The sequence below is a fragment of the Pseudomonas sp. PDM25 genome, from assembly GCF_019219045.1.
In the GTDB taxonomy this organism is placed as follows: Bacteria; Pseudomonadota; Gammaproteobacteria; order Pseudomonadales; family Pseudomonadaceae; genus Aquipseudomonas.
Map to the genome: position 1 here is coordinate 57,672 of NZ_JAHUWL010000021.1, position 50,719 is coordinate 108,390.

57 protein-coding genes and 2 pseudogenes (1 of these 59 running past the window's edge) are annotated in these 50,719 nt (G+C 58.6%); 27 read left to right on the top strand and 32 right to left on the bottom strand.

The features are described from left to right. Together KW848_RS28365 and KW848_RS28370 are read left to right on the top strand one after the other, a co-directional pair. Positions 1 to 195, top strand: partial view of a helix-turn-helix domain-containing protein gene (locus KW848_RS28365; RefSeq protein WP_218538776.1) — the 3' end only. The gene continues 573 nt to the left of window position 1, outside the view; the window shows 195 of its 768 coding nt (coding positions 574–768); its start codon lies off the left edge, out of view; its stop codon occupies positions 193 to 195. A 93-nt stretch (positions 196 to 288) separates the two neighbouring features. Further along, positions 289 to 606 carry a helix-turn-helix transcriptional regulator gene (locus KW848_RS28370; protein WP_033056760.1) on the top strand — a complete coding sequence of 106 codons (318 nt, stop codon included), beginning with the start codon at positions 289 to 291 and terminating at the stop codon, positions 604 to 606. A gap of 48 nt (positions 607 to 654) precedes the next feature. Here KW848_RS28370 and KW848_RS28375 read toward each other — a convergent pair whose 3' ends face one another. Beyond that, positions 655 to 1,713: an MBL fold metallo-hydrolase gene (locus tag KW848_RS28375; RefSeq protein WP_218538777.1), complete on the bottom strand. Its 1,059-nt coding sequence runs from the start codon at positions 1,711 to 1,713 to the stop codon at positions 655 to 657. A gap of 214 nt (positions 1,714 to 1,927) precedes the next feature. Here KW848_RS28375 and KW848_RS28380 point away from each other — a divergent pair, with 214 nt between their 5' ends. Then, positions 1,928 to 2,536 (top strand): TetR/AcrR family transcriptional regulator, encoded by a 609-nt coding sequence (locus KW848_RS28380; protein WP_218538778.1) that lies wholly within the window; start codon positions 1,928 to 1,930, stop codon positions 2,534 to 2,536. Positions 2,537 to 2,675: 139 nt separating this feature from the next. Continuing rightward, a complete protein-coding gene (locus KW848_RS28385; RefSeq protein ID WP_218538779.1) occupies positions 2,676 to 3,218 on the top strand; it encodes a DUF1003 domain-containing protein in 543 nt (180 codons plus the stop codon). A gap of 7 nt (positions 3,219 to 3,225) precedes the next feature. Here KW848_RS28385 and KW848_RS28390 read toward each other — a convergent pair whose 3' ends face one another. Further along, positions 3,226 to 4,167, bottom strand: a complete 942-nt coding sequence (locus KW848_RS28390) for a LysR family transcriptional regulator (protein WP_111451513.1) — start codon at positions 4,165 to 4,167, stop codon at positions 3,226 to 3,228. Positions 4,168 to 4,182: 15 nt separating this feature from the next. Between KW848_RS28390 and KW848_RS28395 the strand changes: the two genes are divergently transcribed. Further along, positions 4,183 to 4,890 (top strand): CTP synthase, encoded by a 708-nt coding sequence (locus KW848_RS28395; RefSeq protein ID WP_218538780.1) that lies wholly within the window; start codon positions 4,183 to 4,185, stop codon positions 4,888 to 4,890. Beyond that, complete coding sequence (locus tag KW848_RS28400; RefSeq protein WP_218538781.1) at positions 4,887 to 5,210, top strand: antibiotic biosynthesis monooxygenase; 324 nt, start codon at positions 4,887 to 4,889, stop codon at positions 5,208 to 5,210. Before KW848_RS28395 ends, KW848_RS28400 begins: the two co-directional genes overlap by 4 nt. Before the next feature lie 126 nt (positions 5,211 to 5,336). Here KW848_RS28400 and KW848_RS28405 read toward each other — a convergent pair whose 3' ends face one another. Then, entirely contained in the window at positions 5,337 to 5,663 is a 327-nt protein-coding gene (locus tag KW848_RS28405; RefSeq protein ID WP_056741447.1) for a DUF2025 family protein, read from the bottom strand. Positions 5,664 to 5,897: 234 nt separating this feature from the next. Between KW848_RS28405 and KW848_RS28410 the strand changes: the two genes are divergently transcribed. The 7 genes from KW848_RS28410 (at position 5,898) to KW848_RS28440 (ending at position 13,574) form a co-directional block, all read left to right on the top strand. Then, on the top strand, positions 5,898 to 7,025 hold the full coding sequence (locus KW848_RS28410) for a glycerophosphodiester phosphodiesterase (protein WP_218538782.1): 1,128 nt from the start codon (positions 5,898 to 5,900) through the stop codon (positions 7,023 to 7,025). A gap of 109 nt (positions 7,026 to 7,134) precedes the next feature. Continuing rightward, positions 7,135 to 7,440, top strand: a complete 306-nt coding sequence (locus KW848_RS28415; protein ID WP_046045471.1) for a PepSY domain-containing protein — start codon at positions 7,135 to 7,137, stop codon at positions 7,438 to 7,440. A 134-nt stretch (positions 7,441 to 7,574) separates the two neighbouring features. Beyond that, complete coding sequence (locus KW848_RS28420; protein WP_218538783.1) at positions 7,575 to 8,753, top strand: GAF domain-containing sensor histidine kinase; 1,179 nt, start codon at positions 7,575 to 7,577, stop codon at positions 8,751 to 8,753. A 170-nt stretch (positions 8,754 to 8,923) separates the two neighbouring features. After that, positions 8,924 to 9,946, top strand: coding sequence for a transporter (locus KW848_RS28425; protein WP_218538784.1), 1,023 nt, complete (start codon positions 8,924 to 8,926; stop codon positions 9,944 to 9,946). Positions 9,947 to 10,191: 245 nt separating this feature from the next. Continuing rightward, positions 10,192 to 11,805 (top strand): inorganic phosphate transporter, encoded by a 1,614-nt coding sequence (locus KW848_RS28430; protein WP_218538785.1) that lies wholly within the window; start codon positions 10,192 to 10,194, stop codon positions 11,803 to 11,805. Between the two features lie 183 nt (positions 11,806 to 11,988). Beyond that, complete coding sequence (locus KW848_RS28435; protein WP_218538786.1) at positions 11,989 to 12,855, top strand: hypothetical protein; 867 nt, start codon at positions 11,989 to 11,991, stop codon at positions 12,853 to 12,855. After that, positions 12,852 to 13,574 carry a TylF/MycF/NovP-related O-methyltransferase gene (locus tag KW848_RS28440; RefSeq protein WP_007898747.1) on the top strand — a complete coding sequence of 241 codons (723 nt, stop codon included), beginning with the start codon at positions 12,852 to 12,854 and terminating at the stop codon, positions 13,572 to 13,574. Before KW848_RS28435 ends, KW848_RS28440 begins: the two co-directional genes overlap by 4 nt. Before the next feature lie 85 nt (positions 13,575 to 13,659). Here the strand turns inward: KW848_RS28440 and KW848_RS28445 are convergent. Then, a pseudogene (locus tag KW848_RS28445) lies at positions 13,660 to 13,752 on the bottom strand (LysR family transcriptional regulator); the annotation flags it as partial. Between the two features lie 107 nt (positions 13,753 to 13,859). Further along, the gene (locus KW848_RS28450) at positions 13,860 to 14,297 is read right to left on the bottom strand and encodes a multidrug/biocide efflux PACE transporter (protein WP_218538787.1); all 438 of its coding nucleotides are present in this window, start codon (positions 14,295 to 14,297) and stop codon (positions 13,860 to 13,862) included. Positions 14,298 to 14,387: 90 nt separating this feature from the next. Here KW848_RS28450 and KW848_RS28455 point away from each other — a divergent pair, with 90 nt between their 5' ends. Then, complete coding sequence (locus tag KW848_RS28455; protein WP_218538788.1) at positions 14,388 to 15,242, top strand: LysR family transcriptional regulator; 855 nt, start codon at positions 14,388 to 14,390, stop codon at positions 15,240 to 15,242. 93 nt (positions 15,243 to 15,335) lie between these two features. Here KW848_RS28455 and KW848_RS28460 read toward each other — a convergent pair whose 3' ends face one another. The 3 genes from KW848_RS28460 to KW848_RS28470 form a co-directional block, all read right to left on the bottom strand. After that, positions 15,336 to 16,571, bottom strand: a complete 1,236-nt coding sequence (locus KW848_RS28460; RefSeq protein ID WP_218538789.1) for an RNA polymerase sigma factor — start codon at positions 16,569 to 16,571, stop codon at positions 15,336 to 15,338. Next, entirely contained in the window at positions 16,571 to 16,921 is a 351-nt protein-coding gene (locus tag KW848_RS28465; RefSeq protein ID WP_008151161.1) for a YciI family protein, read from the bottom strand. Before KW848_RS28465 ends, KW848_RS28460 begins: the two co-directional genes overlap by 1 nt. Positions 16,922 to 17,001: 80 nt before the next feature. Continuing rightward, positions 17,002 to 17,427, bottom strand: coding sequence for an SgcJ/EcaC family oxidoreductase (locus KW848_RS28470; protein ID WP_008151160.1), 426 nt, complete (start codon positions 17,425 to 17,427; stop codon positions 17,002 to 17,004). A gap of 141 nt (positions 17,428 to 17,568) precedes the next feature. Here KW848_RS28470 and KW848_RS28475 point away from each other — a divergent pair, with 141 nt between their 5' ends. Further along, complete coding sequence (locus tag KW848_RS28475) at positions 17,569 to 18,054, top strand: N-acetyltransferase (protein WP_192411105.1); 486 nt, start codon at positions 17,569 to 17,571, stop codon at positions 18,052 to 18,054. Positions 18,055 to 18,150: 96 nt separating this feature from the next. Here KW848_RS28475 and KW848_RS28480 read toward each other — a convergent pair whose 3' ends face one another. The 5 genes from KW848_RS28480 to KW848_RS28500 form a co-directional block, all read right to left on the bottom strand. Beyond that, the gene (locus KW848_RS28480; RefSeq protein WP_111451498.1) at positions 18,151 to 18,492 is read right to left on the bottom strand and encodes a hypothetical protein; all 342 of its coding nucleotides are present in this window, start codon (positions 18,490 to 18,492) and stop codon (positions 18,151 to 18,153) included. Next, positions 18,485 to 18,751, bottom strand: coding sequence for a type II toxin-antitoxin system Phd/YefM family antitoxin (locus KW848_RS28485; RefSeq protein ID WP_111451497.1), 267 nt, complete (start codon positions 18,749 to 18,751; stop codon positions 18,485 to 18,487). The genes KW848_RS28480 and KW848_RS28485 overlap by 8 nt, the downstream gene beginning before the upstream one ends. 78 nt (positions 18,752 to 18,829) lie before the next feature. Then, the gene (locus KW848_RS28490) at positions 18,830 to 19,339 is read right to left on the bottom strand and encodes a GNAT family N-acetyltransferase (protein ID WP_218538790.1); all 510 of its coding nucleotides are present in this window, start codon (positions 19,337 to 19,339) and stop codon (positions 18,830 to 18,832) included. 314 nt (positions 19,340 to 19,653) lie between these two features. Beyond that, positions 19,654 to 20,139: a GyrI-like domain-containing protein gene (locus KW848_RS28495; protein WP_218538791.1), complete on the bottom strand. Its 486-nt coding sequence runs from the start codon at positions 20,137 to 20,139 to the stop codon at positions 19,654 to 19,656. Positions 20,140 to 20,206: 67 nt separating this feature from the next. Continuing rightward, positions 20,207 to 20,869, bottom strand: a complete 663-nt coding sequence (locus KW848_RS28500) for a LysE family translocator (RefSeq protein ID WP_218538792.1) — start codon at positions 20,867 to 20,869, stop codon at positions 20,207 to 20,209. Positions 20,870 to 21,008: 139 nt separating this feature from the next. On the opposite strand from KW848_RS28500, the gene alaC reads away from it, so the two are divergent. Next, positions 21,009 to 22,220 (top strand): alanine transaminase, encoded by a 1,212-nt coding sequence (alaC, locus tag KW848_RS28505; RefSeq protein WP_218538793.1) that lies wholly within the window; start codon positions 21,009 to 21,011, stop codon positions 22,218 to 22,220. Positions 22,221 to 22,382: 162 nt separating this feature from the next. Here alaC and KW848_RS28510 read toward each other — a convergent pair whose 3' ends face one another. Continuing rightward, positions 22,383 to 23,735 carry a GntP family permease gene (locus KW848_RS28510; protein ID WP_046056184.1) on the bottom strand — a complete coding sequence of 451 codons (1,353 nt, stop codon included), beginning with the start codon at positions 23,733 to 23,735 and terminating at the stop codon, positions 22,383 to 22,385. Between the two features lie 82 nt (positions 23,736 to 23,817). Then, on the bottom strand, positions 23,818 to 24,351 hold the full coding sequence (locus KW848_RS28515) for a gluconokinase (RefSeq protein WP_192411101.1): 534 nt from the start codon (positions 24,349 to 24,351) through the stop codon (positions 23,818 to 23,820). 213 nt (positions 24,352 to 24,564) lie between these two features. Here KW848_RS28515 and KW848_RS28520 point away from each other — a divergent pair, with 213 nt between their 5' ends. From KW848_RS28520 to KW848_RS28535, 4 genes are all read left to right on the top strand, one after another. Next, entirely contained in the window at positions 24,565 to 25,596 is a 1,032-nt protein-coding gene (locus KW848_RS28520) for a LacI family DNA-binding transcriptional regulator (protein ID WP_008151140.1), read from the top strand. 174 nt (positions 25,597 to 25,770) lie between these two features. Further along, positions 25,771 to 26,403: a glutathione S-transferase family protein gene (locus KW848_RS28525; RefSeq protein ID WP_218538794.1), complete on the top strand. Its 633-nt coding sequence runs from the start codon at positions 25,771 to 25,773 to the stop codon at positions 26,401 to 26,403. 310 nt (positions 26,404 to 26,713) lie between these two features. Then, positions 26,714 to 27,130 (top strand): hypothetical protein, encoded by a 417-nt coding sequence (locus tag KW848_RS28530; RefSeq protein ID WP_218538795.1) that lies wholly within the window; start codon positions 26,714 to 26,716, stop codon positions 27,128 to 27,130. Between the two features lie 343 nt (positions 27,131 to 27,473). Next, positions 27,474 to 27,971, top strand: coding sequence for a hypothetical protein (locus KW848_RS28535; protein WP_218538796.1), 498 nt, complete (start codon positions 27,474 to 27,476; stop codon positions 27,969 to 27,971). Between the two features lie 60 nt (positions 27,972 to 28,031). On the opposite strand, the gene KW848_RS32560 is transcribed toward KW848_RS28535, so the two are convergent. The 3 genes and pseudogenes from KW848_RS32560 to KW848_RS28545 form a co-directional block, all read right to left on the bottom strand. Next, positions 28,032 to 28,571, bottom strand: a complete 540-nt coding sequence (locus KW848_RS32560) for a methyl-accepting chemotaxis protein (RefSeq protein WP_375154739.1) — start codon at positions 28,569 to 28,571, stop codon at positions 28,032 to 28,034. Positions 28,572 to 28,574: 3 nt separating this feature from the next. Further along, a pseudogene (locus KW848_RS32565) lies at positions 28,575 to 29,351 on the bottom strand (PAS domain-containing protein); the annotation flags it as partial. A 413-nt stretch (positions 29,352 to 29,764) separates the two neighbouring features. Continuing rightward, the gene (locus KW848_RS28545; RefSeq protein WP_218538798.1) at positions 29,765 to 30,637 is read right to left on the bottom strand and encodes a LysR family transcriptional regulator; all 873 of its coding nucleotides are present in this window, start codon (positions 30,635 to 30,637) and stop codon (positions 29,765 to 29,767) included. Positions 30,638 to 30,736: 99 nt separating this feature from the next. Here KW848_RS28545 and gstA point away from each other — a divergent pair, with 99 nt between their 5' ends. Further along, positions 30,737 to 31,339, top strand: a complete 603-nt coding sequence (gstA, locus tag KW848_RS28550) for a glutathione transferase GstA (protein WP_218538799.1) — start codon at positions 30,737 to 30,739, stop codon at positions 31,337 to 31,339. A gap of 142 nt (positions 31,340 to 31,481) precedes the next feature. Here the strand turns inward: gstA and KW848_RS28555 are convergent, their stop codons facing one another. From KW848_RS28555 to KW848_RS28570, 4 genes are all read right to left on the bottom strand, one after another. After that, a complete protein-coding gene (locus KW848_RS28555; protein WP_218538800.1) occupies positions 31,482 to 32,495 on the bottom strand; it encodes an ABC transporter substrate-binding protein in 1,014 nt (337 codons plus the stop codon). Further along, the gene (locus KW848_RS28560) at positions 32,492 to 33,034 is read right to left on the bottom strand and encodes a sigma-70 family RNA polymerase sigma factor (RefSeq protein ID WP_218538801.1); all 543 of its coding nucleotides are present in this window, start codon (positions 33,032 to 33,034) and stop codon (positions 32,492 to 32,494) included. Before KW848_RS28560 ends, KW848_RS28555 begins: the two co-directional genes overlap by 4 nt. Positions 33,035 to 33,224: 190 nt before the next feature. Further along, on the bottom strand, positions 33,225 to 34,016 hold the full coding sequence (locus tag KW848_RS28565) for a phosphate/phosphite/phosphonate ABC transporter substrate-binding protein (protein WP_218538802.1): 792 nt from the start codon (positions 34,014 to 34,016) through the stop codon (positions 33,225 to 33,227). Positions 34,017 to 34,220: 204 nt separating this feature from the next. After that, positions 34,221 to 35,162: a fatty acid desaturase gene (locus KW848_RS28570; RefSeq protein ID WP_218538803.1), complete on the bottom strand. Its 942-nt coding sequence runs from the start codon at positions 35,160 to 35,162 to the stop codon at positions 34,221 to 34,223. A 411-nt stretch (positions 35,163 to 35,573) separates the two neighbouring features. Between KW848_RS28570 and KW848_RS28575 the strand changes: the two genes are divergently transcribed. Continuing rightward, entirely contained in the window at positions 35,574 to 36,053 is a 480-nt protein-coding gene (locus KW848_RS28575; protein WP_218538804.1) for a GNAT family N-acetyltransferase, read from the top strand. 54 nt (positions 36,054 to 36,107) lie between these two features. Here KW848_RS28575 and def read toward each other — a convergent pair whose 3' ends face one another. From def to KW848_RS28590, 3 genes are all read right to left on the bottom strand, one after another. Further along, positions 36,108 to 36,647, bottom strand: coding sequence for a peptide deformylase (gene def / locus KW848_RS28580; RefSeq protein WP_111451481.1), 540 nt, complete (start codon positions 36,645 to 36,647; stop codon positions 36,108 to 36,110). Continuing rightward, entirely contained in the window at positions 36,644 to 37,600 is a 957-nt protein-coding gene (locus KW848_RS28585) for a YihY/virulence factor BrkB family protein (protein WP_218538805.1), read from the bottom strand. Before KW848_RS28585 ends, def begins: the two co-directional genes overlap by 4 nt. A 171-nt stretch (positions 37,601 to 37,771) precedes the next feature. Continuing rightward, positions 37,772 to 37,963 (bottom strand): CsbD family protein, encoded by a 192-nt coding sequence (locus KW848_RS28590; RefSeq protein ID WP_111451479.1) that lies wholly within the window; start codon positions 37,961 to 37,963, stop codon positions 37,772 to 37,774. A gap of 199 nt (positions 37,964 to 38,162) precedes the next feature. Between KW848_RS28590 and KW848_RS28595 the strand changes: the two genes are divergently transcribed. Further along, on the top strand, positions 38,163 to 38,540 hold the full coding sequence (locus KW848_RS28595) for a hypothetical protein (RefSeq protein ID WP_111451478.1): 378 nt from the start codon (positions 38,163 to 38,165) through the stop codon (positions 38,538 to 38,540). 274 nt (positions 38,541 to 38,814) lie between these two features. Here the strand turns inward: KW848_RS28595 and fadD1 are convergent, their stop codons facing one another. Next, complete coding sequence (gene fadD1 / locus KW848_RS28600) at positions 38,815 to 40,515, bottom strand: long-chain-fatty-acid--CoA ligase FadD1 (RefSeq protein WP_192411091.1); 1,701 nt, start codon at positions 40,513 to 40,515, stop codon at positions 38,815 to 38,817. A 387-nt stretch (positions 40,516 to 40,902) separates the two neighbouring features. After that, positions 40,903 to 42,591: a long-chain-fatty-acid--CoA ligase FadD2 gene (fadD2, locus tag KW848_RS28605; protein WP_218538806.1), complete on the bottom strand. Its 1,689-nt coding sequence runs from the start codon at positions 42,589 to 42,591 to the stop codon at positions 40,903 to 40,905. A 246-nt stretch (positions 42,592 to 42,837) separates the two neighbouring features. On the opposite strand from fadD2, the gene KW848_RS28610 reads away from it, so the two are divergent. Both KW848_RS28610 and KW848_RS28615 read left to right on the top strand, forming a co-directional pair. After that, positions 42,838 to 43,782, top strand: a complete 945-nt coding sequence (locus tag KW848_RS28610; protein WP_218538807.1) for an alpha/beta hydrolase — start codon at positions 42,838 to 42,840, stop codon at positions 43,780 to 43,782. 40 nt (positions 43,783 to 43,822) lie between these two features. Further along, positions 43,823 to 44,293 (top strand): MaoC family dehydratase, encoded by a 471-nt coding sequence (locus KW848_RS28615; protein WP_008151121.1) that lies wholly within the window; start codon positions 43,823 to 43,825, stop codon positions 44,291 to 44,293. A 185-nt stretch (positions 44,294 to 44,478) separates the two neighbouring features. Here KW848_RS28615 and KW848_RS28620 read toward each other — a convergent pair whose 3' ends face one another. From KW848_RS28620 to KW848_RS28635, 4 genes are all read right to left on the bottom strand, one after another. Beyond that, positions 44,479 to 45,342, bottom strand: coding sequence for an HlyD family secretion protein (locus KW848_RS28620; protein WP_218538808.1), 864 nt, complete (start codon positions 45,340 to 45,342; stop codon positions 44,479 to 44,481). A 10-nt stretch (positions 45,343 to 45,352) separates the two neighbouring features. After that, entirely contained in the window at positions 45,353 to 45,559 is a 207-nt protein-coding gene (locus KW848_RS28625) for a DUF1656 domain-containing protein (protein ID WP_008151119.1), read from the bottom strand. Next, positions 45,546 to 47,534: an FUSC family protein gene (locus KW848_RS28630; protein WP_218538809.1), complete on the bottom strand. Its 1,989-nt coding sequence runs from the start codon at positions 47,532 to 47,534 to the stop codon at positions 45,546 to 45,548. Before KW848_RS28630 ends, KW848_RS28625 begins: the two co-directional genes overlap by 14 nt. 158 nt (positions 47,535 to 47,692) lie before the next feature. Further along, positions 47,693 to 48,160 carry a PA2169 family four-helix-bundle protein gene (locus KW848_RS28635; RefSeq protein WP_111451472.1) on the bottom strand — a complete coding sequence of 156 codons (468 nt, stop codon included), beginning with the start codon at positions 48,158 to 48,160 and terminating at the stop codon, positions 47,693 to 47,695. Between the two features lie 203 nt (positions 48,161 to 48,363). Here KW848_RS28635 and KW848_RS28640 point away from each other — a divergent pair, with 203 nt between their 5' ends. Continuing rightward, positions 48,364 to 48,600: a DUF3820 family protein gene (locus KW848_RS28640; RefSeq protein ID WP_007949456.1), complete on the top strand. Its 237-nt coding sequence runs from the start codon at positions 48,364 to 48,366 to the stop codon at positions 48,598 to 48,600. A 36-nt stretch (positions 48,601 to 48,636) separates the two neighbouring features. After that, the gene (locus KW848_RS28645) at positions 48,637 to 49,818 is read left to right on the top strand and encodes an aminotransferase class V-fold PLP-dependent enzyme (RefSeq protein ID WP_218538810.1); all 1,182 of its coding nucleotides are present in this window, start codon (positions 48,637 to 48,639) and stop codon (positions 49,816 to 49,818) included. Positions 49,819 to 49,820: 2 nt separating this feature from the next. Here the strand turns inward: KW848_RS28645 and KW848_RS28650 are convergent, their stop codons facing one another. Continuing rightward, positions 49,821 to 50,546 carry an intradiol ring-cleavage dioxygenase gene (locus KW848_RS28650; RefSeq protein WP_218538811.1) on the bottom strand — a complete coding sequence of 242 codons (726 nt, stop codon included), beginning with the start codon at positions 50,544 to 50,546 and terminating at the stop codon, positions 49,821 to 49,823. Positions 50,547 to 50,719 lie beyond the last annotated feature (173 nt).

The window sequence follows — 50,719 nt, forward strand, 5'->3', positions numbered from 1 at the left end:
CAACAGACGGGCCTGAGTTTCAGCCAATGGCGGCAGCGGGCTTGTGTGGTACTGGCGCTGGCGCGGCTGGTGGTGGGCGAACCGGTGACGCGCATTGCCCTGGATTTTGGCTACGACAGCCCGGCGGCGTTCTCCACGATGTTCCGCCGTGTGCTGGGACAGGCGCCAACGACCTGGCTGGAGGGGACGAGATAGAACCGATCAAAAAATGAGTTTGATTCGGGCTCAAAACAACTGTACAAAAACACAGTACATTTTGAATCAGCACTCTTGAGCCCGGAGAACACCATGGCCTCTCTTGCGATGAAAATCACCCTGGAACGTATCGCCCTTTTCCAATTCACCCCCGCGCATAGCGTTCAGGCCCGAGCGATGTTGGGTTGGAGTGTGGAGGAACTGTCTCGGGAATCCGGGGTTTCGGTCGACGCTATTCAGCGATTTGAGGATGAACGCGATGTGCTGGATGTTACGCGGCTGGCGTTGGCTTATCGGTTTGAATCGGAGGGGTTGGTGTTCTTCCCGGGGTTTGCGCCGGGTCGAGGAATGAATGTGAAAGGGTCGACGCCTGATCCGGTGGGGCGGGCGGATTATGCGATGGTTGAGTGAGGTGTCGGCCCGGGCCGCTTACAGGGTAAGCAGCCCGGTTTCACATCATCAAGCGTTCTGAGGTTCCACCTGATCGCCAACACTTTCCAACTCCGACCACCAAGTGCTACCCCGCTGCGGATACATCACGTTGAACGCCTGCCCCATCTGCGGCGTGGTAATCGAAACATTCCGCTCCCAGGCCAACGCCAGAATGCGGTCAAAGGGTTCGTACCAGGCGTGCATCGACAAATCGAAGGTGCCGTTATGAATCGGCAGTAACCACCGGCCTTTGAGGTCGATGTGCGCCTGTAGGGTTTGCTCCGGCTGCATGTGCACATGCGGCCACTCAACGTTGTAGGCACCGGTTTCCATGAGGGTCAGGTCGAACGGGCCGTACTGTTCACCGATGCGTTTGAAGCCGTCGAAATAACCGCTGTCGCCGCTGAAGAAGATTCGCGTGTCACCGCTGATCATCACCCATGAGGCCCACAGCGTGCTGTTGCCATCGAACAGACCGCGACCGGAAAAGTGCTGCGAAGGTGTGGCGATGAACTGAATACCGTCGACCTCAGTGCCTTGCCACCAGTCCAGTTGCCGGACCTTGCTGGCGTCGATGCCCCATTTGATCAGGGTGTCGCCCACGCCCAACGGCGTGAGGAAGTACTTGGCCTTGTCCGCCAGTTTGAGTACGGCTTGATAGTCGAGGTGGTCGTAGTGATCGTGGGACAGGATCACCGCTTCAATCGGCGGCAGTTCTTCGAGGCTGATCGGCGGCTGGTGAAAGCGCTTGGGGCCGGCCCATTGCACGGGTGAGGCGCGTTCGGCGAAGACCGGGTCGGTGATCCAGAATTTGTCCTGCAGTTTCAGCAGTACGGTGGAATGGCCGAGGCGGTAAACGCTGTGGTTGGGGGCGGCGATCAACGCTGCTTGAGTCAGGGTTTGTACCGGGACAGGCGCCGTCGGGCGGGTGTTACGCGGTTTATGGAAGATCATGTTCCACATGATGCGCAGGGTTTTGCGAAAGCCTTCGCGCTTCGCCAGCGCATGGTTTCGAAAGAGCCCTTCTACCTGACGGGAAGCTTCAGGCGTGGAGGCGTTGTCCGCAGGGGAAGTTGAAGTGGCCATGACTGAATGACTCCAGGAAAACCACTTGATTCGCAGTTTTCCGCTCGGGACGATAAATGGCCAAGGCACGCACGCATTAGCCGGAGATTCTATTGTTCACTGTGCAGGATTAACAAAACATTACACTGCACAGTGTAGTTTCAAGGTTGCATCAAAGCTGATCACAAGTAAACTGCCAAGTGTAGTTCTAACTTTTTCCTGCCAAAGCGTACTTATGACAGCTCCACAGCGCCTCACCGACCGAAAACGCGAAGCCATCATTCAGGCGGCGATTGCCGAATTCCGTGCCAACGGTTTCGACATCACCAGCATGGACAAGATCGCTGCCACCGCCGGCGTGTCGAAGCGCACGGTGTACAACCATTTCCCCAGCAAGGAAGAGTTGTTCGCCGAAATCCTCAATCAATTATGGGCGCGGGTGACGGCTGAACAGGAAACGCCCTACCACCCTGACCTGCCCCTGCGCGACCAGATGCGCCGGATGCTGATGGCGAAAATGCAGATGCTGGGCGATGACAATTTTCTCGACCTGGCGCGAGTGGCCATTGCCGCCACCATCCATTCCCCCGAGCGCGCCCAGAATATGGTGTGCCGAATGGGTGAGCGCGAAGAAGGCCTGACCGTGTGGATCCGCGCCGCTCAGGCCGATGGCCGTTTGAAACCGGTCGCCCCCGAATTCGCCGCACAACAGATTCAGGGAATGCTCAAATCCTTTGCGTTCTGGCCACAGATTTCCATGGGCCTGCCAGGTCTGTCAGCCGAGATGCAGACCACGGTGGTGGAGTCGGCGCTGGACATGTTTCTGGCCTGCTATCAGCTCTAAATCGAGTTGCAATAAATGACAATGTCCGCTGTTTGAGCAGTGATCGGTGGCGATGAAAAAAACACCGTAATGTGTTTCAGAATGAAACTGGCGCTGGGGCTATAGTGAGCCTCAGTCCCAGCGCCATGCAGAGAGCACCATGACCACCACGACTTCCGACACAAAACCCGCCCACCCCCCAGTTGACCACCTGCGCTTTCATCGCCCCCACGCCCACCTGGCGCCTACCTTTGGCAACGACAAGTTTGCCCTGCGTGCCGAGGCCTTTGCGCGGTTCTTCGGCACGCCGACCTTTCTCGGGGCGCAGACGCTGATCGTGGTGGTATGGATTTGCCTCAACCTGTTCGGCGTGGCCCACTTCGATCTCTACCCGTTCATCCTGCTCAACCTCGCCTTCAGCCTTCAAGCGGCTTATGCCGCGCCGCTGATCCTGTTGGCCCAGACCCGCCAGGCAGCACGTGACAAAGCCCAGTCTGAAGCCGATGCGCTGCATCGCGAAGCACTGGCCGTGGCCAACAGTGAGCGCCAGGCGCAAGCGGCGCAGAACACCGCGCAACTGCTGGAGTTGCTGGAGCAAAACACCCGGCTCACCGAAATGACCAAGGCCCTCACCGAACGCATCGAAAGCCTGACCTCAGAAATGCATCAGCACTTCGTGCGCAAGGATCAGCCGAAGGTTTAGCGCTCGATCAAGGCAATCGAAGCGCCCGCCCCAACTCATCGAACAACGTCACCACCGAGCGCAAGGCGCGGCAGTCCGGGCGGGTCAGCAACCAGAGTGCCGTGTCGTAACCATGAAGTGGCTCGCTCAACGGCTGCAGCCCGTCACCGATGAGGAAGTCTGGCAATGCCGCGACACCGAGCCCGGCTCGCACCAGCTCAGTCACCGACAACATGCTGTTGCAGCGATAACCCGGTGTAACGCCGGGCAACTGCTGACGGCGCCACACAACGGTGGGGTGATCGGGGAGGAAGTCGTCCGGGGCAATCCAGGTCAGCGACCCCAAGTCTTCGGAATCGACCGATTTCAGATACGCCTCACTGGCACAGACTCGATAGGACACCTGGGCCAATCGCCGCCCCACCAAGTGCTCGGGCGGTGTGCGGGTCAGGCGCAAGGCGATATCGGCATCCCGGCGGCTGAGGTTGGCGAAGTCGTTGGAGGTACTCAACTCGATGGTCAGCGCCGGGTAGCCGGGCATGAACTTCGCCAACGCCGGCAGCAGCAAGCCTTGCAAGACCGAATCGGTGCAGGTCAGGCGCACCGTGCCGCTGATGACTTCACCGCCCTGCTCCACGCCAATGCGCGCTGCTTCCAGTGCCTGTTCGGCCCGCTCAGCCTGCTCGGCCAGGGTTTGCGCCAAGGTGGTGGGCAAGTAGCCGGCGCGGCTTTTTTCGAACAGTTGCTGGCCCAGCGCGGCTTCCAGTCGGCGCACGGCGCGAAATACGGTCGAGACGTCGACCTTCAACAGCGTAGACGCCCGGGCCAGAGAGCCGCCGCGCACCAGCGCGAGGATCAGGGACAGGTCGGGGTAATCCAGTCGATAGTGCATCGGTGCATTGATCAATTGGGATAACGCCAATATTGAGTGCGTGAACGCCAATCTATAGTGGGTGCCAGGAATCAACAAGCGTGGAGCGCACTCATGGAAACCCGCCCAATTTGCATTGCTCTGATCGGCGATTACGACCCGCACGTCACCGCTCACCAGGCCATTCCCGTCGCCCTCGGCATGGCCGCTGAACAGGCGAATACCGACGTGCAGTTCCAGTGGTTGGCCACCGACCGCATCAGCGCCGATGCGCCATTGGCTGATTTCGACGGTTTCTGGTGCGTGCCTGCCAGCCCTTACCGCGATAGGGACGGTGCGTTGCGGGCGATTCGTTTTGCCCGTGAACAGCAACGGCCATTCCTGGGTACCTGCGGCGGTTTTCAACACGCCGTACTCGAATACGCCCGAAATGTTCTGGGCTGGGACGATGCTGAACATGGCGAGACATCACCCAAGGCAACGCGAGCGCTGCTCACGCCACTGACCTGTTCGCTGGTGGAAGCCGTCGACAGCATTCATCTGGTTGAAGGCTCGTTGATCGCCGAGGCGTACGAAAGCGCTGAGATTGTCGAAGGCTATCGCTGTCGCTACGGCGTTAATCCAGCGTTCGAACGTGAGTTGTTGAGCCAACAGTTGTGCGCTGTTGGCCACGATGTTTCAGGTGACTTACGGGCGGTGGAACTCAAAGGGCATCCGTTCTTCGTCGCAACGCTGTTCCAACCTGAACGCGCAGCACTCAAGAGCAAGCTGCCGCCGCTGGTCCGTGCGTTGATCGCAGCCTGCAAGGGGCAGAAGTCATGATCGCCAACACTGCGCCAGCGCCATACTACGCGGTGATTTTTACCTCCCTGCGCACCGACGGTGATCACGGTTACGAGCAGGCCGCCAAGCGCATGGTCGAACTGGCCCGTGAGCAACCCGGTTTCCTGGGGGTGGAATCGGCTCGGGGTGAAGACGGGCTCGGGATTACGGTGTCCTACTGGGCCAGCGAAGCGGCGATTCTGGCGTGGAAACATCATCCCGAGCACAGTGAGATTCGCGAGCGCGGGCGGTCGACCTGGTATTCGTCTTGTCATACGCGGGTGTGCAAGGTTGAGCGGGCGTATGCGTTCAACCAGTAAATGATGCGGCGCTCTTCCGGCCGTCTTCGCGAGCAAGCCCGCTCCCACATTTGATCTGTGCATCAACACAAATCCAATGTGGGAGCGGGCTTGCTCGCGAAGAGGCCCGCACATTCACCGCAAAACTCAGCCCTGCACCAAACTGCGAACCGCCGAAATCTCCGGCACTTCCCGCCGATTCATGTACACCCGCAACGGCTCGGTGATGTTGATCCGGTCATCGATGTTCTGATCCAGCAACAACTGAATCAACTCACGCTTGAGCGTCATGGCCTGCGCGGAACCTGGGGCCCAGACGAATTCGCTGGTGGGAATAATGCCGTCGTCAGCCACGTCCATGCCGAAAGAGTCTTCGCTGAATCGAACAATGTACTGGCCGGTCTTGCGATTGAGGCCGACGAAGCCTTTGAGTTGGTCGGCGGCCTGGCAGATGAGCTCGGAAGTGATGCGCATGATAAACCTCACAGAAGGTCGCAAAGGACCGGTGATCGATGGTTTACACGCAGGGCAAACGAATGGGCGTTCCCTCTGCCGGGGTAACTGCCGGGGCCAAGAGTACTGCAAAGAAGCGCACAAAAGCGTTGAAATAATCTGCTTTAAATACGTTTATGTCGGTCCGGCGATAGCGCAAGCGGCGCTCAGTTGTTAAAAGATACGTCTTTGAAAATCTGCGAAAGGACCTCGACCATGCCTGTTACCTTCACCAAGAGCGCCCTGTTGCTGAGTCTGATGCTGGGCCTCGGCCAGGCACAGGCTGCCAGTGAGCCAAGCCCCACCGCATTGGCCACCCGCGCGGGCATCCCGCATCCGGCCGTGATCGCTCACCGTGGCGCGTCCTTCGATGCCCCGGAATCCACCGCCGCCGCCTACAAACTGGCCCGCGATCTGGGCGCCGATTACCTGGAACTGGACGTGCAACGCAGCAAGGATGGCGTGCTGTTCGCCCTGCACGACAACAACCTGCAACGCACCACCGACGTCGCCAGTAAATTCCCTGAGCGCAAGGACAGCCCGGCCAACGAGTTCACCATTGCCGAGCTGAAAACCCTCGATGCCGGCAGCTGGTTCAACGCGGCCTACCCGGATCGCGCGCGTCCTTCGTACGTCGGTCTGAAAATCCTGACCCTGGACGAAATCATCGACATTGCCCAAGGCAATCCGCTGCACAAGCCCGGTCTGTACATCGAAACCAAAGAGCCGAAGCAGTTTCCCGGGATCGAGCGCGATCTCAAGGAAAAACTCCAGGATCGCGGCTGGTTGAGCCCGGCGGGTTCGAAACTGGCGAAGAGCGATCTGGCGGTTGGCCAGGGCAAAGGTAAAGTCGTGCTGCAAACCTTCGAGAAGAGCAGCCTCGAACTGCTCGAGAAGGAAATGCCGAAAGTACCGAAAATCCTCCTGCTGTGGGTCGGCGAAGGCAGCATCGAGCCAAAATCCAAGGTGACGTTTGCCGAGTCCGGCGACAAGGACAAAGCCACTTACTACGCCAAACAGCAACCGAAAGACAAAGCCGAATTCCAGCAATGGGTCGAGTACGCCAAAGCCCAGGGCGCGATCGGCACCGGCCCATCTGCGGCGCTGACCAAGGGTGGCGATCAGAGTTACTCGGACCTGGTGCAACCCTGGATGAACCAGTACACCCACGATCAGGGCTTGTTGGTGCACGTTTACACCGTCGACGATGCCGTGGATTACCAGAAAGTCATGGACGCCGGCGTCGACGGTATCTTCACCAACCGCGCCAGCGAGTTGCTCAAGTTCTACAAACGTCCGGCGGCGGCCAGTGTTGCTCAATTGCTGCAGAACAACGGTTACTGATGAACATGTGAATGATCTATACCCAGTCGCGTTCGGGGAATTAAGGGTGGATTAAGTTGCGCCGGATAACCTGATCCCACTTAAACGGATCACCCAAGGAAAGAACTTCATGAAAACCCTGACTGCCCTGTTCACTGCCGCTGCCCTGACGCTCACCGCTGGCCTGGCCCAGGCTGATGTGCGCGTCGACCAGATCCCTGAGCTGGTCAAAAGCGGCAAGATCAAGCCATTGGAAGAAATGAACCAGGCGGCGCTGAAGTTGCATCCCGGTGCGACCATCACCGACACGGATCTGGACAACCATTTCAATGGCTACGAGTACGAAGTCGAACTGCGCACCGCCGATGGCAAAGAATTTGATGTGGATTTCGATGCCACCACCGGCAAAGTACTGAGCAACAAACAAGACACCTGATGCACAAACACCAAGCCGCACGATCTTCGGATCGCGCGGCTTTTTTGCACGTCAAATTCAGGCAATCAAGTCGCGCCAACACGGCGTCAGCCCGCTAGAATCCCAACACACTTTTCATGCAGGGATAGTTTGAAATGGGGCAAGCAGCGGCAGCAGACATCGCCACGATCGGTCGGATCAGGGCGGTGCCGGCGATTCTTCAAGTGGTCCGTGAACTGACGGGCCTGCGCTTCGTCGCCGTGGCCCGGGTCACCGAAGACTCGTGGACGGCGTGTGCGGTGCTCGACCAACTGAATTTCGGTTTACAGGTCGGCGGGGAGCTGGATCTTGCCACGACCCTGTGCCACGAAATTCGCCAGGCACATCATTCGGTGGTCATCGACAAGGCCAGTGAAGACCCGCTTTACCGCGATCACCACACCCCTCGCCTCTATCAGTTCGAAAGCTACATCGCCGTGCCGATTTTCCGCACCGACGGACGCTTTTTCGGCACCATCTGCGCCCTTGACCCCAACCCTGCGCCGCTCAAATCCAGCACGATCCAGAGCACCATGGAATCCTTCGCCCGAATGCTGGCGTTGCAGATCGAAGCCGAAGAAAACCTGCAAAAGACCGAAGCCGCGCTGAAGCAGGAACGGGAAACCGCCGAACTGCGCGAACAGTTCATCGCCGTGCTCGGGCATGATCTGCGCAACCCTTTGTTCGCCATCAGCGCCAGCGCCGAAATGCTCCTGCGCAAACTACCCGATGCGGCAAATCTGCAGCGGGCCCGGAACATCCTCACCAGCGCCCGTCGTGCGACCAAACTGGTCGATGACGTTCTGGATTTCGCTCGCGGCGCTTTGGGCCATGGCATTCCCGTGAACATCGAGCCGTGCCCGGATCTTGAAGATGCCTTGCGGCACGTGATTTCAGAGGTTCAGAACATCCATCCCGACCGCACCATTGCATCGTCCATCGGCGACCTGCGCAGCGTTCATTGCGATCGCGAGCGGGTCGCGCAGTTACTCTCCAATCTGGTGACGAACGCAGTTGCTCATGGCGATCCCGACGGCCCGATCGACATCAGCGCGCAAATCAATAAAGGACAGTTCGTGCTGAGCGTGAAAAATCAGGGGCTGATTGCCGAGGATGCGCTGCCCCATCTGTTCCGGCCCTACTCGCGACCGGCCAGCGGAACACCGCGGACCGGCCTCGGGTTGGGGTTGTACATTGCCAGTCAGATTGCGCAGTCCCATGGTGGAAAACTGGATGTGGTCTCGACCGCGCAACAGGGCACGACGTTTACCTTCAGTCTTCCAACACGGAGTTAAGCGCTCGTACTGACCAAGGACCCGGAAGTACCGCCCCCCTCATCCTGCAACGCCTGCAACAACGCCGCCGTCGCGGACAACCGTCACAAAACCGTCAAAAATCCTTGCGATGATGCGGCTCAAGTGAACCTGTGAAACCCGCAACAGGCGCCTCCTCACAGTGAGATCCCATGAACAACAGCATCGACCAAAGTCATCGCGACACGGACCTGTTCGGTCTGCTGTACGGTTTCAGTTTTCGCCCCGGCGAGCGCGGCCGCGAGCTCGATTCGGCCAAGGCCTTGCAGTGCCTGCAACAACCCGGCGACAACGACGAATTTCTCTGGCTGCACCTCAACCTGGCCCACGCCGCATGCGAGCGCTGGATGAAAAGCCATCTGCAATTGCCCGACGAGTTTTTCGAAGCGCTGCATGAAGGTTCGCGTTCGACGCGTATCGAGCATGTGGATTCAGCGTTGCTGGCGGTGGTCAACGACGTGGTGTTCAACCTCAGCAGCATGGTTTCTTCAGATGTTTCGACGCTGTGGGTCTGCGCCCGCAGTCGGCTGATCGTCAGCGCACGCCTGCAACCGCTGCACTCGGTGGACAAGCTGCGCTCGTCGGTGAAGGCCGGTGAGTGCTTTCGCTCGCCGCTGGAATTGCTGGTGCATCTGCTGCGCGATCAGGGTGAAGTGCTGACCCAGATCGTGCGCAAGACCAGCCTCAGTGTCGATCAGATCGAAGATGAGTTGCTGTCTTCGCGGCTGTCGACCAACCGGGCTGAGCTGGGTGCCAACCGACGGGTGCTGGTGCGCCTGCAACGTTTGTTGGCGCTGGAACCGGGCTCGTTGCTGCGCCTGCTCAATCGCCCGCCACAGTGGTTGCAAAAGGAAGACGTCAAGGAGCTGCGCAAGTCCACCGAGGAGTTCGCGCTGATCATCAACGACCTCACGGCGCTGGGCGAACGGATCAAGTTGTTGCAGGAAGAAATCGCCGCCAACCTCAACGAGCAGAGCAACCGCACGCTGTTCACCCTGACCGTGGTCACGGTGCTGGCGTTGCCGATCAACATCATCGCCGGGTTCTTTGGCATGAACGTCGGTGGCGTGCCGCTTTCCGGCGACCCGGAAGGGTTCTGGATTCTGGTGGCGTTGGTCGCGACGTTTACCGTGATCGCCGGGCGTTGGGCGTTTCGTAAGCGCCAGGATTATTGACTGCGACTTACATCCCTTCGCGAGCAAGCCCGCTCCCACACTAGATCGCTGCCGGGCACAAAATCTGCGTACACCTGTGGGAGCGGGCTTGCTCGCGAAGACGGCAGCACAGTCACCACCCAAGTCCGAAACTGATCAGATCAACGGATACACAAATAGCCCCAAACACTGACCCAGCGCAGCCTCTTTGTAACACTCAGCAACGATCATGAGCGACATTCCTTCTCTTCTCAGGATTGTCCGTCATGGCGACTCCTTCCTTCACCGCCGCCCAGGCGCCCGCCAGTAGCGCCAAACCGCAACTCGATAAAAAGCCCAGCCTGCTGACCATCGTGATTTTCTTCGCGGTGCTGGGCAGCGGTTTGTTGTTCACCGCCTACAGCCTGATGCACGACATGAACGAACTCGGCACCGTGGTGACCACCTGGACGCCGTTTCTGCTGTTGGGCGTGGCGCTGCTGATTGCCCTCGGCTTTGAATTCGTCAACGGTTTCCACGACACCGCCAACGCCGTGGCGACGGTGATTTACACCAACTCCTTGCCGCCTAATTTCGCGGTGGCCTGGTCCGGGTTCTTCAACTTCCTCGGGGTGCTGCTGTCCAGCGGCGCGGTGGCGTTCGGCATCATCGCCCTGCTGCCGGTGGAGCTGATTCTGCAAGTCGGTTCCTCCGCCGGTTTCGCGATGATCTTCGCCCTGTTGATCGCCGCGATCCTGTGGAACCTCGGCACCTGGTGGCTGGGCTTGCCGGCGTCTTCGTCGCACACCCTGATCGGCTCGATCATCGGCGTCGGCGTGGCCAATGCCCTGATGCACGGCCGCGACGGCACCAGCGGTGTGGACTGGGCCCAGGCAACCAAAGTCGGTTATGCGCTGTTGCTGTCGCCGCTGATCGGCTTCGCGTTTGCCGCGCTGTTGCTGTTGGCCTTGCGGGCGTTCGTCAAGAATCGTGCGCTGTATAAAGCACCGAAGGGCGACACTCCGCCACCGTGGTGGATTCGCGGCATGTTGATCCTGACGTGCACCGGCGTGTCCTTCGCCCACGGTTCCAACGATGGCCAGAAAGGCATGGGCCTGATCATGCTGATTCTGGTCGGCACGCTGCCGATGGCTTACGCGCTGAACCGCACCATGCCGGCGGACCAGGCGCTGCAGTTTGCCGCCGTGGCCGAAGTCACCCAGCAAGCGCTGGTCAAAAGTGCGCCGCTGCCAGCGCCTGCCGATCCTCGCGCGGTGCTGTCCGACTACATGCGCAGCAAGGAAGCCTCACCACAACTGATCCCCGCCCTCGCCGCGTTGACCGGCACTATCGGGAACGAAGTGAAAGGCTACGGCTCGCTCGCAAAGGTCCCGGCCGAGGCCATGGGCAACGTGCGTAACGACATGTACCTGACCAGCGAAACCATTCGCCTGATGGACAAGAACAAGGTCGGCAACTTCGACGCCGACACCAACGGCAAGCTGCAACTGTTCAAGCAGCAGATCGACAACGCCACGCGGTTCATTCCGCTGTGGGTGAAAATCGCGGTGGCCATCGCTCTGGGGCTGGGCACCATGGTCGGCTGGAAACGTATCGTGGTGACGGTTGGCGAGAAGATCGGCAAGACCCACCTGACGTATGCGCAAGGCGCCTCGGCGGAAACCGTCGCGATGCTGACCATCGGCGCGGCGGACATGTTCGGCCTGCCAGTGTCGACCACTCACGTGCTGTCTTCGGGGGTGGCCGGGACCATGGTCGCCAACGGCGGCGGCTTGCAGATGAAGACCATCCGCAACCTGCTGATGGCCTGGGTGCTGACCTTGCCGGCGGCGATTCTGTTGTCGGGCAGTTTGTATTGGCTGTTCACCCAATTGTTCTGATCTGATCAATGTTTTAGCTGTCCCGGCTCGTTCCTGAGCCGGGATTTTTTTTGTCCGGAAAACGTATTTCGTCGCAAATTCAGGGGTTTGCGTTTTTATTGATCCACCACCCGCCGGATTGCACTTCAGTTTGCTAACGTGTGGCCGACTCTTAAGAGACTCGATGTATTCAGGAGTGGAAACGTGAATCTGTATATCAATCAGCTTCAGCAGAAAGCTGACTTCAAAGAAGCCATCTACGCCGGCGACATCTTCCTGAACACTCAACTGCGCGCCGCCAAAGAGCTGTGTGCGTTCGCCCAGGAAAGCATCACCGCCGCCTTCGACGGCGAGACCAACCACCAGGCCCTGCACACGCTGATGCCGGTGGAAGAGTTCGTGGTACTGGTGACGCGCCTCAAGGGCCAGTTCACCAATAGCCAGCGCGCCAAGGACCTGATCCTGTCGTTTATCGACGAGATCGGTGTCGACCCGCGCGAATACATTTTCGACGTGCCGCGTATTCGCGTGGTTCCAAACTATGACTACCTGCACGCCGGTGTCAGCTATGCCTACAAACCGCATCGCGACACGTGGTACGGCAGTGTCGATTGCCAGATCAACACCTGGATGCCGGTGCACACCATCAGCCCCGACCAGACCATGATGATCAACGCCGGCTACTTCGACGTGCCAGTGAAGAACACCTCCAGCGAATGGAGCCTCAACGACTGGATCAACAACCAGCGGCACAAGGCCAAGGACAACCTCAAAGAGGAAGTCCGCGTGCACCCGGTGCCACTGGAAGCGATCAACACCGCGTCTGAAGTGCGCATCGCCGGCAACACCGGCGAGATGCTGATTTTCTCCGGCTCGCACCTGCACGGCACGGTCGCCAACCATACAGATCAAACCCGCTTCAGCGTGGATTTCCGCCTGATGCACCTCGACGACCTCAAGCACAAGCGTGGCGCGATCAACGTCGACAGCGCCTGCCCTGACGTCGGCGCCGGTTTCAAAGACTATTTCCACGCCCACGACTTTTCGAATTTCCAAGGAATCCAGCAATGACCAAGCGTCGCATCACGCCTGCCGAGGCCCAGTACAACGAAACCCGTGCCAACGTTCTGAAACGTGTCGATGCCGAGTACGTGGCCGACGCGCCGTTCGTCTTCGCCAACCGCATCGGCGTGACCGCTGCGCTGTCGCGCATGGAGCTGTTCAAGAAAGTCGCCGAAATACCGGGCGCGATCATCGAGTGCGGCGTGTACAAGGGCAATTCGCTGATGCTCTACATGCACCTGTCGATGATTCTCGAGCCGTACGCAATCAACCGTTCGATCATTGGCTTCGACACCTTCGAAGGTTTCCAGAGCATCGACAAAAAAGAAGACCCGGCCGACGTCAACGAGACCATGTTCTCCGACACCGATCAGTCGCTGATTCAGGACATGATCGACGCCAACGACCTGCTGCGCCCGGTCAACCGCATCCCGCGATGCGAGCTGGTCAAAGGCGACATCGTCAAGACCGTGCCTGAGTGGGTCCAGACCCGTCCGGACCTGGTCGTGGCCATGCTGATCCTCGACACCGACCTGTACGAGTCGACCAAAGTCGCCCTGGAAACCTTCCTGCCATACATGCCAAAAGGCGCGATCGTGGTGCTCGACGAAGTCGCTTACCGCAACTTCCCGGGCGAAACCAAGGCCCTGCGCGAAGTACTCGACCTGAACAAGATCGAGCTCAAGCGTTTGCCGTTTGACAGCTGCGTAGGCTACTTCCACGTTTAACCATCAACATGAAAGCTGACACAAAACCCTGTGGGAGATTCTATGGTTGAGCCACAGCCCGCTCCCACAGGTTATGTATTATTTTTCAAGTGGTGGACTGGATCACTTGCCCGAGCCAATCCATGAACGTTCTCACCCGCAACGGCAAATGCCGTTGCGGGGCGTAGAGCAGCGATACCATCCACGGATGGCGCATTGGGGCGCCGGGCAGTCAGTGGATCAACGGGCAACGCGTGGAAGCATCGGGTGGGATGTTTTTGTAAACGCCATCAAGATCTTTTGCTTTCAAGCTTCGTAAGACTGACGCATGACAAACCGCTCGCGCACCACGTCATACACCCAGTGGTAGACGTAGGTGTACGGCAGGAAAAACAGCAGCACGCCGATATCCAGCAGGAACGCTTGCCATAGGCTGACCTTCAGCCACCAGGCAATCAACGGCACGCCAAGGGCGACCAGTCCGCCTTCGAACAACAGCGCATGGACAACACGTACCCACGCGTTGCGCACGAGGTTGTAGTGTTTGAGCGCACGGTCGAACACTCCGTTGAAGACCACGTTCCAGGCCAGGGCAAGTGCCGCGATAGCCATGGTCACGACGCCCATGTCGAGCATCGGTTTGTCCATGATCCATGCCAGCAACGGGGTACAGATCAGGATGGCCAACAATTCGAAACCAATGGCCTGGAAAATACGTTCAGTGATGGATTTGTTGGCGCTCATGGCCAGACTCCTCTGAGTGACTGTGGTTGCCATGATCCTTCTTCACACCGATACTTCATAACCAATAACCATCGATCAAGGCGATAGTTCATGGCCTCTCAAGAAGTGTTGCAGGCCTTCGTTCAGGCCGCGACTCAAGGCTCGTTTTCCGCCGCGGCGCGCAAACTGGGCCGCAGTCAGTCGACCATCAGCGCCGCCGTGGCCAGCCTTGAAATCGACTTGAACCTGACGCTGTTCGACCGCAGCAGCCGCAAACCGAGCCTGACCCCGGCCGGGCACGTGATGCTGCAACGGGCCGAGGACATTCTGGCCGCCACCAGCCGACTGGAAATGACCGCCAGCCAACTGTCCCAAGGCGTCGAGCCGAAGCTGACCGTGGCGATTTCCGACACGTATCAGTCCGACCGCTTCGAAGCGGCGCTCAGCGCCTTCGAGCAGCGTTATCCGGACCTGGAACTTGAATGCCTGATCGCCGAGTGCGACGACCTGATGGCCTTGGTGCAACGGGGTCGGGCGCAGGTAGCCTTCGCCGAAAAACAAGACAGTTACCCGCCGGACCTGGTCAGTTCGACCGTGGAAGAACGGACCGAGATTGCCCTGTTCGTGTCCCGCAAGCATCCGTTGGCGGCGCTGAGCCACATCGATCAGGACGTGTTGCAACAACACCGGGAGCTGCGTCTGGCGACGATCGTCAATCCGTATGAAAGCCGTGCGAAGGGGCGCGTCTGGTCGGCGCCGAGTTATCTGATGCTGCTGGAAATGGCTCAGGGCGGATTCGGTTGGGCGCCGTTGCCCCGGTGGCTGGTGGAGCGGTTTGGGCCAGGGACGTTGCAGGAACTGGACGTGCGCGGCTGGCCGAAACCGGTGTTCGTCGATGCACTGTGGTCGCGGCTGCATCCGCCAGGGCCGGCGGGGAGTTGGTTACTCGGCAAGATGCTGGAATAGTGGTGCAGCCATTCGCGAGCAAGCCCGCTCCCACAGGATTTGCGCTAAACCTGTGGGAGCGGGCTTGCTCGCGAAGAGGCCCGCAAGATCACATCACTTCAGCTCCTGCAACCGGGCCTCGATAAACCGTCGTTCCGGCACTTGCTGCGTCAACTCCAACGCCCGCTCATAAGCCGCCCGCGCCTCATCAACCCTTCCCAACTGCCGACAAAACTCCGCCCGCGCCGCGTGTGCCAAGTGGTAATCCAGCAAATCACCGCGCGCCAGAATCCCTTCGATCAACGTCAACCCCGCCAACGGCCCATCCCGTTTGGAGATCGCCGCCGCACGGTTCAATTCGATCACTGGCGAAGGCGCCGCCCGCAACAGCACGTCATACAGACCCACAATCTCCAGCCAGTCCGTTTCCGCCGCCGTGGGCGCTTCGGCATGCGACGCCGCAATCGCCGCTTGCAGGCAGTAAGGCCCGAAGCGCCGGGTTGTCAGTGCACGCTCCACCAGTGCGCAACCTTCAGCAATCATCCCGGCGTCCCACAACGAACGGTCCTGCTCATCCAGCACAATCAACTCCCCGCTCGCCGATGTCCGGGCCGGGCGTCGGGACTCGTGCAGCAGCATCAGCGCCAGCAGCCCCATCACTTCGGGTTCGGGCAGCAGTTCCATCAACAAACGAGCGAGCCGAATCGCCTCGCGGGTCAAATCCTCACGGGTCAGTTCCGCGCCCATGGAAGCGGAATAGCCTTCGTTGAACACCAGGTAAATCACCCGCAGCACACTGTCCAGGCGCTCGGGCAATTCCGCCAGGGTCGGCACTTGATACGGAATTTTTGCATCACGGATTTTCGCCTTGGCGCGCACGATGCGCTGGGCGATGGTCGCTGGCGCCGACAGAAAAGCCCGGGCGATTTCTTCCGTGGTCAGGTCGCAGACTTCGCGCAGCGTCAACGGCACCTGGGCGTCCGCCGCGAGTGCCGGGTGACAACAGGTGAAGATCAGGCGCAAGCGATCGTCTTCCACGTCTTCGTCACTCCAGTCGGCCTGCTCCAGCGCCTCCAGTTGAGCGATCAGCATCGGTTGCGACGCGATGAAGCGTGCGCGCCGACGCAACACATCAATGGCCTTGAAACGCCCGGTGGACACGAGCCAGGTACGCGGATTGTCCGGCACACCGTCACGCTGCCAGCGCTCGACCGCGACGAAAAACGCCTCGTGCAAGGCTTCTTCGGCAAGATCGAAATCGCCGAGCAAACGGATCAGGGTCGCCAGAATCCGCCGTGAGTCTTCGCGGTAAACCTGCTCGACCCGCGCTCGTACCGACTCAGCCGACATCAGGCGCCGGGGTTCAACTGACGAACGGGACGCACCTCGACACAGCCAACCCGGGCCGCCGGGATGTTGCCGGCGACCTGGATGGCTTCATTGAGGTCCTTGGCATCGATCAGGTAGAAGCCGGCCAATTGCTCCTTGGTTTCGGCGAACGGGCCGTCGGTGATCGACATTTTCCCGTTGCGCATCCGCACCGTGGTCGCGGTCTGCACCGATTCCAGCGCCTCGGCGGCGACCATTCGGCCGCTGCCCTGGATCGCCTCGGCGTAAGCCATGCATTCAGCGTCATTCGGGCTTTCGGGCAGCGAGTGCAACTCGTGCTCGTTGCTGTAGACCAGGCATAAATACTTCATGGGGCTCTCCTGAATCGAACGGATCAACTATGGCTGCAGATTGACGCTTTCGCGACATTCCCGACGAATCAGCACGGCGCTCAGGGTTCCAGGTTGAACAGCACCGTGCCGCTCATCATGTCGAACGGGGCCGACCAGTGTTCGTGGACGATGCGCCATTGCCCATCGTCGCGCCGATAGCAGGCGGTCACGCGCATCCAGCAGGCCTGGGTTTCGCCCTTCTCGTTGGTGCCGCCGCAATGGGCCAGCCAATGGGCGAAGGCGATGTGCTCGTCCGCCACGATGTTCATATGGTCGAAGTCGAACTTGTGCGCGCCCTGGCACATTTCCATGCATTCCTGCCAATGCGCGCGGTAGGCGGCCTTGCCCCGAAACTGCAGGGCCTTGACCGCGTCGTAGGAGACGATGTCCTCGGCATACAGGGGCATGAGTTTCTCGACATCCTTGGCGATGACCGCCTGACGATAGGTGTCGATCAGGGTCTGGATTTCGTGGGTAGCATTCATGGTGGTTCTCCGTGGTTTTTGTTGTGAAGACACCCTTAGTCGTCTGGCGAAAAGCCAAATCGACAGTCCAAATAAAAATAATCCATGGACGCAAACTCGTTAGAATCCGAAACACATTTATGTTGGAAAAAGGACACTCCAGTGACAGCCCGACTCGTGCCTTACGACAGCCTGAACGCGCTCCAGCGCCAGCAGGTCGAGGCCATTGAAGTTCACAAAGAACAAATCAGGTTCTCCGGCGACATTTACGGTGCGTTGCACACCTTGCTGTCCAAACCCGGCCCCGGCGTCAAAGGATTTGCGCTACTGGTCGAGGATGTTCCCGTGGCCTTTCTGCTGCTCAAGCGCCCGCCCGTATTGCCGGCGTGGGCCAATGAACACAGCGCCACCCTTCACGCACTGCAAGTCGATCATCGGGCTCAGGGCAAAGGCTATGGCAAGGCCTGTCTGCAAGCCCTGCCCGACGTGGCGCGTCAGGCGTTTCCGGAAATAAAGGGGCTGGAGTTGTCGGTGGATGCGGATAACGCATCGGCCATCGCGCTTTATGCAAAATTCGGCTGGGTCGACAGCGGCGAAGCCTACAGGGGCCGGATCGGTTACGAACGGCGCATGGGCCTGTTTTTCTGAGGTGGTTATGCTCAACAGCATTGAAGAACGGGATGCTCTTGAACGAACACGAAAAAGGGTTGCCTTGCGGCAACCCTTTTGAGATTTGACTAGCGGTTAAAGGAGAAGACAGTAGTCGAGCAACTGCTTCTCGATACTTTGACGCTGACCGATAACCAAAGCGACCACTACAAGGTTTTCGCTCGGGAACACCTCATACAAAACCCGCTGTCCCATGGGTAAGTACTCACGAAAATGAGTGACCCCAAGCGATGCTGCTTCCTGACAAACACCGTAAACATGGGCCTGATTGCTCAGAGCCGTAACGATCTGCATCACCAGTTGATCAACCTGCTCTGCGGCTTTTTTTTGACCGCATTGCTGCGTGAGATAGTACTCCAGCGAAATAACGCCATGCTCCGCAGCGGTCGCAAACTCTACTCTAAAGGCCTCAGGCATCGTTATCGTCTTGCTGCGATTGGCGCCGCTGCGCCAGTCTGGCCAGCAAAGTGTCGCCAGAAATCAGCTTACCCTGCTCTTTGTCGCGAGAAGAAAACGAAAGAAGTTTGATCAGCGCGATGGCCTCATCTCGCCGCTTACGCTCCTCGTAGGATTCGATCACATAAGCCGGAACGCCATTCTGAGTGACGAGCATCGGCTCGGAAAGATCCAGCGCTGCCGCATTCTTTTTAACAAAACTGATAGTTTCAACTCGCATCACTCATTCCTCTGCTCACCACCCGAACAGGATGGCCAATGCAACAAGGTCTGAATTTAGGCCATTAAAAAACTTATCTCAAGAACTCATTTGCTCCTTTCCCAACGCCAACACCATCTCATGCCACGCCATCCCGCCATGGTCAGACGCTGAAGGCTTGATGTAGGCAAAGCCAAACCCGGCATACAGCGGAATGTGCCGCTCCTTGCACATCAGATGGATGTGGGTCTTGCCCAGCGCGCTCATCCGCTCAATGAATTCGCCCATCAACCGCTTCGCCAGCCCCTGCCCCTGAAAATCCGGGTGCACCACCACTGACATGATGACCACGTGCGGGCCAGCCGGGTCGTGGCCGATCAGTTCCTTGAACGCCTCGTCCGACATCTCGACCTGAAACGCCGCACCGGAATTGATGAAACCGGCTACAACGCCGTCGACTTCGGCCACGATGAAACCTTCGGGCCAGGTGGCAATGCGCGTGGCGATTTTTTCGCGGGTGGCGGCTTCGTCGCCTTCGTAGGCAATGGTTTCGATGGCGTAGCAGCGGTCCAGATCAGCAGGTGTGGCGTGGCGGATGACGGTGTTCATGGCAGCTCGAAATCAGCGGGAGGAAGGCTGGGGATCATAAATTAATAAGGAGTTCATATCGATCACCGCAGGCACCGTAAAGCCTGCGTATAGGCGCTGTCATTGCTTGTCAGTGCGGATTATTGATGTGTCCTGTCTCTGGCCATCAATAAGGGGAACACACCATGAGCAGCGTTCAGATCGGACTTCTTATGCTGTTGGGCATCAGCTCGTTTGGCTTTATCACGCTGACGATTGACCTGTTGCGGGCGCGACGGATGAAGCAAGGCAAGTAACGAGAGGGCGGCGGACACCGAGTCTGCCTCCCGCGGTAATCAAGGCTTGAGCGGCAGCCAGATTTCCAGCACGCCGGTGTTGAGCTTCGGGTTGAAGTCTTCGCTGTAGCGTTCGAATTCCGGCGCGTCCGCCGCCTGATAACCGGACTGCGGCAGCCAGGTTTTCCAGATGTACTGGAAGGTCTGGGGCAACTGATCGAGAGGGCCTTTGTGTTCGAACACCGCATAGTGCTGAGGCTGGACCTCAACCCAACGGTATTTATCCGGCAGGTCGTCGAGCTTGCTGATTTCAACGCCGGCAATGTATTCGAAGCCGCCCTTGCCATCCGGATTGCAACAGATGCCGTAGGTCACTTCGTTTTTTTGACCAGGGATTTTGCCAATCTCGGGGATGAATTTCTCCCAGAGTTCGGGGATTTTCTTGGAGGTTTCCTGGGTAAATCGGCCGCCAAGCCCGGCAATGAGCAGGAAGTGCCCGTGCTCGAAGCGTGGCTTGGCCGTTTCGACGCCTGTTTGCTCATCCATGGCTCAACTCCTGGAACAAAAAAGTGGGTTCGGCTGGGAGTATAGAAGCCAAACCGAATTCGCCCAATCACAGTGCATTCAACGGTTCGACAGCACCTGCACCAACGAACTCGTTATACCCCGATAGGATCACGTAGACCGCGAAATAGCAGAAGATCGCTGCCGATGCCATATAGGAATAACGCAGCAATTTGTCGCCCAGCAACTTGCCGCCGTGACTCGCGGCGAAACACAAAGCCACGCACCAGAGCACCCCGGCGCACAGAAACCCGCCTAGAAACAGCGCCGAGCTGAGGGCGCCACCGCCGCCGGAACGAGCGATCAATGTGCCGCCCACCGCCGCGAACCAGAGAATGGCGCTGGGAGACGACATGGCGAGGAAGATCCCGCGGAAAAACTCGCGCCGATGGGAGTTCTGACCCACGTCTTCGGCCTGCGCGAGTACCGCCTCATGGCGAATCGCCGAATAGATCATCTTCGCCGCGAAGTACAACAACAGCGCCGAACCGCCGATCCACAGCACCCAGCGCACGCTTTCGTATTGCAGCAAAACGGTCATCCCGGCCAAGGCCAGCACGGCGTAGATCAGGTCGCCGACGCACGTCCCCAACCCCAGCGCGAAGCCTTGAAAATAGCCACGCTGCATTGCCAGCGTGATCATCGCGATGTTGGCCACGCCGATGTCCAGGCACAGCGAAAGGCTCAGCAAGAAGCCACTGGTAAATTCCATCAACCGATTTCCTTCGGACAAATTTGTTTACATAGTCGCTGGACAGTTTGCCACATCACCCCTTACATTCCGCCACAGGTCACCGCAGTGACCAGCGTCGCTCGGACGGTTCCGGGCGCTCACGTTATCCGAGGCAACAATGGCTAACCCAGGTTCGCCGCGCCGCTTTGCGCGCATAGATCGACTCCCCCCTTACGTATTCAATATCACTGCCGAGCTGAAGATGGCCGCCCGTCGTCGTGGCGAAGACATCATCGACTTCAGCATGGGCAACCCTGATGGCCCTACTCCGCCGCACATCGTCGAAAAACTGGTGACCGTCGCCCAGCGCGAAGACACCCACGGTTATTCGACGTCCAAGGGCATTCCGCGTCTGCGCCGGGCGATTTCCAATTGGTACAAGGATCGCTACGAGGTCGACATCGACCCGGAAAGCGAAGCCATCGTCACCATTGGTTCCAAGGAAGGCCTTGCGCACTTGATGCTGGCCACCCTCGACCAGGGCGATACCGTTCTGGTGCCGAACCCGAGCTACCCGATTCACATCTACGGCGCGGTGATTGCCGGCGCTCAGGTGCGTTCGGTGCCGTTGATTCCGGGCGTGGACTTCTTCGCCGAACTGGAAAGCGCCATTCGCGGCTCGATCCCGAAACCGAAAATGATGATCCTCGGTTTCCCGTCGAATCCCACGGCTCAATGCGTGGAGCTGGATTTCTTCGAGCGGGTGATCGCCCTCGCCAAGCAGTACGACGTTTTGGTGGTGCACGACCTGGCTTACGCCGACATCGTCTACGACGGCTGGAAAGCCCCGTCGATCATGCAAGTGCCAGGCGCCAAGGACATCGCGGTGGAGTTTTTCACCCTGTCCAAGAGCTACAACATGGCGGGTTGGCGCATCGGTTTCATGATCGGCAACGCCGAGCTGGTCAATGCCTTGGCGCGGATCAAGAGTTATCACGACTACGGCACGTTTACCCCGCTGCAAGTCGCGGCGATTGCGGCGCTGGAAGGTGATCAGCAGTGTGTCAAAGACATCGCCGAGCAGTATCGGCAGCGTCGCAACGTGCTGGTCAAAGGCCTGCATGAACTGGGCTGGATGGTCGAGAATCCGAAAGCGTCGATGTACGTCTGGGCGAAGATCCCCGAGGCGTATGCGCATTTGGGCTCGCTGGAGTTCGCTAAAAAACTGCTGGCAGAGGCCAAGGTTTGCGTCTCGCCGGGTGTCGGGTTTGGTGAGTATGGGGATGATCATGTGCGCTTCGCGCTGATCGAAAACCAGGACCGGATTCGTCAGGCCATTCGCGGAATTCGCGGGATGTTCCGGGCGGATGGGCTGATTAGTAAATCTTGATGCCCTGCACATAACGCTGTGGGAGCGAGCCTGCTCGCGATGAGGGCTTAACATTCAACGAAGAGGTTGAATGTTAGTCAGTCATCGCGAGCAGGCTCGCTCCCACATTTGTTTCGTGGTGATCACAAGAGCTGTGTCACCACCTGTGCTTTGCAGTGCTACTTATACGAACAACGACAACAGCAAGATGAAGCCCAGACCCACCACGGACAGGATGGTTTCCATCGCGGTCCAGGTCTTGAAGGTTTCCGCCACGGTCATGTTGAAGTACTGCTTCACCAGCCAGAAACCCGCGTCATTCACGTGCGACAGGATCAACGAACCGGCACCGGTCGCCAGTACCAGCAGCTCACGGTTCACACCCGGAATCATCCCCACCACCGGCACCACGATGCCGGCGCCGGTAATGGTCGCCACGGTTGCCGAACCGGTGGCGATACGAATCACCGCGGCTACCAGCCAGGCCAGCAGGATCGGCGAGATCTGCGCGTTCACCGCCATGTGGCCGATCACGTCACCCACACCGCTGGTCACCAGCATCTGCTTGAAGCCACCACCGGCACCGATGATCAGAATGATCGCGGCGGTCGGCGCAAGGCTTGCGTCGAGCAACTTGAGGATCTTGTTCGAGCCCATGCCCTGACGGTGGCCGAAGGTGTACAGCGACAGCAGCAACGCCAGCAGCAGCGCCGAAATCGGGTGACCGATCAGGTCCATGAAGGTGCGGAAGAAATTGCCGTCCGGCAGCACCACGTCAGCAAAAGTCTTGAGCAACATCAGGAACACCGGCAGCAGCACGGTGATCAGGGTGATGCTGAAGCTCGGCAGCTCAGCCGCCTCTGGCTCGCGCGCCAGTTGATCGACCAGTTCCTGGTTAGGATGACCTGGAATGTACTTGGCAATGAACGTGCCGTAGATCGGGCCGGCGATGATAGCCGTCGGCAACGCAACGATCAGGCCGTAGAGAATGGTTTTACCAATGTCGGCACCGAACACGCCGATGGCCAGCAACGGACCCGGGTGCGGCGGAACCAGACCGTGCACGGCGGACAGACCGGCCAGCAGCGGGATACCGATCTTGATAATCGACACGCCGGTACGCCGGGCCACGATGAATACCAGCGGGATCAGCAGTACGAAACCGATTTCGAAGAACAGCGGAATGCCGACCAGGAAGGCCGCGAACATCATCGCCCACTGCACCTTGTCCTTGCCGAACGCGCGAATCAGGGTCTGGGCAATCTGATCCGCCCCGCCCGACTCGGCCATCATTTTGCCGAGCATGGTGCCCAGCGCAAGGATGATCCCGACGAAACCGAGCACCCCACCGAAGCCGTCCTGGAACGCCTTGATGATGGTGCCGATCGGCATGCCGGAGGTCAGCCCGAGAAAGGCGGCGGCGATGATCAGGGCAATGAACGGATGAAGCTTGAACTTGGTAATCAGGACGATAAGCCCGATCACCGTGACCACTGCATCGAGCAGCAGGAACGTCTCGTGGGACATGCCAAACATTAGGGGTGTCTCCTGGTTGTTGTTGTTATTAAAGCGGGTAATTCGCAAGCCAACAGGACAGCGCTATCTCTTCTGGCAAAACTCATACGGCGTGTTTCAGGCCATGAGCCTGCCACCAGTCATGAGCTTGCTTCGCCAATTGCTCGACGCTGTGCTTCGACGCGTCCAGAGCCAGGGTCAGGGGCTCACCAACGGGCGATTCAAGGGTGGCGAACTGGCTGTCGATCAACGTCGACGGCATGAAATGGCCCGGCCGATGGGAGACACGATCGGCGGCCACTTCAGGGGTCAGTTCAAGGAACACAAAGCCCAGGCCCGGCAAGGCACTGCGCAGACGTTCGCGATAAATGTGTTTGAGGGCCGAGCAGGTCAGCACCGGGCGTTCGCCCTTGGCGTCGATGCGGCGCAATTCATCGCACAGGCTGTCGAGCCAGCCGGCACGGTCTTCGTCGTTCAGGGGGATTCCCGCGCTCATCTTTTCGATATTGGCGGCAGGGTGGAAAGTGTCGCCTTCAATGGCGGTCGCGCCGCTGAGTTGGCACAAGGCCTCGCTGACGCAAGTCTTGCCGCAACCGGCAACGCCCATGATGACCAGGGCGGTGATGGGATGATTCATGTAACACCTCAGCGCGCAGACAGCGCTACCTTTGCCAGTTATGACACCAGAAAAAGCAGAAGTTGCCGACGCCTTCTTGTCATTTTTGTGGGTTGCAGCATGTTCGTTCCCAACGCCAAAAAACGGGGATCAGGCAAACCCCGCTCACGCATTTGCAGCTGCGTCGAGACAGCGCTACCTTAGTGCCTCGAATTTTGTTTGGCAAGCCGTCCGATGATCTCCCCTAAAAACGATAAAAATACGCGCACCACTGGCCGCCCCACTTTGAACGAAGTCGCACGCCTGGCCGGTGTCAGCCCGATCACCGCCTCTCGCGCCCTGCGCGGGGTCAGCACGGTGGCCACCGAACTGGTGGAAAAGGTGCAGAAAGCCGCCCTCGACCTGAACTACGTGGTCAACCCCGCCGCCCGCGCCCTGGCCTCGGCCCAGAGCCATTCCGTCGTGGTTTTGGTGCCTTCATTGTCCAACCTGCTGTTCATCGACACGCTGGAAGCCATTCATCAGGTTTTGCGACCAAAGGGCTTCGAAGTACTGATCGGGAACTTCCATTACTCACGTGATGAAGAAGAAAACCTGCTGCGCAACTACATGGCGTATCAGCCTCGCGGTTTGCTGCTGACCGGTTTCGACCGCACCGAAAGTTCACGCCGGATGATCGAGGCCAGCAACATTCCGTGCGTGTACATGATGGAACTGGACAGCGCCGCCGGGCTCAATTGCGTGGGCTTTTCGCAACTCGCGGCTGGCGAGACCGCGGCCGGGCATTTGCTGTCACGGGGTCGTAAGCGTCTGGCCTACATTGGTGCGCAACTGGATCAACGCACGTTGCTGCGCGGCGAAGGTTTCCGCAAAGCCCTGCAAAAGGCCGGTTTGTATGACCCGGACCTGGAAGTGCTGACACCTCGCTCTTCCTCCGTCGGCCTTGGTGGCGAACTGTTCCTGCAACTGCTCGCCACTCATCCCGATGTCGATGCGATCTTCTTCGGTAACGACGACCTGGCCCAGGGCGCACTGCTCGAAGCCATGCGCTGCGGGATCAAGATCCCCGAACAAGTAGCGATCCTCGGCTTCAACGACCTGCCGGCCTCGGCCCACATGGTCCCGCGCCTGAGCAGCATCAGCACCCCGCGAGAAGCCATCGGCCGCCGCGCGGCGGAGCAGATGTTGACGTTGATGGCTGGCAACACCGTGGCCAAACCGGTGCAGGACATGGGGTTTGAGTTGAAGGTGCGCGAGAGTACCTGACGCTGTGATCGCTCCCACGCAGAGCGTCAGAACGGCGCATCGCCCATGCCGTGGGTTTTCAACTAACCTTGATAGTGTTCCAACTTCGCCAACTTCGGCGCTGTCGGATCCGGTTTGAAAACGCTGAATACCTGTTAGATTCCTGAAGCGTCGAATCGCTAACGGAGTAGCTCAATGGAACATGCACTGAAGATTCTGGGCAAAGCCTCGTCCATCAACGTCAGAAAAGTCCTGTGGACCTGTGAGGAATTGGGTATTGCCTACGAACGTGAAGACTGGGGCGGCGGTTATGCGTCAACCCACACGCCGGAGTTTCTCAGGCTCAACCCCAACGCACTGGTGCCCGTGATCATCGATGAGGCCGGCGTGCTGTGGGAGTCCAACACCATCTGCCGCTATCTGGCCGGCAAACACCACAACACCGATCTGCTACCCCACGAACCGGCGGCCCGCGCTCGGGTTGAACAGTGGATGGATTGGCAAGCGACTGAACTCAATGCCTCCTGGAGCTATGCGTTCACGGCATTGGTACGCAAAGATCCGGAGTTCCAGGACCCGCATCACATTGCCGCCGGTGTACACGGCTGGAATCAGAAAATGGGCATCATCGAGCATCAGCTCGCGGCCACCAAAGCGTATGTCGCCGGACCGCACTTCACGCTGGCAGACATCGTCATCGGGCTGTCGATCAACCGCTGGCTGATGACACCGATGGAGCGCCCCGACTACCCGGCCATCGACGAGTATTTCCAACGGTTGGCACAACGTCCGGGATTCCTCAAATATGGCTGCAATGGACTGCCTTGAGCGGCCCCGCATTTTCTCGGCTGCGGCAACTGGGCCGAGAGCAGAAACAGCAGCCGCGTAAAAGGCAACAGTCCAAATGATCAACACGTTTTTTGCTTCGCTTTAACCATCCTGAAAACTGAAAAACATCCTTTCAATTGGATGTATTTCAGTTTTCAGCAGTATGACCGCTGGTCCAATTCTTCTTCCGCAAAGAACCTGACTGTCACTTCTGTCAGTAGACAGCATTATCCGAGTGGAAAATCATGTGTCTCCTCCGCGTCGATAGTTCACCGCGGCTCTGTTTGTAATGTGGCAAAGGAGATGACCCATGAGTAATAAAAAAGCCGTCGGGCTGTTCAGTGCAACAATCAGGGAAAATGGCGGCGAACCGCTGAGCCTTCCAGCCAAGCAAATCGTTTTCAGCGTTAAAGAATATGAACTCATAGTTGGCGGGTTCGCCCGAGATGACTTCCCTGTAGGCTGGGGAGTCCAGTTAGGTATATATGATGGCGAAATCAAACCTGGCTCATATCCATTCGACAACGGTAGAAGAGTCGGAGGTTTTTACAACCCTCGAGACCCTGATAGTTCCTGGATCGGGCAAAAACAGTCGGGAAATATCACCTTGATTGAAGTGGACCTTGAAAAAAAATTTGTGAGGGGCACGTATCAATTCATCGCTGTAAGCAGTCATGACCCACAGAAAAGTGCGGAGATAGAAGGCAGTTTCTCACTCACCGAATAGGTCAGGCGCCACTTGTAAAACATGAACGTTTCAAGTGATAAAAATTGCCCCTTTAATTATAAGGGGCAATCCGTTCAGGCCAACGCTAACTTATCTGCACGGTGGAGTTGAACTGAGTGGTCGATAAGTTTTTCGTTTCGCTTTAACACGATCGATACCTCCCCAAAAGGTCCCCTCGTGGGACCCTTTTCTTTTTGGGCTCGAGGACCGCTCATCGGCTTTACCTGACTCACGTCTCTTACCTGTCAATTGTGACAGTAGACAGTCGTTAGATAGGGGTAAATCATGAGCGTGTTGCGACAATCATTTGCTCGCACTAACGAACAAGAGAATGGAGGCTGACATGTCTATAAATAAACCCGCTACGACCACACTTTCACTGGATGACAACGCAACCAGTCAATCCGAATCAGCGACTGCGATGTCAACTCAGTCACTACAAAATTTTCGCGGAACCTGCACTGCAAAATTCACGAAGGATGGTAACGAAGTGGCGCCAGCCTTTGATGGCTCGCGCTTTCAAATTAGTTACGGCTCGCTCTTTCCGAAAACGATCAGTCTCATTCACATCGGCGACACCATCGATAACGGCCGCTATTTTGATTTCAGCATCATCCCTGCGCGCGGAAATGGTACTTATCCGATCCCCCTGACCAATAGCAATACTCGCTTCACTTATTCCCGACATGGTTTCAATGTCGATGAGGGAGAATTGACTATTAATGTCGACAACGGCAATTGCAGCGGCACATTTAGCCTCACGGTTACTGGCAACCCAAGCGGGGGCGCCTATGAAACTTTGAATATTGTAGAAGGGAAATTCGAAATTACAGCTATTTGATTCGCCTTTAGACTGCCCCTCTAAAGCGTGAGCTTCCCGAGGGGCAAATTTCGCGGATAGTCAGCTAATCTGCAACGTCGAGTTGAACTGACTGATCGCATCCACCACATGCCGCGACCCTTGTTGAATCTCCATAATCACCGCTCCCGCCTCGTTCGCCAGTTCCACCCCAAGCCCGGTTCGACTCAAACTGGACTGCATGCTCGACACCGCACTCAATGACAAATCGTGGTTCTTGCGCACCACTTCAACGATCTCCACCGTTGCCTGGCTCGTTCGTGCCGCCAGGCTGCGGACTTCATCGGCGACGACCGCGAACCCGCGTCCGTGTTCCCCGGCCCGGGCCGCTTCGATCGCGGCGTTGAGCGCCAGCAGGTTGGTCTGATCGGCAATGCCGCGAATGGTCTGGACGATGGTGCCGATGATGTCGGACTGTTTACTCACGGCATCAATGCTCAGCGCCGCTTCATTCAAGTCTTTGGAAATGTCCTGGATGGTCTGCACCGTTTGCTGCACCACATGCGACCCCTTCTGCGCACAAGCATCGTTTTGAACCGAGGTGCTGTGGGCCGACTCCGCGGCCGTTTGCAGGGTGGTCACCTGAGCGGTGATGTCGCTGGCGAACTTGACCACTTTGTACAACCGGCCCTTGGTGTCGAACAGCGGGTTGTAGGAAGCTTCCAGGAAAACCGTATGACCGTGCTTGTCTTTGCGCTCGAAACGGTGCGAGTGATATTCACCGCGATTGAGCGAGGCCCAAAACGCTTTGTAGGCCTGGGATTCGGCTTCGGCACGATGACAAAACAGGCTGTGATGTTGGCCCACCACTTCGTTGAGCGAGTAATGCATCGTCTTCAAGAAGTTGTCGTTGGCCGTGATGACCTTGCCGTCCGGGGTGAATTCGATTACCGCCATGGAGCGACCGATCGCCGCGAGCATGCTCTCGTTTTCGTGCTCCTTGTAGATCCTGGCCGAGATATCAGTGGCGACTTTGATCACACTGCGAACCTGACGATCAGCGCCGAACACCGGCATATAGCTGGCTTCAAGCCAGATCTCCTTGCCGTTCCTGTCCAAGCGTAAAAAGGTCCCGCTCACCGGCTCGCCACGGGCCAGGTCACGCCACAACTTGGCGTAGGCTTCGCTGCGATAGAACGCTTCTTCGCAAAAGATCCGGTGATGCTTGCCGCGCACTTCTCCGGCGCTGTAACCCATGACACTGCAAAAGTTGTCGTTGGCATCGAGCACGATGCCTTCGGGGGTGAACTCAATCATTGCCATCGAGCGACTGACCGCGGCCAACTTCGCGTTAGCCTCGGCCAGCGCGCAACTGAATCGTTCGATTTCCAGCAAGTCAGATTTGTGATGTCGGTTAAACATAGATCACCTTCAGCGCGGTCTTTTGTTTGATGAAAGTTCTTTGGTCTTTCAACAGCTCCACCACTACATTCCAAGGAACAGGCACACGCATCCCTCCACAGGAAGGACTGGGTCAGGTGATCAATGATGTTTAATCGGAGAGTCCATGCAGCAACGCTCTTATCAAGACATCCTTCTCTTGATAGCCCGGAATCGGACCAGCCCTAACGTTCTGATAAGACATTCCATTGACCGGACAGCTCCGTGTTGTTCAGCGTCGGTGCCTTGGGTTGCGCACACTTTTCACGTGTATGACGGCCTTCACATAGCGGTCGACATAGTTAGTTACGAGTCAGCATAGACAGGCGAGGCCGGTACGCAAGGCCACTAGTCGGCCACTATTGAGGACAAAATCGGTTCAGCATCGGTATGCGTCATTTCTCAGCGAGCATGCCCATCAACGCCTGCACCGCCGCCGAGGGTGGCTTGTTCGCAGCGGCCACCAAGGCAAATTCGCGATCGATACGCGGTTTGACCGGCACCACGCGCAGCCCCTGAAGTTGGCTCGGCAGTGTCATCTCCGGCACCAGCGTCACGCCGATGTTTTCCCGCACCAGGGTGAACGCACTGCTCCATTCACGGACCTCGACCCGAACGTCGCGCAGCTGCAGTCCGGCATCCTCCGCCAGGCTGCGAGCGTTGGTCGAACAACCGCCCGTGGCCAGTACAAAAGGTTGCTCCACCAACTCCGCCAGGGAGACGCCTTCTTCATTCGAACGGCGAGCCAAGGGATGGCCGCCAGGCACCACCGCCATCCAGGCATCGCGTCCCAGGCGACCGGCATTGAGCTCAGGCGCCGGGTTCAACACCACGCCAACATCCACCAGCCCGGCACCGAGCAGCGTTTCCACTTCATCGTCGCTGACCTCCAGCGCGACCACCTGAATACCGGGATAAAGCCGATTGAACTGACGCAACAACGGCGGCAGGAAAGTCGCCAACACCATGGGGAAACTGGCCAGGCGAATCGTCCCGCGCTGGATGTCTTTGGTGGCATCGACGCTGCTGCGGATGTTCTCCAGGGCATCGAGCATGGTTCTCGCGTGTTCGATCACAGACAAGCCGATTGCCGTCGGCAAGGTCTGGCGATTCTCCCGACTGAACAACTGAACGCCCAGGGTTTCTTCAATCAACGCCAAGGCCTGGCTGGCACCGGACTGGGTCATGCCGATCCGCTCGGCAGCCCGGGTAATGTTGCCCGTGTCAGCCACTGCCACCACCATTCGCCAATGCATCAGATTCATCATGGCAGTAGCTTTCCTTATGGCAGTTTTCTGAAAGATTAATTTTACCGAGGGTGCCGCGCACTATGACACTGGCGCAAATCCCCAGCCAGAGCCCTGCCGATGAAGTTGTATTACGCCCCCCACGCCTGCTCGCTGGCGCCGCATATCGTGCTGCGCGAACTCAATCTGCTGTTCGAATTGATCCGCGTCGACAACACCACCAAGCGAACCGCTAACGGCGAGGACTTCCTCTCCATCAACCCCAAGGGTTACGTCGCGGCATTGCAACTGGACGATGGCCAAGTGCTGACCGAAGGCCCGGCAATCCTGCAATACCTGGCAGAACTGCGACCCGAAGCGAACCTGGTACCCGTGAGCGGAACGTTCGAGCGGGTACGGTTGCAGGAATGGCTGAATTTCGTTTCGACAGAGATTCATGGCGGGCTGGGCTGGCTGTTCAGTTCGCAGTTCCCGGATGAGGTGAAAGCGCTGATCAAGGAGAAACTGTTCAAGCGTTTTGTTGTGTTGAGCCAGACGCTGGAGCGCCAGGATTATTTGATGGCTGACGGGTTCAGCGTTGCCGACGCGTATTTGTTTACGGTGTTGCGCTGGACGTCGGTGTTTGGGATTGATTTGAATCAGTGGCCGGCGTTGGTGCGGTTTCAGGCGCGGGTTGATCAGCGGCCAGCCGTGAAGACTGCATTGGCCGCTGAGTCGGAGTAAGGCGCAAGACCCTTCGCGAGCAAGCCCGCTCCCACAGGGGATCTCCAGTGAACACAGATTTTGTGAACACCAGAGATCCCCTGTGGGAGCGGGCTTGCTCGCGAAAGCTATCTGACAAACACCGTTGAAGCATCAGAAAAAACTACAAACTCCCACTCACCTTGGTCGCCACCTCCCCCGGCACCCAGCCCTTCCAGATCTGCGGCTGATCACGCAAAAACGCTTCGGCCACCTGACGCGGTTGCAGGCGCTTTTCGCTCATCTGGCCGAGCGTGTGGTTCAGCAGATCGATCGGCAGGTCGACCTTTTCGAAGAACGCCACCAGGTCCGGGTACTGCGCCTTGAACGGCGCGGACACGCCGATCGCCAGGCTTGCCGGCATCGACCGCGTGCCTTTTGGATTCGGGTTGTTGGCGTCGGCCAGGGTCTTCCAGGCGTCGGCGTCGAAGGCCGGCTCGTCGAGCTTCACCAGTTTGAAACGGCCCAACAGCGGCGTCGGCGACCAGTAGTAGAACAGCACCGGTTTGCCTCGACGGATCGACGAAGCCACCTCGGCATCCAGCGCAGCGCCAGAACCCGTGCGGAAGTTGACGAAGCTGCCGGTCAGGTCATAGGCCTTGAGTTTCTGACTGTTGACGATCTCCGAGGTCCAGCCGGTCGGGCTATTGAGGAAGCGTCCACGGCTAGGGTCTTCCGGGTCGCGGAACACGTCCTTGTAGCGCGCCAGGTCGGCCACGGATTTCAGCTCCGGGGCCAGGGGTTTGATGCCGCGTTCGGGGTCGCCCTTGATCACGTATTCCGGCACCCACCAGCCTTCGGTGGCGCCTTTGACCGTGTCGCCCAGGCCAAACACTTTGCCTTCCGAGGCGGCTTTGACCCACGCCGGACTGCGCCCGGCCCACTCTTCGCCGATCACTTGAATATCGTTCCTGGCCAACGCCGCTTCGAGACTGACGGTGCTGCCCGGCAAGGTATCGGTCGGGTAGCCGTAACCTTTCTCGACAATCAATCGCAGGATTTCGGTGATCAGGCTGCCGCTTTCCCAGGTGATGTCGCCGAAGTGGATCGGCGCGGTTTTCTCCGCAGCGGGAACGTGGGTTGCCACAAGGCTCAGGGCCAGCAGCGAACTGCCGAGCAGGGTTTTGATCGATCTCATGCGGACCTCCGGGTCAGGGAATTCAAGGATTGGTTGGCGCTGTGCCGGGCGCACAGGGCTTGAGTGCGAGTCATGTAAACGCTGACCGAGCGCTGGGAAATGCCCAGTTCGGCGGCGATTTGCGGGTAGGTCAGACCGTCGATTCGCGACAACAGGAACGTTGCGCGAACCTTGCCCGGCAAGCGCTCCAGCGTACGGTCGAGGCCATGCAAGGCCTGGGTCAATTGCAGCCGTTCTTCGGGCGAAATCGCTTGTTGCTGATCGAGGTGTCGCAACTGATCGAGGTGTTGGCGTTCCTGCTCACGGCGGCGCCAGAGCTGATAGATCAACCGCTGGGCAATGGTGGTGAGTAAGGCACGAGGCTCGCGGATCGGGGTCAGCCCCGGCGATTCGAGCAGCTGTAAAAAAGTTTCGGCAGCAATGTCTTCGACGCTGGAACTGGCGCCCAGATGCCGTCGCAACCGTGCGCACAGCCAGGGGTAATGCGCGCGGAACACTCCGCCCACGTCGTTGCGATGGGAAAGGTCGGTGCCGGACATAGAGGCTCCAAGGGTTAGGGGTCGCTGAATGTCCGGTGTTCCGGTGACGCGATCCTAGCAAGGAGCCTTATGCATTAATAATATTTAAAAAGCATTTTTATATTCCGTTATGGAATTAAACATCAAAAGAACGCAGCCTCGTTTCACTCGACAGCTGCTACAGAGGCACACCGATTTCGTTCTTCCCCCCCTACCGCAATCGCCCATACCCCAACGCCTCAGCCTCTTGCTGATAGTCGAGCACGATCTGATAGTCGCTTTCGCTGGCCGGCAATACCTCTTGCAGACCGAGGATTTCCCTGACTTCGGGCAATTCCTGCAACGTCATATTCATCACCTGCAGCAACGCCTCGGTCTGTTCATCGGTGACGGTCGCGGCGGTGATATACGGCAAGGTCGGACTGAACGCACTTCGTGCAATGACCCGCAGGCCGGCCACTTCGTCTTCGGCGTACCGCGCCAGATAGTCGAAGGTGACGCTGTCGATGGCCGCCAGGTCCGCGGTCCCTTCACGCAACCCGCGCAGGCTTTCGCGGTGGCTGCCGCTGATACCGACACTGGCGAAGTACTGCCCCTCTTGATGCAGCGGCGCCAATCGATGACGCAGCAGGTTCATGCCGCTGTTGGAGTCTTCGCCATTGATCACCCCACGACTGTCGCGAAAGGCCGGCAGGCTGCGCCGTGGATCATCGGCGCGACTCAGCAACAGGCTGCAATGATTGCCGCCGTTAGCGTCCGGCAGCTCATAGCGAGGACGACCAACGACCCGGACCCGACCGCGCAACGCGGTCATCAGCGGGTAGCCGCAGGTTTGGGTCAGCAGAAGGTGCGGGGACAGCCAGAGGTCCATCAGCGAAAGGCCCTCGGCGTTGCGGCGGGTGGCACCCAGTCGCTCGAGCATGCGCGTCAGCCAGCGCTCGTTGGCCTCGCGGATTGGTTCGGGGGCGATGTACATCAGTAATTCGGCGAGGTGTTCAGTCATCGAAATCTTCCAGGTGACAAGTTTTCACTGTGGGAGCGAGCCCTGTGGCGAGGGGATTTATCGGAATGCCGCACCACCCCGTTCGGCTGCGAAGCAGTCGTAAACGCGTTTTAACTTTGAAATGCCGGGGCCGCTCCGCAGCCCAACGGGGATAAATCCCCTCGCCACAGGGCTCGCTCACAGGGGGGGGTGTCGATCATGAAATCAGTGAAACGGATGTTGCGGGCTATCGATGGCTTTCACTCCATTCTCCCACCACAACTGCCCATAACCCTGCACCAGAAACCCGCCGCTGCGCGCCAGCCATTGCTCTCGACGCGTGCGGTAGGCGCGGGGCAAGTCGTACCAGGGCAGCCCAGGCAAGTCGTGATGCACCAAATGCAGATTGAGGTTGAGGAACAGCCAGCGCCACGGCCAGGCCGCTTCATTGATGACCGTCCTTTGCTCGGGCTCGGCGTGGGGACGGTGTTCATAGTAGGAGCGAATCATCGCAATCGATAGCGCCGGAACGCTGATCAGTAACAGGTAATGCCACACCGGCAGCACGCTGTAACGGGCGACAAACAGCAACATCAGCAGGGTCAACGTGCCGTGGCTCAACCACATCAACCAAGCCTGTCGCTCACCTGCTTTTAGACGTTGCAGTTCTTCCCTGGCCAGCGTCAGCAAGGCCAGCGGTGCACCGAGGGCGAAGCGTCCGAGCACGGTTTTGTTCAGCCAGTGCAGGTCTTGTTCGAACAGCGAACTGTCCTGCCATTGCTCGGCGCTCAGGTAACGGCTTTCCGGATCGAGACCGGGCAGGGTCAGGTCTTCATCGCGGTGATGCAGCAAATGGCTGTCGCGATACAGGGTGTAGGGATACCAGACGGCGAACGGCGCGTAGCCGAGGATTTTGTTCAGCGATGTCCAGCGGGTGGGGTGACCGTGAAGCAATTCGTGCTGCACCGACAACCAGAGCACCACCAATGGAATCAACAGCACAGTGCTCCACCACAGGCCCAACCAGCCACTGGCAAGCACGATGCTGAACCAGCCGACGTACACGCCGATCAGCAGCAACCAGGTCGGCCACTCGGTGCGAGCGGTCAGGCGTTGGCGCAGGGTTTCGATTTCTTCACGGTGGGCGGTATCGAAATAATGGGGCATGGCGTTGCTCAGATCGGGGACCAGTCCCCTTCTGTGCAATGACGCAGGAAAATCTTGCAGATTATTTCAAGGATCGTATGACGATCGTTCCCACGCTCTGCGTGGGAATGCCTCTAGGGACGCTCTGCGTCCAGTGACGCGGAGCGTCACGGGCCGCATTCCCACGCAGAGCGTGGGAACGATCAATCAATGCGGGATCAATGACCGAACACATCCACCTTCTTGGCCTTCTTGTCCGCGCGCTTTTCATCGGCGGTTTTTGCCGGTTTTTTCTTTGCCGCTTTTTTTGAATCCATGCCTTTGGCCATGATACTTACTCCACTCATACGGGATGTGAGATCAGGTATACACCTATCGCTGCGCGTGCGTTCTTTTATAATCGCCCGCTTTGCGCACCGACAGTCGAAGATCATGCCCAACACCCAGTACACCTTGCTCGCCGAGCCTTTGTGGCCCTTGATGAACAAGTTTTATCGCGCTCACCAATCGTCGATGAAAGCCGTCCGCGACGCTCAACTCTGGGTGGCCAGGCGCGAGGAGATCATTGGCGCACTGTGTTTGCGACCGGTGGCGGACGGGCATTGGCTGACGGGTTTGTTTGTCGACCCGGCCTGCCGTAAACAGGGCATCGCTGCAGCGTTGATCGCCGAGGCGCTCAAGGAGCTTGAAGGCCCGGTGTGGCTGTTTTGTCATCCGGACTTGCGCGGGTTTTATGAACGTCGCGGTTTTACCTTCGACCCGCCACTGCCCTACTCCATGGCCGAACGCTTGAGCCGTTATGCGCGCAGCAAACCGATGATCGCCATGGGCCTGAAACTGTTGGAGAGTTCGACTTGTGGGAGCGGGCTTGCTCGCGAAGGCGGCGTGTCAGTCGACATCAATATTGACTGACATGGCCCCTTCGCGAGCAAGCCCGCTCCCACATTGGTTTCGGGTTGGTCCCCATCAATCGTCTGCGTTCGGATCGAGATCCGGAAACATCACTTCGGTATACCCGAACTTTCTGAAATCACTGATACGCGAGGGGTACAACCGGCCGATCAGGTGATCGCATTCATGCTGCACTACCCGCGCGTGGAAGCCTGACGCAATGCGCACAATCGGCTGCCCTTTGGGGTCGAAACCTTCGTACCGAATGTGCTGATAGCGGTCCACCGCGCCGCGCAGGCCGGGCACCGACAGACAGCCTTCGAAACCCTCTTCCAGCGTCGGGCTCAACGGCGTGATCAACGGGTTGATCAGAATCGTCTGCGGCACCGCTTCGGCGTCCGGATAGCGTTCGCTGTGCTCGAAACCGAAGATCACCAGTTGCAGGTCGACGCCGATCTGCGGCGCAGCCAGGCCAACGCCACCGACGCTCTCCATGGTCTGGAACATGTCGTCAATCAGTTGCCACAGCTCCGGGCTGTCGAACATTTCGGCAGGCACTGGCGGGGCAATGCGCAGCAGGCGTTCGTCGCCCATTTTCAGGATTTCACGGATCATTTGATGACTTCGTCAGTGGTCGGCTTGATCGAGTGGTCCCGACCCAGTCCCGACACATGTTGTTTGTGTTCGTGGCTGTGCTCGCCGGGGAATTTTTCGCCATCATCCTTGCCCTCGGTCGACATGTGCTCGATCACGGCATTCATCTCGGCGCCGAGCAACAGTACGGCGGCGGAAATGTAGAAGTACAGCAACAGCACGATGATCGCGCCGATACTGCCATACATGGCGTTGTAGTTGGCGAACATCTTGACGTACAGACCGAAGCCCAGCGACGCAATGATCCACACCACCACCGCCAGCACCGAGCCAGGGGTGATGAAGCGAAACTCTTGTTTGACGTCGGGCATGACGTAGTAAATCAGCGCCACCGCCATCATCAACAGAATCACCACCACCGGCCAGCGCACGATGGTCCAGAGGGTCACGATGAAGTCTTCGAGGCCGACTTGCGAAGCAATCCAGGCCATCACCTGCGGCCCGAGCACCATCAGCGCAGCGGCGATCAGTAGCATGCCGGCGATGCCGATGGTGTAGAAAATCGACAGTGGGAAACGCTTCCACGCCGGCCGGCCTTCGACCACGTCGTAGGCGGCGTTCATCGCGCTCATCATCAGCCGCACACCGGCGGACGCGGTCCACAGGGCAATCACGATACCGACCGACAGCAAGCCACCCTTGGATTGCTGGAGCTGGTCGATGACCGGGTTCACCTGCTCCAGCGCCTGGGGCGGCAGGACCAGTTCCGATTGCAGGCGCAGCCAGGAGAAGAAGTCCGGCAGGTGCAGGAAACCGATCAGGGCGATCAGGAACAGAATGAAGGGAAACAGCGAGAACAGCATTTGATAGGCCAACGCCGAGGCATAGGTCGACATCTCGTCGTCGACGAACTCGGTGATCGTGCGCACCATGACACGGTGCAGGCGCTGGCCTTTCATGTGTGGGAAAAACATTAGCGTCTCCTTTCGCCGCAAATTTGATTGAAGTCGTGGCGACTCAGGGGCCGTTTTCTACATCAAAGTAGCGTACTTGGCGAGTTTGAAACAATTTCCTTGTGCAAGTTCAGGCCGACACAAAAACGGCCATCCGCGGATGGCCGTTTCTGTTGCTCATCAAAGGCCTGATCAGGCCTTGTCGATGCCTTTTTTAAGAGCATCCTTGACTTTGCCGACCGCTTGCTGGGCTTCGCCTTTCCTTTCCTGAGCGACGCCTTCAGAGCGCATTTTTTCGTTACCAGTGGCCTTGCCGACGCCTTGCTTGACGTTGCCGGCGGCTTCGTTGGCCATGCCTTTTACTTTATCGCCAGTGCTGCTCATGGTGTTTCTCCTGTGAACAATTCAACGGGGAAAGTGGTTACACAAGGTTGACCGGAGGCGTTTGTGCGGAGTTTCATTTATTTTCACGGCGACATTTCATCGTTCAGTGCAGGTTGGGCTTTATGTTTGCCGACCAACCCCCGAGAATGCGCAACGTATTCAGGCCATGGCGCTGAAGATCCAATCCCGTAGGAATGTTATGAAACTCGATAAAAAGCAGGCCATTGCCCGCAGAAACCAGGAACTTGGCGGTGCTGTGCTTGGCGTCAACAACTGCCATTTCACCGAATTGAACCGCAACCGCAACATCTGGTGGTTCGATATTCCGGTCGCGCGCCTGGCCATTGGTCAGTACGAGTGGGTTCACCTGCTGATGCACACCCCGGAAACCGACGAACTGCTGCACCTGAAAGTGCCGACGGTGTTCCTGCGCGAGAAGCTCGAAGGCCTGGTGGTGCGCAACGAAGGCAAACGCAAAGCGGCCCTGAGCCTGGAACTGAGCGCCGACAAGGACTCATACCTCCAGGACATGCGCCCGGCGGGTACCAACGTCAATTTCGCGCAGTTCCGCCTGTAAAATCAAAAGCTTCGCGAGCAAGCCCGCTCCCACACTCGATCGCATTCCTTCTGGATGAACTCGATTAAATGTGGGAGCGGGCTTGCTCGCGAAGACGGCCTGACCGGCGCTGAAGATTTCCCTGACGACAACAAAAAGCCCCGCATCTGCGGTAATGCTGTTCACTTAAGCGCGGCGTCCACATTTGTGGCGAGGGGATTCATCCCCTCGCCACAAGGGCACTTCTGATATCGCATTAAACAAAAAGCCCCGCATCTGCAGGGCTTTTTGTTGGTTACGCGCTTACCTTCTTGACGCCGAGCTTCTTCAGCTCTTCGTCGCGCAATTCACGGCGCAGGATCTTGCCGACGTTGGTGGTCGGCAGCGCATCGCGGAACTCCACGGCTTTCGGCACTTTGTATCCGGTGACGTTGGCGCGCATGTGCTCCATCACCTGTTCCTTGGTCAGCGTCACGCCCGGTTTGGCGACGATGAAGATCTTGATCGCCTCGCCCGACTTCTCGTCCGGTACGCCGATGGCTGCGCATTGCAGCACGCCCGGCAGGGTCGCCAGCACGTCTTCCAGTTCGTTCGGGTACACGTTGAAACCGGAGACCAGGATCATGTCTTTCTTGCGATCGACGATGCGCATGTAACCGTCAGGCTGAATCAGCGCGATGTCACCGGTCTTCAACCAGCCTTCGCTGTCGAGGATTTCATCGGTGGCGTCCTGACGTTGCCAGTAGCCCTTCATCACTTGCGGACCTTTCACACACAGCTCGCCGATGTCGCCTAACGGCTGTTCAACGCCGGCATCGTCGATGACTTTGCACAGGGTCGACGGCACCGGAATACCAATGGTGCCGATCTGGATGTTCTGGATCGGATTGACGGTAGCCACCGGGCTGGTTTCGGTCATGCCGTAACCTTCGCAGATGGCGCAACCGGTGACCGCTTTCCAGCGCTCGGCGGCGGCCAGTTGCAGGGCCATGCCACCGGACAGGGTGACTTTCAGTGCAGAGAAATCCAGCTTGCGGAAGGCTTCGTTGTTGCACAGGGCGACAAACAGCGTATTGAGCCCGACGAAACCGCTGAACTTCCACTTCGACAGTTCCTTGACCATCGCCGTCAAATCGCGCGGGTTGCTGATCAGGATGTTGTGGTTGCCGATCAGCATCATCGCCATGCAATGAAAGGTGAAGGCATAGATGTGGTACAGCGGCAGCGGCGTGATCAGGATCTCGCAACCTTCATGGAGGTTGGAACCCATCAGCGCCTTGCACTGCAGCATGTTCGCCACCAGGTTGCGATGGGTCAGCATCGCGCCCTTGGCCACGCCCGTGGTGCCGCCGGTGTATTGCAGCACGGCAACGTCGCTGCTGGCCGGATTGGCTTCGGCGACTGGCTGGCCGTGGCCCTTGCTCAATACGTCGTTGAACTTGATGGCCTTGGGCAAGTGATACGCCGGGACCATCTTCTTCACGTACTTGATGACACTGTTGACCAGCAGGCGCTTGAGCGGCGGCAGCAGGTCGGCCACTTCGGTGACGATCACGTGCCTGACGCCGGTTTTCGGCACCACGAGCTGGGCCAGGTGCGCCATGTTGGCCAGGCAGACCAGGGCTTTGGCACCGGAGTCGTTGAATTGGTGTTCCATTTCCCGCGCGGTGTACAGCGGGTTGGTGTTGACCACGATCAGCCCGGCGCGGATGGCACCAAAGACGGCGACCGGGTACTGCAACACGTTAGGCAGCTGCACGGCGATTCGATCGCCCGGCTGCAAGTCGGTATGCTGTTGCAGGTAAGCGGCAAAGGCACCGGACAATTCGTACAGTTCACCGTAGGTGATTGTCTTGCCCAGGTTGCTGAATGCCGGTTTGTTGGCGAAGCGTTGGCAGGACTGCTTCAACACTGCCTGAATATTCGGATACTCGTCTGGATTGATGTCGGCAGCAATCCCGGCAGGGTACTTATCCTTCCAAAAGTCTTCGATCATGGAAGCCCACTCCTCAGCAACGCGAATTCATCACCGCATTTGATGCGATTATTATTGGTGTATGTTTTTTATTGGTGAATCTGGCTTTTATATAGGCCGAGAAGTCACAAAAGCGCGCCGAGAGTAGCAGCTTTGCCAAGGGCCGACTAGAGCCAAAAGCCGCCTCCACAGTCACTTTAATGACTCAAGAATAGAAGGCGGTCATTTTAGAGCAAAAACCCTATACAATCTTGAAAGGCCCTGAATCCGGGGCTTTCGCCCCTTTAAAAGCATCACGGGCAAGCCATGCTCCTACAGGTTTGCGTCGTTCACCCTGCTTGTGAACAACACTGAACCCGTAGGAGCATGGCTTGCCCGCGATCCGCGCGAAGCGCGGCCATTCACCACTCAGGCGATATCACGCAGCTCCCGCCGCAAGATCTTGCCCACCGGCGTCATCGGCAACGACTCACGCAAGACAATGTGCTTGGGCACTTTGTACGCCGTGAAGTTTTCCTTGCAGTAGGCCTTCAGTTCTTCAAGGCTGACACCCGTTTCACGGGCCACCACAAACAGCTTCACCGCCTCCCCCGAACGCTCGTCCGGCACCCCGATCACCGCACAATTGGCGACTTTCGGGTGAGCCATCACCACGTCTTCGATCTCGTTCGGGTACACGTTGAAACCCGAGACGATGATCATGTCTTTCTTGCGATCGACGATGCGCACAAAACCGTCCGGGTCGATCACCGCGATGTCGCCCGACTTGAACCAGCCTTCGGCATCCAGCACTTCGGCGGTGGCTTCGGGTTTCTGCCAGTAGCCCTTCATGATCTGCGGGCCCTTGATGCACAGTTCGCCGCGCTCACCCAGCGCCTGCTCGACGCCTTCATCGTTGATGACTTTCAGCGTGGTGCCCGGCACCGGCAGGCCGACCGTGCCGAGGCGCGACTTGTCGCCGTACGGGTTGGTGCAGGCCACCGGCGAAGTTTCGGTCAGGCCGTAACCTTCGGTGATGCGGCAACCGGTGAGTTCTTCCCAGCGCTCGGCCGTGGCCTTGACCAGCGCGGTGCCGCCGGAATTGGTGAGTTTGAGGCTGGAGAAATCCAGGGTCTTGAAATCCGGGTGGTCCATCAGCGCGACGAACAGGGTGTTGAGCCCCAGCAACGCCGAGAATCGCCAGTTCTTCAGCTCCTTGATGAAGCCCTTGATGTCTCGCGGATTGGTGATCAGCACGTTGTGGTTGCCCGAAACCATCATGCACATGCAATTCGCGGTGAACGCATAGATGTGGTACAGCGGCAGCGGCGCGACCATTACCTCTTGCCCTTCGCGCAACAGCGGCTGGCCGTCATTGCCGAACTGCTCCAGGCACGCCCGCACTTGCTGCATGTTGGCCACCAGGTTGCCGTGGGTCAGCATCGCGCCCTTGGCCAGGCCAGTAGTGCCGCCGGTGTATTGCAGCACGGCGATGTCGTCGAGCGCGATCTTCAGCGGCTTGATGCCCAGGCCCCGGCCCAGGTGCAGCGCGCTCTTGAAGGAAATGGCCTGCGGCAAGGCGTACGCCGGGACCATCTTCTTGACCTTGCTCACCATCGTATTGACCAGCCAGCCCTTGGCGGTGGGCATCAGGTCGCCCATCTTCGCTTCGATCAGGTACTGGATATCGGTGTCGGGCAGCACTTCCTGGACTTTCTGCCCGAACATGTTCAGGTACACCAGCGCCCGGGCACCGGAGTCCTTGAACTGATGACGCATCTCCCGCGCGGTGTACAGCGGGTTGGTGTTGACCACGATCAGCCCGGCGCGCAAGGCACCGAACACGGCAATCGGGTAATGCAGGACGTTGGGCATCTGCACCGCAATGCGATCCCCCGGCACCAGGTCGGTGTGGGCTTGCAGGTAACCGGCGAACGCAGCGCTGTAGCGTTCCAGTTCGGCGTAGGTCAGGGTTACGCCCATGTTGCTGAATGCCGGGCGGTCAGCAAATTTCTTGCAGGAACGCTCGAACACCTCGATCACCGACTTGTAGGCCCCTTGATCGATGTCCAGGGGCACGCCGGCCGGGCGTTTGTCATTCCAGAAATCAGGTTGCATTGTTCTTGTCCTCTTTACCTGAACCTATCCGGGGCCGCTTTTCTGTCCTTCTTCACAATAGAGAGCGAAAAAGCGGGGCTCCACGGACACTAGCAGCTATGGCGAATCAGGCAAATATGCGCACGGTCGACATTGATCGTGTGAATCTTGCTGCCGTGGCGTGGCCTGATCAGACGGCACGCTTTGGATGCGCTATACAATGCAACGACGCCCATGCCACATGCAGCCCAATGCAAAGGAACCGCCATGATCCACGACACTTTCTGGTTGACCGCGAGCGACCGCAGCCGCCTCTTCGTCAACCAGTGGCTGCCCGCCACGCCTTTAAAAGCAGTGATCCTGCTGGCCCACGGGATGGCGGAACACAGTGGCCGCTACGCCCGTCTGGCGGAAAAATTCTGTGATCAGGGCTACGGCGTGTATGCGCCGGACCTGCGTGGACATGGCAAAACTGCCGAAAACGGGACGCTCGGCCATTTCGCCGACAATGACGGTTGGTGCAAGGTGGTCGGCGACCTGGCGAGCCTCAACCAGCACATCGGCCAACACCATCCGGGCGTGCCGATTGTGCTGCTCGGTCACAGCATGGGCAGCTACATCGCCCAGGCCTATCTGCTGCACCACAGCGCCAGCCTGCATGGGGCCGTTCTCAGCGGGTCGAACTTCCAACCGGTGGCGCTCTATCGCGCGGCGCGGCAGATTGCACGGCTGGAACGTTTGCGCCAGGGCCCGAAGGGTCGCAGCGCGCTGATCGAATGGCTGTCGTTCGGTTCGTTCAACAAGAAATTCAAACCGGCGCGCACGCGGTTCGACTGGCTCAGCCGCGACCCGGCAGAGGTCGACCTGTACGCCAATGACCCGCTCTGCGGCTTTCGCTGCACCAATCAGCTGTGGCTCGATTTGCTCGGTGGGTTGCAGCAAATCAGCAAAGCGTCCAATCTCGCTCAGATTGATCCGGGCCTGCCGTTGCTGATCATCGGTGGTGAATGTGATCCGGTGAGCGATGGCAAGCGTCTGAAAGATCTGGCCCATGCGCTGCGCGCTGCCGGCAGCCAGAGCCTGCAACTGACTATTTACCCGCAGGCACGGCATGAACTGTTCAACGAGAGCAATCGCGATGAAGTGATCAATGACGTGTTGAACTGGATCGCCCAGGCACTGAGCCACCGTCGGCCACCCAGATCGGAATAGTTTTTTTGAATTTATTTATTCGTGACAGGAATTGAAACAGATGACCCAGGTTACCAACACCCCTTACGAGGCCCTTGAAGTCGGCCAGACCGCCAGCTACAGCAAGACGGTCGAAGAGCGCGACATTCAGTTGTTCGCCGCGATGTCCGGCGATCACAACCCGGTGCACCTGGACGCTGAATTCGCCGCCGGCACCATGTTCAAGGAGCGCATTGCTCACGGCATGTTCAGCGGCGCGCTGATCAGCGCTGCCGTTGCCTGCGAGTTGCCTGGGCCGGGGACTATTTATATCGGTCAGCAAATGAGCTTTCAGAAGCCGGTGAAAATTGGCGACACACTGACCGTGCGTCTGGAGATCCTCGAGAAGCTGCCGAAGTTTCGTGTGCGGATTGCCACTCGCGTGTTTAACCAGCGCGATGAATTGGTAGTGGACGGCGAGGCGGAGATTCTGGCGCCGCGCAAGCAACAGACCGTGACGTTGCCGACGTTGCCAGCGATCAGTATCGGCTGATTGCCTGCCCACTTGTTACAGGCAGGGTGAACTCCTGTGGCGAGGGGGCTTGCCCCCGTTCGGCTGCGAAGCAGTCGTAAAATCTGCCACCGCGGTTAATCAGATCGAACGCGGCGCCTGATTCGGGGGCGCTGCGCCCCCCAACGGGGGCAAGCCCCCTCGCCACAGTGACCGCAGCGCCTCAACTATTGATGCCCCTCCTGCACCTGCACACTCGCCGTCATCCCCGAACTCAAATTCATCCCTTCCGGTAACTTATCAATCTTGATCCGTACCGGAATCCGCTGCGCCAGCCTCACCCAGTTGAACGTCGGCTCGACCTCTGCCAGCAACTGCCCGTCCGGCGTGGTATTGCGATCGGTAATCCCGCGACTGATGCTTTCCACATGCCCCTGCAACCCCTCCCCCGCACTCATCAACCAGACCTTCACCGGATCGCCAACACGAATCCGTGGCAGTTTGGTTTCCTCGAAATACGCCTGCACATAGAAAGTCGAATCGTCGATCAATGCCATCACCGATTGCCCGGCATTCACGTAGTTGCCTTCGGCCAAACGCAGATTGGTGATGTGACCATTGCGCGGCGCATGGACCTGACTACGGGCGAGGTTGAGTTCCGCAACCTTGGCTTCGGCCTGGGCTTCACGCAGTTCGCCACGGGCGATGCCGGCGTTGATTTGCGCGTTCTCGCGCAGCTCGGCACTGATGGCCTGCGGACCGAGGGCCGCGCGGCGACTGGCTTCTTTCTCGCGCAGATTGAGTTGCTGCTGGCGGGTCTGCACCACCGCCTGGGCTTTCTCCAGCGCCGCTTCGAAACGTTCACGATCAATGCTCAGCAATAAATCGCCGGCCTTGACCTGCTGGTTATCAAAAGCCTTGAGCTCACGCACCCAACCCGAGACGTCCGGGGCGATCACCACCACGTCGGCGCGGATCCGCGCATCCCGAGTCCAGGGCGTGAGCATGTAGTACTGCCACAAATGGAAGCCGGCAAATATCGCCGCCGCCACCAGGCACAAGGTCACCGCGACACGTATCGGTGTTCGCATTTTCAACTCCTTATAAAGGTCCGAGGACGACGGTGATCAAGGTCAATACACAGACGTACAAGGCGCAATCAAACAATGCTTCGTGCCAGATCCAGCGGCCCACCGGCGTCAGGCGCAAGAGCATGCGCAAGGCGCCAGTGACGAGCAGCGCCAGCAGCACATAAATCAGAAACGGACTGAGCAGCACGCCACCCACCGACCACTCACGCAAGCCCATGGCTTTGCTCCTGTTGACGGCACCAGGCGCGCCAGCTGCTTTGCAATTGCAGCACCGCGCCTTGGGCCAGTTTCACCGCATCGCTGGGGGGCAACGCGTACAAAGTCTTCAAGAATTCTTCGCTCGGCTGCGCCAACGCTTCGGCGCGACTGCCGACCGGGCCTTGCTCAAGGATTTTTTCCAGCTGTTCGAGATAACGCCGCTGAGGTGCACTGACCGGTGCCTGCGCCACCGCCAGACTCAAACGCAAATGCAGCAGTTCGTCGCCGATGTCCAGGCCGAGCAAGCCGTCGTCCCAGCGACTGCGCGCCGGCTCCGGCAACTCGGGATAGTGCCGCGCCAATTGCAGCAAGCGGTCGGCCATGCGCCCGCCAAACCAGCTTTCGGCACCGCGCAGATTGCGCCGGGTCAGGCGCACCAGATCATCGAGGGTCGCCGCCAGCAAACGTCGGCCATGCCACGTCGGGTTGCGCAGGATCAACAAATGGAACGCCAGCACGGCGGCACCGACGCCAACCACGATGGATTGAGCGCTGTTGAAGAACGTCGCGACATCGAATTTCATCGCATTGAGCGGCGAGACCAGCACGATGAAGTGCAGACAAAATGAGGTCGCCGTCGCACCGATCTGCGGTTTGGCCATGCCCAGCGCGCCGAGGAACAACGGCACGCCCATGCCCATGCACAGCAAGGCAAAACCACTCCATTGCGGCAGCAGGATCTGCCCGACGATAAACGCGGCCGGAATCGCCAGGAAGATCCCGCGCATAAAACTCATGCCGATCTGAGCGCCATTCTCGCGGCTGGCAAACAGACTACACACCACGCACGTCAACAGCAGCGCGCCGGAGGCAGCGGGCCAGGCGGTCGCCAACCAGAAGCACGAGACCACCAGAAACGCCAACGCACTGCGGGCACCGAACATCAGCGCCAATGACAGGTCGCGGTGCGGTGTCAGGGTTCTCGGTGGATCGACCGTCTCCTTGCCCTCCTCAACAGCGTTCAACGCGGCGCTGGCCGCCATGGCGGTATCGAGCAACAAGGTGAAACGAGCCAGGCAATAACTCTGTGCGGAGCTGATGTGTGGGTAGTGGGAAGCGTCGAGCAACCTCGGACGCAGCGCTTGCAGGGTCGCGGAATCCGGGCTGTCGAGCGCCTCTTGAACCTCGGTCATCCAGGGCAATAGTTGCTCGGCTTCCTGGGGTTCCAATTGCTTCCACTGGCGGCGTACCGAACGGGCGATGCGCAGTAGCATCAACAGCTTCTGGCTCAAGCCGCTGATCCCCCGCGCTCGTTGCCGCCCCAGGCTTCCTTCAAACCAGGCATGCTCGCGCTGGGCATCGACGGCGACGATTTTGCCGAGGATTTCCAGTAAGCCTTTACGCGCCTGAGCATCACCGGCCAGGGTTGCACGCGCGGCGTTCATACCGCTTTGCCACGCTGCCCGCGCCTGATCCGCCAGTTGCCGTTCGACCCGCATCGGCCAGAGCAGCGCACTGGCGGCGGTGGCGCAAAGAATGCCCAGGCAGATTTCCGTGCAGCGAGCCACGGCTTGATCGAACACCGTCAGCGGATGAGTAATGGCCGGCAGCGCGATGATCGCCACCGTGTAACCGGCCAGCACGAACGAATAGGACCAGGCGCTGCGCAGCAAAGTCGAACTTGCCGTACACAGCCCTAGCCATAACGCCAAGGCCAACAAAAACAGCCAAGGCGTCTGGGCAAACACCCCCATGAACACCACTGACATCATCGTCCCGACCAGGGTGCCCAGCAACCTCGCCAGGCCCTTCTGCACCACCATCCCGGACAAGGGCTGAGCGACGATGAACGCCGTCATCAACGCCCAGGCCGGTTGCTCCAGACCCCAGCGTAATGCCAGCCACAGCGCCAGGCCGCCGCCGATCAAGGTTTTGATCGCGAACTGTAAGGCGCGGCGGTCAGGCGCAAACAAAGCCTGCAAGGTGATAGGCACGTAAAGGACTCTTGGAAAGGCGATTTAACGATAGTCGGGATCGGTTCAGTCACTTGATAAACAAATTATTAGCTAGCTAACTAACATCCGTCCAGTGCTAATTCCCAGACACAAAAAAAACGCCAGACTGGCTGGCGTTTTTGACAGGCAATGAACGCTTACGAGCGTGCGCGCGCCTGGTTACGCAGGGCTTTTACCTGATCGTGATTGCGTTGCACGCCGTGGTACTGACGTTCAACCAGGTCACGAATGCCCACCAGGTTGTATTTGTTGATTTTTTCGATGGCTTCTTTGTAAGCCTTCAGTGCATGGTCTTCACCCCGTTCGGCTTCGTTCAGCACGGCCTCTTCATCCTTGCCGGTGAACATCGCTTTCACGTCGACCCAGCGACGGTGCATATCACCGCTGACGCTGGTGGACGTTTCTGGATCGCCGCCTAGCGAGCGCACCTGCGCTTGCAGTTCGGAAGCCGCAGTAGCGCAGTCGGCGGAACGCTGCATGAACAGGGATTTCAGTTCTGGGTGTTTGATGTCTTCAGCGCAAGTCTTGAACCCTTCCTGACCGTCTTTGCTGGTTTCAATCAGGTCGTTGAGTACAGAGATGGCTTCTTTATTCATGTCGGTCATTTTCAATTCCTCGCGGGTTGATGAAAGATGCAATAGGTGTTGCATCCTGCATGCCAGCAATGAATCGACTACTTACTACTTATATTTCAATAACTTACCGTTTAACTCGAAATCTGTATCCGTTTTTTTTGCATGATCTGTCATTTGGCCTGCATGCAGAATGCCTGTATTTTCCAGACTGTTTGAATCAAGACGACTGATTGATGAACCCTGAAAAGCTCGAACTGTTGATTACCCGTGAAATGCCCTTCGGCAAATACAAGGGCCGAATCATTGCCGACCTCCCCGGCCAATACCTGAACTGGTTCGCTCGCGAAGGTTTCCCCCACGGAGAACTCGGCGGCTTGCTGGCCTTGATGCAGGAAATCGATCACAACGGCCTGTCGGAGTTGCTCGAACCGCTACGCGCCAAACATGGCAAACCCGCCCCTCGCCATTGACCCGCCCCCCATTCCTGGCCCCTGATTGAGTAGCCCATGCCCGATAACACTCGCCGTGCCCGTGATGAAGCCTTCTGGCGAACCTTTGCCGACCGATACGCGGTTGAACCCGGCCCGGTCAACCTCGAAAACGGGTACTTCGGGCGCATGTCGCGCACAGTGGTCGAGGAGTATCAGCGCAACATCGAACTGATCAATCGCAGCAACTCGGTGCATGTGCGCCAACGCTTCGAACAGGGCGAAAGCCTTGAAATCCGCGCACAGCTCGCCGATCTGGTGGGCGTACCTGCCGACACTGTCGCCCTCACCCGCAATGCTTCGGACGGCCTGCAATCGCTGATCCGCAACTACAACCGTCTGACGCCGGGCGATCAGGTGCTGATAAGTGATCTGGAATACGACACGGTCAAAGGGGCCATGCGCTGGCTGGCACGTCATCGCGGCGTCGAGGTGATCGAGATCGAACACTCGCACCCCGCCAGTTTCGACAGTTTGCTGGCCACTTACGGCGAAGCTTTCGTGCGTTATCCGCGACTCAAATTGATGGCCATGACCCACGTCACCCATCGCTCCGGGTTGGTGATGCCGGTGCAGGCCATTGCTGCAGCGGCCAGGGAACATGGCATCGACGTGATCCTCGACGGCGCGCATGCGCTCGGCCAGTTCGAGTTCAATCTCGATGAACTGGGCATCGCCTTTGCTGGCTACACCCTGCACAAATGGATCGGTGCGCCGCTGACCCTGGGCTTCATTTACATCGCCCCCGAGCGCTTGGCCGACATCGATCCGGACATGGGCGAGATGCATTTCCCGGCCACCGACATTCGCGCCCGCACGCCGTACAGCACGCCCAACATCCCGGCGCTGCTGACCCTGCCGTTGGTGTTCGAGGAACATCGGGCCATGGGCGGTTCCGCCGCCAAGGGCGCTCGGCTCAATTACCTGCGCAACCGCTGGGTGAGCGCGGTACGCGAGTTGCCGGGGATCGAAGTCATGACCCCGGACGACCCGCGATTGTATTGCGGCATCACGTCGATGCGCTTTACCCAGCATGCCGATCAACAGGCAATGGTCGAGCGGCTGCTCAAGGACTACAACCTGTTTACCGTGGCCCGCAGTGGTGCCGCGAGTGGTCCGTGCATTCGCATAACCCCGGGGCTCACTAACACCGCTGCAGACATGGATTTGCTGACCCGGGCGCTCACCGAACTGCGCTGACGTCACACGGTGTGTTTGTCGAAGTCCTCGGGCTTGATCTGCGTCGATACCGCAAAGGTGTCGATGCCGATGGTCGTGTGCCCGAAGTAGCCATCTTTATTCGAGTCTCGACTCAGGGTGTGAACGTTCAAGGTCGATGCTTCGCCGCCCATGTTTTCATAGAAAAAATCTTGATCGTTGGTCAGCGGCGAAACGGCTCGACCGCGGTATTCCCTGGCGCTGAGTACCGAGCGCGAGGCCGCCTCGGGAAAGTAGAGCTGACCGACCCAGGCAACATGCCGCTCTTCCAGGTAGTTGTTGCCTTCCATAATGCGTACCACGACGTGAATGTGCAGGGCACGGCCGGCGTAGAACCCCGGATAGATCGTGGTAAACCGCACGATGCCGTTCTTGTCGGTAAATTGCCCGCCTCGCAGGTAAGTGTCGTCGTCGGTTCGCGGGATCGAACCTATGTCGTCGACGTCGATTTCCGTGTCTGGATTGACCTTGCTCCAGCCCGAATACGCCCCGCGTGCGTTGCAGTGCCAGATATCCACCAGCGCGTCAGTCACTGGTTGACCGGTCATGGCATCGACGATCGTCAGCCTCAGCACCAAGGGAATGCCATCCATCCCTTCGCTGATGTTTCGTCTGATCAATTTCGGATTTCGGAAATATGGACCGGCGATCTGTTCGGGTGAAAGCAGGTAAACCGCTGGTGCGGGTGAAACCGGAGTGTTGTCGTCCATAACGTTCTCTCTTCCATAAGATGAACGCAGGTTAACGCTGGCCGAGCAGCGAGATGCGGTAACTATGTATCGCATGATGTCCATGTGGGAGCGGCGGTGCGGCGATCCGACTTGCTCGCGAAGAGGCCGCTACATTCAATGCAGATGTCGAATGTCAGACCGCCTTCGCTCTT

Excerpts from the sequence above, each read along its gene's own strand:
- KW848_RS28370 (WP_033056760.1), top strand. The coding sequence starts at position 289 with ATGGCCTCTCTTGCGATGAAAATCACCCTGGAACGTATCGCCCTTTTC.
- KW848_RS28375 (WP_218538777.1), bottom strand. The coding sequence starts at position 1,713 with ATGGCCACTTCAACTTCCCCTGCGGACAACGCCTCCACGCCTGAAGCT.
- KW848_RS28380 (WP_218538778.1), top strand. The coding sequence starts at position 1,928 with ATGACAGCTCCACAGCGCCTCACCGACCGAAAACGCGAAGCCATCATT.
- KW848_RS28385 (WP_218538779.1), top strand. The coding sequence starts at position 2,676 with ATGACCACCACGACTTCCGACACAAAACCCGCCCACCCCCCAGTTGAC.
- KW848_RS28395 (WP_218538780.1), top strand. The coding sequence starts at position 4,183 with ATGGAAACCCGCCCAATTTGCATTGCTCTGATCGGCGATTACGACCCG.
- KW848_RS28400 (WP_218538781.1), top strand. The coding sequence starts at position 4,887 with ATGATCGCCAACACTGCGCCAGCGCCATACTACGCGGTGATTTTTACC.
- KW848_RS28405 (WP_056741447.1), bottom strand. The coding sequence starts at position 5,663 with ATGCGCATCACTTCCGAGCTCATCTGCCAGGCCGCCGACCAACTCAAA.
- KW848_RS28410 (WP_218538782.1), top strand. The coding sequence starts at position 5,898 with ATGCCTGTTACCTTCACCAAGAGCGCCCTGTTGCTGAGTCTGATGCTG.
- KW848_RS28415 (WP_046045471.1), top strand. The coding sequence starts at position 7,135 with ATGAAAACCCTGACTGCCCTGTTCACTGCCGCTGCCCTGACGCTCACC.
- KW848_RS28420 (WP_218538783.1), top strand. The coding sequence starts at position 7,575 with ATGGGGCAAGCAGCGGCAGCAGACATCGCCACGATCGGTCGGATCAGG.
- KW848_RS28425 (WP_218538784.1), top strand. The coding sequence starts at position 8,924 with ATGAACAACAGCATCGACCAAAGTCATCGCGACACGGACCTGTTCGGT.
- KW848_RS28430 (WP_218538785.1), top strand. The coding sequence starts at position 10,192 with ATGGCGACTCCTTCCTTCACCGCCGCCCAGGCGCCCGCCAGTAGCGCC.
- KW848_RS28440 (WP_007898747.1), top strand. The coding sequence starts at position 12,852 with ATGACCAAGCGTCGCATCACGCCTGCCGAGGCCCAGTACAACGAAACC.
- KW848_RS28450 (WP_218538787.1), bottom strand. The coding sequence starts at position 14,297 with ATGAGCGCCAACAAATCCATCACTGAACGTATTTTCCAGGCCATTGGT.
- KW848_RS28455 (WP_218538788.1), top strand. The coding sequence starts at position 14,388 with ATGGCCTCTCAAGAAGTGTTGCAGGCCTTCGTTCAGGCCGCGACTCAA.
- KW848_RS28460 (WP_218538789.1), bottom strand. The coding sequence starts at position 16,571 with ATGTCGGCTGAGTCGGTACGAGCGCGGGTCGAGCAGGTTTACCGCGAA.
- KW848_RS28465 (WP_008151161.1), bottom strand. The coding sequence starts at position 16,921 with ATGAAGTATTTATGCCTGGTCTACAGCAACGAGCACGAGTTGCACTCG.
- KW848_RS28470 (WP_008151160.1), bottom strand. The coding sequence starts at position 17,427 with ATGAATGCTACCCACGAAATCCAGACCCTGATCGACACCTATCGTCAG.
- KW848_RS28480 (WP_111451498.1), bottom strand. The coding sequence starts at position 18,492 with ATGCCTGAGGCCTTTAGAGTAGAGTTTGCGACCGCTGCGGAGCATGGC.
- KW848_RS28485 (WP_111451497.1), bottom strand. The coding sequence starts at position 18,751 with ATGCGAGTTGAAACTATCAGTTTTGTTAAAAAGAATGCGGCAGCGCTG.
- KW848_RS28490 (WP_218538790.1), bottom strand. The coding sequence starts at position 19,339 with ATGAACACCGTCATCCGCCACGCCACACCTGCTGATCTGGACCGCTGC.
- KW848_RS28495 (WP_218538791.1), bottom strand. The coding sequence starts at position 20,139 with ATGGATGAGCAAACAGGCGTCGAAACGGCCAAGCCACGCTTCGAGCAC.
- KW848_RS28500 (WP_218538792.1), bottom strand. The coding sequence starts at position 20,869 with ATGGAATTTACCAGTGGCTTCTTGCTGAGCCTTTCGCTGTGCCTGGAC.
- alaC (WP_218538793.1), top strand. The coding sequence starts at position 21,009 with ATGGCTAACCCAGGTTCGCCGCGCCGCTTTGCGCGCATAGATCGACTC.
- KW848_RS28510 (WP_046056184.1), bottom strand. The coding sequence starts at position 23,735 with ATGTTTGGCATGTCCCACGAGACGTTCCTGCTGCTCGATGCAGTGGTC.
- KW848_RS28515 (WP_192411101.1), bottom strand. The coding sequence starts at position 24,351 with ATGAATCATCCCATCACCGCCCTGGTCATCATGGGCGTTGCCGGTTGC.
- KW848_RS28520 (WP_008151140.1), top strand. The coding sequence starts at position 24,565 with ATGATCTCCCCTAAAAACGATAAAAATACGCGCACCACTGGCCGCCCC.
- KW848_RS28525 (WP_218538794.1), top strand. The coding sequence starts at position 25,771 with ATGGAACATGCACTGAAGATTCTGGGCAAAGCCTCGTCCATCAACGTC.
- KW848_RS28530 (WP_218538795.1), top strand. The coding sequence starts at position 26,714 with ATGAGTAATAAAAAAGCCGTCGGGCTGTTCAGTGCAACAATCAGGGAA.
- KW848_RS28535 (WP_218538796.1), top strand. The coding sequence starts at position 27,474 with ATGTCTATAAATAAACCCGCTACGACCACACTTTCACTGGATGACAAC.
- KW848_RS28545 (WP_218538798.1), bottom strand. The coding sequence starts at position 30,637 with ATGATGAATCTGATGCATTGGCGAATGGTGGTGGCAGTGGCTGACACG.
- gstA (WP_218538799.1), top strand. The coding sequence starts at position 30,737 with ATGAAGTTGTATTACGCCCCCCACGCCTGCTCGCTGGCGCCGCATATC.
- KW848_RS28555 (WP_218538800.1), bottom strand. The coding sequence starts at position 32,495 with ATGAGATCGATCAAAACCCTGCTCGGCAGTTCGCTGCTGGCCCTGAGC.
- KW848_RS28560 (WP_218538801.1), bottom strand. The coding sequence starts at position 33,034 with ATGTCCGGCACCGACCTTTCCCATCGCAACGACGTGGGCGGAGTGTTC.
- KW848_RS28565 (WP_218538802.1), bottom strand. The coding sequence starts at position 34,016 with ATGACTGAACACCTCGCCGAATTACTGATGTACATCGCCCCCGAACCA.
- KW848_RS28570 (WP_218538803.1), bottom strand. The coding sequence starts at position 35,162 with ATGCCCCATTATTTCGATACCGCCCACCGTGAAGAAATCGAAACCCTG.
- KW848_RS28575 (WP_218538804.1), top strand. The coding sequence starts at position 35,574 with ATGCCCAACACCCAGTACACCTTGCTCGCCGAGCCTTTGTGGCCCTTG.
- def (WP_111451481.1), bottom strand. The coding sequence starts at position 36,647 with ATGATCCGTGAAATCCTGAAAATGGGCGACGAACGCCTGCTGCGCATT.
- KW848_RS28585 (WP_218538805.1), bottom strand. The coding sequence starts at position 37,600 with ATGTTTTTCCCACACATGAAAGGCCAGCGCCTGCACCGTGTCATGGTG.
- KW848_RS28590 (WP_111451479.1), bottom strand. The coding sequence starts at position 37,963 with ATGAGCAGCACTGGCGATAAAGTAAAAGGCATGGCCAACGAAGCCGCC.
- KW848_RS28595 (WP_111451478.1), top strand. The coding sequence starts at position 38,163 with ATGAAACTCGATAAAAAGCAGGCCATTGCCCGCAGAAACCAGGAACTT.
- fadD1 (WP_192411091.1), bottom strand. The coding sequence starts at position 40,515 with ATGATCGAAGACTTTTGGAAGGATAAGTACCCTGCCGGGATTGCTGCC.
- fadD2 (WP_218538806.1), bottom strand. The coding sequence starts at position 42,591 with ATGCAACCTGATTTCTGGAATGACAAACGCCCGGCCGGCGTGCCCCTG.
- KW848_RS28610 (WP_218538807.1), top strand. The coding sequence starts at position 42,838 with ATGATCCACGACACTTTCTGGTTGACCGCGAGCGACCGCAGCCGCCTC.
- KW848_RS28615 (WP_008151121.1), top strand. The coding sequence starts at position 43,823 with ATGACCCAGGTTACCAACACCCCTTACGAGGCCCTTGAAGTCGGCCAG.
- KW848_RS28620 (WP_218538808.1), bottom strand. The coding sequence starts at position 45,342 with ATGCGAACACCGATACGTGTCGCGGTGACCTTGTGCCTGGTGGCGGCG.
- KW848_RS28625 (WP_008151119.1), bottom strand. The coding sequence starts at position 45,559 with ATGGGCTTGCGTGAGTGGTCGGTGGGTGGCGTGCTGCTCAGTCCGTTT.
- KW848_RS28635 (WP_111451472.1), bottom strand. The coding sequence starts at position 48,160 with ATGACCGACATGAATAAAGAAGCCATCTCTGTACTCAACGACCTGATT.
- KW848_RS28640 (WP_007949456.1), top strand. The coding sequence starts at position 48,364 with ATGAACCCTGAAAAGCTCGAACTGTTGATTACCCGTGAAATGCCCTTC.
- KW848_RS28645 (WP_218538810.1), top strand. The coding sequence starts at position 48,637 with ATGCCCGATAACACTCGCCGTGCCCGTGATGAAGCCTTCTGGCGAACC.
- KW848_RS28650 (WP_218538811.1), bottom strand. The coding sequence starts at position 50,546 with ATGGACGACAACACTCCGGTTTCACCCGCACCAGCGGTTTACCTGCTT.